At 72.6% G+C, this 57409-nt stretch carries 49 protein-coding genes and 1 pseudogene (2 of these 50 running past the window's edge); 23 read left to right on the forward strand and 27 right to left on the reverse strand.

What is annotated here, in order from left to right; all coding sequences use genetic code 11:
- From B124_RS11545 to B124_RS11580, 8 genes are all read right to left on the reverse strand, one after another.
- Positions 1 to 235, reverse strand: the start of a protein-coding gene (locus tag B124_RS11545) for an ABC transporter permease (RefSeq protein WP_496502751.1). 707 nt of this gene lie to the left of the window's left edge; 235 of the gene's 942 nt are visible here — the first part of the coding sequence; its start codon is at positions 233 to 235; the stop codon falls past the left edge of the window.
- 57 nt (positions 236 to 292) lie between these two features.
- Positions 293 to 1843, reverse strand: a complete 1551-nt coding sequence (locus B124_RS11550; protein ID WP_496502752.1) for an ABC transporter substrate-binding protein — start codon at positions 1841 to 1843, stop codon at positions 293 to 295.
- A 232-nt stretch (positions 1844 to 2075) separates the two neighbouring features.
- Complete coding sequence (locus B124_RS11555) at positions 2076 to 2765, reverse strand: nucleotidyltransferase domain-containing protein (protein ID WP_496502662.1); 690 nt, start codon at positions 2763 to 2765, stop codon at positions 2076 to 2078.
- 107 nt (positions 2766 to 2872) lie between these two features.
- The gene (locus B124_RS11560) at positions 2873 to 3796 is read right to left on the reverse strand and encodes an LLM class F420-dependent oxidoreductase (RefSeq protein WP_496502663.1); all 924 of its coding nucleotides are present in this window, start codon (positions 3794 to 3796) and stop codon (positions 2873 to 2875) included.
- Positions 3797 to 4038: 242 nt separating this feature from the next.
- A complete protein-coding gene (locus B124_RS11565; protein ID WP_496502664.1) occupies positions 4039 to 5610 on the reverse strand; it encodes an ABC transporter ATP-binding protein in 1572 nt (523 codons plus the stop codon).
- Positions 5607 to 6446 (reverse strand): ABC transporter permease, encoded by an 840-nt coding sequence (locus tag B124_RS11570; RefSeq protein WP_496502665.1) that lies wholly within the window; start codon positions 6444 to 6446, stop codon positions 5607 to 5609. The genes B124_RS11565 and B124_RS11570 overlap by 4 nt, the downstream gene beginning before the upstream one ends.
- On the reverse strand, positions 6443 to 7396 hold the full coding sequence (locus tag B124_RS11575) for an ABC transporter permease (RefSeq protein ID WP_496502666.1): 954 nt from the start codon (positions 7394 to 7396) through the stop codon (positions 6443 to 6445). Before B124_RS11575 ends, B124_RS11570 begins: the two co-directional genes overlap by 4 nt.
- Positions 7393 to 8979 carry an ABC transporter substrate-binding protein gene (locus B124_RS11580; protein ID WP_496502667.1) on the reverse strand — a complete coding sequence of 529 codons (1587 nt, stop codon included), beginning with the start codon at positions 8977 to 8979 and terminating at the stop codon, positions 7393 to 7395. Before B124_RS11580 ends, B124_RS11575 begins: the two co-directional genes overlap by 4 nt.
- A gap of 101 nt (positions 8980 to 9080) precedes the next feature.
- Here B124_RS11580 and B124_RS11585 point away from each other — a divergent pair, with 101 nt between their 5' ends.
- On the forward strand, positions 9081 to 9641 hold the full coding sequence (locus B124_RS11585) for a GNAT family N-acetyltransferase (protein WP_496502668.1): 561 nt from the start codon (positions 9081 to 9083) through the stop codon (positions 9639 to 9641).
- Positions 9642 to 9780: 139 nt separating this feature from the next.
- Here B124_RS11585 and B124_RS11590 read toward each other — a convergent pair whose 3' ends face one another.
- A complete protein-coding gene (locus tag B124_RS11590) occupies positions 9781 to 10971 on the reverse strand; it encodes a thiolase family protein (protein ID WP_496502669.1) in 1191 nt (396 codons plus the stop codon).
- A 167-nt stretch (positions 10972 to 11138) separates the two neighbouring features.
- Here B124_RS11590 and B124_RS11595 point away from each other — a divergent pair, with 167 nt between their 5' ends.
- Positions 11139 to 12881 (forward strand): pyruvate dehydrogenase, encoded by a 1743-nt coding sequence (locus B124_RS11595; RefSeq protein WP_496502670.1) that lies wholly within the window; start codon positions 11139 to 11141, stop codon positions 12879 to 12881.
- A gap of 39 nt (positions 12882 to 12920) precedes the next feature.
- Here B124_RS11595 and B124_RS11600 read toward each other — a convergent pair whose 3' ends face one another.
- Together B124_RS11600 and B124_RS11605 are read right to left on the reverse strand one after the other, a co-directional pair.
- Positions 12921 to 14708, reverse strand: coding sequence for a sulfatase-like hydrolase/transferase (locus B124_RS11600; protein ID WP_496502671.1), 1788 nt, complete (start codon positions 14706 to 14708; stop codon positions 12921 to 12923).
- A 388-nt stretch (positions 14709 to 15096) separates the two neighbouring features.
- The gene (locus B124_RS11605; protein ID WP_496502672.1) at positions 15097 to 15504 is read right to left on the reverse strand and encodes a DnaJ family domain-containing protein; all 408 of its coding nucleotides are present in this window, start codon (positions 15502 to 15504) and stop codon (positions 15097 to 15099) included.
- 191 nt (positions 15505 to 15695) lie between these two features.
- Between B124_RS11605 and B124_RS11610 the strand changes: the two genes are divergently transcribed.
- A complete protein-coding gene (locus B124_RS11610) occupies positions 15696 to 16793 on the forward strand; it encodes a DUF6777 domain-containing protein (RefSeq protein ID WP_496502673.1) in 1098 nt (365 codons plus the stop codon).
- Here B124_RS11610 and B124_RS11615 read toward each other — a convergent pair.
- The gene (locus tag B124_RS11615; RefSeq protein WP_496502674.1) at positions 16782 to 18254 is read right to left on the reverse strand and encodes a cytochrome P450; all 1473 of its coding nucleotides are present in this window, start codon (positions 18252 to 18254) and stop codon (positions 16782 to 16784) included. The genes B124_RS11610 and B124_RS11615 overlap by 12 nt on opposite strands.
- Positions 18255 to 18330: 76 nt before the next feature.
- On the opposite strand from B124_RS11615, the gene B124_RS11620 reads away from it, so the two are divergent.
- The 3 genes and pseudogenes from B124_RS11620 to B124_RS11630 all read left to right on the forward strand — a co-directional run.
- Positions 18331 to 18984, forward strand: a complete 654-nt coding sequence (locus tag B124_RS11620; RefSeq protein ID WP_496502675.1) for a TetR/AcrR family transcriptional regulator — start codon at positions 18331 to 18333, stop codon at positions 18982 to 18984.
- Between the two features lie 115 nt (positions 18985 to 19099).
- Complete coding sequence (locus tag B124_RS11625) at positions 19100 to 20104, forward strand: Acg family FMN-binding oxidoreductase (protein WP_496502676.1); 1005 nt, start codon at positions 19100 to 19102, stop codon at positions 20102 to 20104.
- Positions 20105 to 20132: 28 nt separating this feature from the next.
- Positions 20133 to 20648: pseudogene (locus tag B124_RS11630) on the forward strand (aromatic-ring hydroxylase C-terminal domain-containing protein); the annotation flags it as partial.
- A 22-nt stretch (positions 20649 to 20670) separates the two neighbouring features.
- Here the strand turns inward: B124_RS11630 and B124_RS11635 are convergent.
- The 4 genes from B124_RS11635 to B124_RS11650 form a co-directional block, all read right to left on the reverse strand.
- Positions 20671 to 21507 (reverse strand): Sco1979 family transcriptional regulator, encoded by an 837-nt coding sequence (locus B124_RS11635; RefSeq protein ID WP_496502753.1) that lies wholly within the window; start codon positions 21505 to 21507, stop codon positions 20671 to 20673.
- A gap of 201 nt (positions 21508 to 21708) precedes the next feature.
- Complete coding sequence (locus B124_RS11640; protein WP_496502677.1) at positions 21709 to 22437, reverse strand: class I SAM-dependent methyltransferase; 729 nt, start codon at positions 22435 to 22437, stop codon at positions 21709 to 21711.
- A 58-nt stretch (positions 22438 to 22495) separates the two neighbouring features.
- Complete coding sequence (locus B124_RS11645; protein ID WP_496502678.1) at positions 22496 to 23794, reverse strand: MFS transporter; 1299 nt, start codon at positions 23792 to 23794, stop codon at positions 22496 to 22498.
- The gene (locus B124_RS11650) at positions 23791 to 24486 is read right to left on the reverse strand and encodes a helix-turn-helix domain-containing protein (protein WP_496502679.1); all 696 of its coding nucleotides are present in this window, start codon (positions 24484 to 24486) and stop codon (positions 23791 to 23793) included. The genes B124_RS11645 and B124_RS11650 overlap by 4 nt, the downstream gene beginning before the upstream one ends.
- A gap of 69 nt (positions 24487 to 24555) precedes the next feature.
- Here B124_RS11650 and B124_RS11655 point away from each other — a divergent pair, with 69 nt between their 5' ends.
- The 3 genes from B124_RS11655 to B124_RS11665 all read left to right on the forward strand — a co-directional run bounded on the left by B124_RS11655 (position 24556) and on the right by B124_RS11665 (position 26988).
- The gene (locus B124_RS11655) at positions 24556 to 25428 is read left to right on the forward strand and encodes a hypothetical protein (RefSeq protein ID WP_496502680.1); all 873 of its coding nucleotides are present in this window, start codon (positions 24556 to 24558) and stop codon (positions 25426 to 25428) included.
- A 124-nt stretch (positions 25429 to 25552) separates the two neighbouring features.
- Complete coding sequence (locus B124_RS11660) at positions 25553 to 26122, forward strand: carboxymuconolactone decarboxylase family protein (RefSeq protein ID WP_496502681.1); 570 nt, start codon at positions 25553 to 25555, stop codon at positions 26120 to 26122.
- Complete coding sequence (locus tag B124_RS11665; RefSeq protein WP_496502682.1) at positions 26119 to 26988, forward strand: RNA polymerase sigma-70 factor; 870 nt, start codon at positions 26119 to 26121, stop codon at positions 26986 to 26988. The genes B124_RS11660 and B124_RS11665 overlap by 4 nt, the downstream gene beginning before the upstream one ends.
- A 56-nt stretch (positions 26989 to 27044) precedes the next feature.
- On the opposite strand, the gene sigJ is transcribed toward B124_RS11665, so the two are convergent.
- Entirely contained in the window at positions 27045 to 28025 is a 981-nt protein-coding gene (sigJ, locus tag B124_RS11670; RefSeq protein WP_496502683.1) for an RNA polymerase sigma factor SigJ, read from the reverse strand.
- Positions 28026 to 28202: 177 nt separating this feature from the next.
- Here sigJ and B124_RS11675 point away from each other — a divergent pair, with 177 nt between their 5' ends.
- The 3 genes from B124_RS11675 to B124_RS11685 all read left to right on the forward strand — a co-directional run bounded on the left by B124_RS11675 (position 28203) and on the right by B124_RS11685 (position 30963).
- On the forward strand, positions 28203 to 29855 hold the full coding sequence (locus B124_RS11675; protein WP_496502684.1) for a DHA2 family efflux MFS transporter permease subunit: 1653 nt from the start codon (positions 28203 to 28205) through the stop codon (positions 29853 to 29855).
- Entirely contained in the window at positions 29852 to 30478 is a 627-nt protein-coding gene (locus B124_RS11680) for a hemerythrin domain-containing protein (protein WP_496502685.1), read from the forward strand. Before B124_RS11675 ends, B124_RS11680 begins: the two co-directional genes overlap by 4 nt.
- A 122-nt stretch (positions 30479 to 30600) precedes the next feature.
- Positions 30601 to 30963, forward strand: a complete 363-nt coding sequence (locus B124_RS11685; RefSeq protein WP_496502686.1) for a nuclear transport factor 2 family protein — start codon at positions 30601 to 30603, stop codon at positions 30961 to 30963.
- A 91-nt stretch (positions 30964 to 31054) separates the two neighbouring features.
- Here B124_RS11685 and B124_RS11690 read toward each other — a convergent pair whose 3' ends face one another.
- Positions 31055 to 31903: a SigB/SigF/SigG family RNA polymerase sigma factor gene (locus B124_RS11690; RefSeq protein WP_496502687.1), complete on the reverse strand. Its 849-nt coding sequence runs from the start codon at positions 31901 to 31903 to the stop codon at positions 31055 to 31057.
- Positions 31904 to 32370: 467 nt separating this feature from the next.
- Here B124_RS11690 and B124_RS11695 point away from each other — a divergent pair, with 467 nt between their 5' ends.
- Positions 32371 to 34242, forward strand: a complete 1872-nt coding sequence (locus B124_RS11695) for a transketolase (RefSeq protein WP_496502688.1) — start codon at positions 32371 to 32373, stop codon at positions 34240 to 34242.
- 63 nt (positions 34243 to 34305) lie between these two features.
- A complete protein-coding gene (locus B124_RS11700; RefSeq protein ID WP_496502689.1) occupies positions 34306 to 34959 on the forward strand; it encodes an HhH-GDP family DNA glycosylase in 654 nt (217 codons plus the stop codon).
- A gap of 145 nt (positions 34960 to 35104) precedes the next feature.
- Here B124_RS11700 and B124_RS11705 read toward each other — a convergent pair whose 3' ends face one another.
- The 3 genes from B124_RS11705 to B124_RS11715 form a co-directional block, all read right to left on the reverse strand.
- Positions 35105 to 35659 (reverse strand): DUF4360 domain-containing protein, encoded by a 555-nt coding sequence (locus tag B124_RS11705; protein WP_496502754.1) that lies wholly within the window; start codon positions 35657 to 35659, stop codon positions 35105 to 35107.
- Positions 35660 to 36003: 344 nt separating this feature from the next.
- Entirely contained in the window at positions 36004 to 36651 is a 648-nt protein-coding gene (locus tag B124_RS11710; RefSeq protein WP_496502690.1) for a DUF4360 domain-containing protein, read from the reverse strand.
- Positions 36652 to 37237: 586 nt separating this feature from the next.
- Positions 37238 to 37639: an SseB family protein gene (locus tag B124_RS11715; RefSeq protein WP_496502691.1), complete on the reverse strand. Its 402-nt coding sequence runs from the start codon at positions 37637 to 37639 to the stop codon at positions 37238 to 37240.
- Positions 37640 to 37799: 160 nt separating this feature from the next.
- On the opposite strand from B124_RS11715, the gene B124_RS11720 reads away from it, so the two are divergent.
- Together B124_RS11720 and B124_RS11725 are read left to right on the forward strand one after the other, a co-directional pair.
- Positions 37800 to 38123: a plasmid stabilization protein gene (locus B124_RS11720; RefSeq protein WP_496502692.1), complete on the forward strand. Its 324-nt coding sequence runs from the start codon at positions 37800 to 37802 to the stop codon at positions 38121 to 38123.
- Between the two features lie 106 nt (positions 38124 to 38229).
- Positions 38230 to 38538, forward strand: coding sequence for a TetR-like C-terminal domain-containing protein (locus tag B124_RS11725; RefSeq protein ID WP_496502755.1), 309 nt, complete (start codon positions 38230 to 38232; stop codon positions 38536 to 38538).
- A gap of 65 nt (positions 38539 to 38603) precedes the next feature.
- Here the strand turns inward: B124_RS11725 and B124_RS11730 are convergent, their stop codons facing one another.
- Together B124_RS11730 and B124_RS11735 are read right to left on the reverse strand one after the other, a co-directional pair.
- The gene (locus tag B124_RS11730) at positions 38604 to 40313 is read right to left on the reverse strand and encodes a sugar ABC transporter substrate-binding protein (protein WP_496502693.1); all 1710 of its coding nucleotides are present in this window, start codon (positions 40311 to 40313) and stop codon (positions 38604 to 38606) included.
- Positions 40314 to 40362: 49 nt separating this feature from the next.
- Positions 40363 to 40728, reverse strand: coding sequence for an ArsR/SmtB family transcription factor (locus B124_RS11735; RefSeq protein WP_496502694.1), 366 nt, complete (start codon positions 40726 to 40728; stop codon positions 40363 to 40365).
- 80 nt (positions 40729 to 40808) lie between these two features.
- Here B124_RS11735 and B124_RS11740 point away from each other — a divergent pair, with 80 nt between their 5' ends.
- A complete protein-coding gene (locus B124_RS11740; RefSeq protein ID WP_496502695.1) occupies positions 40809 to 41585 on the forward strand; it encodes an SDR family NAD(P)-dependent oxidoreductase in 777 nt (258 codons plus the stop codon).
- Between the two features lie 61 nt (positions 41586 to 41646).
- Here B124_RS11740 and B124_RS11745 read toward each other — a convergent pair whose 3' ends face one another.
- Entirely contained in the window at positions 41647 to 43128 is a 1482-nt protein-coding gene (locus B124_RS11745) for an FAD-dependent oxidoreductase (protein ID WP_496502696.1), read from the reverse strand.
- A gap of 14 nt (positions 43129 to 43142) precedes the next feature.
- Positions 43143 to 43328, reverse strand: coding sequence for a hypothetical protein (locus B124_RS11750; protein WP_496502697.1), 186 nt, complete (start codon positions 43326 to 43328; stop codon positions 43143 to 43145).
- A 502-nt stretch (positions 43329 to 43830) separates the two neighbouring features.
- On the opposite strand from B124_RS11750, the gene B124_RS11755 reads away from it, so the two are divergent.
- From B124_RS11755 to aepY, 4 genes are all read left to right on the forward strand, one after another.
- Positions 43831 to 50430 carry a type I polyketide synthase gene (locus B124_RS11755; protein WP_496502698.1) on the forward strand — a complete coding sequence of 2200 codons (6600 nt, stop codon included), beginning with the start codon at positions 43831 to 43833 and terminating at the stop codon, positions 50428 to 50430.
- Positions 50431 to 50459: 29 nt separating this feature from the next.
- Positions 50460 to 51500: a ketoacyl-ACP synthase III family protein gene (locus B124_RS11760; RefSeq protein WP_496502699.1), complete on the forward strand. Its 1041-nt coding sequence runs from the start codon at positions 50460 to 50462 to the stop codon at positions 51498 to 51500.
- 76 nt (positions 51501 to 51576) lie between these two features.
- The gene (locus tag B124_RS11765) at positions 51577 to 52272 is read left to right on the forward strand and encodes a DedA family protein (RefSeq protein ID WP_496502700.1); all 696 of its coding nucleotides are present in this window, start codon (positions 51577 to 51579) and stop codon (positions 52270 to 52272) included.
- Entirely contained in the window at positions 52269 to 53372 is a 1104-nt protein-coding gene (gene aepY, locus B124_RS11770) for a phosphonopyruvate decarboxylase (RefSeq protein WP_496502701.1), read from the forward strand. Before B124_RS11765 ends, aepY begins: the two co-directional genes overlap by 4 nt.
- 78 nt (positions 53373 to 53450) lie before the next feature.
- Here the strand turns inward: aepY and B124_RS11775 are convergent, their stop codons facing one another.
- Together B124_RS11775 and B124_RS11780 are read right to left on the reverse strand one after the other, a co-directional pair.
- On the reverse strand, positions 53451 to 53852 hold the full coding sequence (locus B124_RS11775; protein WP_496502756.1) for an ArsR/SmtB family transcription factor: 402 nt from the start codon (positions 53850 to 53852) through the stop codon (positions 53451 to 53453).
- 111 nt (positions 53853 to 53963) lie between these two features.
- Positions 53964 to 55529 (reverse strand): MFS transporter, encoded by a 1566-nt coding sequence (locus tag B124_RS11780; protein ID WP_496502702.1) that lies wholly within the window; start codon positions 55527 to 55529, stop codon positions 53964 to 53966.
- A 621-nt stretch (positions 55530 to 56150) separates the two neighbouring features.
- On the opposite strand from B124_RS11780, the gene B124_RS11785 reads away from it, so the two are divergent.
- Both B124_RS11785 and B124_RS11790 read left to right on the forward strand, forming a co-directional pair.
- The gene (locus B124_RS11785; protein ID WP_496502703.1) at positions 56151 to 56867 is read left to right on the forward strand and encodes a glutamine amidotransferase-related protein; all 717 of its coding nucleotides are present in this window, start codon (positions 56151 to 56153) and stop codon (positions 56865 to 56867) included.
- A 111-nt stretch (positions 56868 to 56978) separates the two neighbouring features.
- Positions 56979 to 57409, forward strand: partial view of a molybdopterin-containing oxidoreductase family protein gene (locus B124_RS11790; RefSeq protein WP_496502704.1) — the start only. Its footprint extends 2095 nt past the window's final position; 431 of the gene's 2526 nt are visible here — the first part of the coding sequence; its start codon is at positions 56979 to 56981; its stop codon lies beyond the right edge, outside the window.

Here is a 57409-nt window from a genome sequence, read left to right on the forward strand (position 1 = left end):
CGCTGAGACCCATGTCGCCCTTGAGCAGATCGCCGACGAACGCGGCGTAGCGGACGGGCAGCGGGTCGTTGAGCCCGTGCTCCTCGCGGTAGTCCTCGAGCTGCTGCTCGGTGGGGTTGGCCCCCTGGAAGTGCGCCACCGCCGGGTCGACGTCGGAGAAACGCATGACGAGGAAGACGAAGAGCACGACGCCGAGCATCAGCGGGACGAGCAGGGCGATGCGGCGTAGCAGCATCCTGGCGATCTGGGCCACGTACGTGAGCTCCTAGCTTGACGGACAGGACGTGCCGCGCTACGCGGGCTTGGCCTTGAGCAGGTTGATGCCGGGGTAGGGCTGCGGCTGGATCCCGGTGATCTTGCCGTCGTCCCAGGCCGTGAGCAGCTCGTTGTGGACCACGGGGTAGATGACCGCGTTCTCCGCGATGACGTCGAGGTACTCCTGCGTCATCGTCTTCTTCTTCTCCTGGTCGGGCTCGCGCGTGGCCGCGTCCATGAGCCGGAACAGCTCCTTGGCCTCGGGCGCCTGGGACCAGCGGGAGTACTGCATCCAGACGTTGTCCGCCGTGTAGTTGTAACGGAGGATCAGGTCGGGGTCGATGCCGAGCTGGTTGGGGTTCGACGCGGAGGCGGCGACCTGGTAGTCCGCCTTCTGGTCCAGCTTGGTGAAGAGGGCGGAGGTCTCCTGCGGCTCCAGCGTGGTCTCCACGCCGATGGCGTCCCAGGACTCCTTGATGGTCGGGATGCAGTCCGCGATCCAGCTCACGGTCGTCGCCATGAGCGTCACCTTCAGCCCGCTGACCCCGGCCTCCTTCAGCAGCGCCTTGGCCTTGTCCGGGTCGTAGCCGTAGACGGTCCTGGCCTCGCGGTGCGTGGGGTTGCCCTCGTCGAGGAAGGAGGTGGCGGCCTTGCCGTAGCCCCGCAGGCCCGCCTCGATCATCTTGTCGGTGTCGATGGCGTAGTGCAGCGCCTGGCGCACGCGCACGTCGTCGAAGGGCGCCTTCTCGGTGTTGAAGAGCAGGAACATGTGGTTCATGCCCGCTCCGCCCTCGACGGTGAGGCCGTCCTGCTCCAACTGCTTGACGTTGGCGTACGGGATGTTGTCCGCGATCTGCGCGCCGGCGCTTCCGCCGGAGATCTTCGCGACCCGGGGTGCGGCGTCCACGATGGACAGCCAGTTCATCTTCTTGAAGTTCGCCTTGCGCGGGCCGTTGTAGTCCGCGTACGCCTCGAAGGAGGTGTTCGACAGCGGCTGGTTGGCCGTCATCCTGTACGGGCCGGAGCCGACGCACACCTCGGGCACGCCGGTGTCGAGGTCCTGCCAGGCGCCGGCCTTGCTCAGGATGTGCTTGGGCATGATCTTCGCCAGGGTCAGCCGGGAAAGACCGTCCGGGAAGGGGAAGTTGAGCACCAGGTCGACGCTGTTGTCCCCGGTCTTCTTGACCTCCTTCAGCCAGGAGGAGAAGAACCCGCGGGCGAGGGTCTGGGTCTTGGTGTCGAGTACCCGGTCGAAGGTGAACACCACGTCGTCTGCGGTGACCGGCTTGCCGTCGTGCCACGTGGCACCCTCGCGCAGGGTGAACGACCAGGTGGTGGCCCCGGGATCGGCGGGGGCCTCGGTGGCCAGCGCCGGGAAGGGCTCGCGGGTGATGGGGTCGGTGTCGAGCAGCCCCTCGAAGATGTGGTGGTTCGCGGCCACGGAGAACGCGGACGCGGTCAGCGTGGGGTCCCAGCTCTGGTCGTTGCCGTAGCCGATGACGGCGGTGACGGAGTCGCTGCCGCCGCCCCCGCCGGTGTCGGAGGTCGAGTCCGGACCGCCGGAGCAGGCGGCCAGCGCCGGCGCCATGACGCCGAAGGCGCTCAGCGCCCCGCCGTACTGCAGCACTCGCCGGCGCCCGACGCCCGGCTCTGGTGATACGTCGCTCACGGTTCCTCCAGGAGGGGAAAAGCAGGGGGATGGCGCCACGCCCGTCCCTGTCCCGGGGATAGGCGAGGTCGTGGGAGGTCCTACGTTCTACCTCTTGTCCGGTGAACATAGAAGTTGGCCCGGAGGCAGGTCAAGAGGTCGGCGCCAAGCGTTATGCGGCGGCCAGGCCGCGCCGGCGTACCGAGGTGAGCCAGGACTCCACGCGGGCCGTGTCCGGGGATTCCGGGAGCGGGCTCGCGGGCAGCGCCTCGTCGAGGCGGCGGGACAGCTCCGCCGTCCACGCCGTGACCTCGTCCCAGGTCAGCTCGCCGCGCCGGACGGCGAGCAGCCGTTCGCGGTACGGGCCGACGTCGACGCACAGCTCACCCGTGCGCAGCAGCGCCTCCCCGCTCAGCAGCAGCCGCAGCAGGTGCACCACGTGCTTCCACCGCACCTCGCCGGTGCGCTCCCGGCGCGCCCGGGCCCGGGCGAGCTGGCCGTACGCATAGCGGCCGAAGGTGCGGTGGACGGCCCGGGACAGGAACACCGGGCCCAGCTCGCGCAGTTCCGCGCCGAGCGGCGTGCAGCGCTCGACCAGCGGGGAGTGGAGCACCTCAAGCAGGTTCGGGTTCCCGTCGAGCGCGAGCGCGCAGCAGCGCTCCACCTCCCAGCTGAACTGCTCGGGCAGCGGCCCCTCCCAGTGCTGCGGCGGCTTTTCCAGCCGCCAGAACCACTCGGTCGGCGCGACGTACACGCCGCGCCGGTCGGTGTCGGACTCCGCCGTGGCCAGGCCGAAGGCGCGCGAACCCGCCACCACCGCCAGGATGGTGTGCTCCCCGACCAGCACATCGCCGCGCTCCACCCGGCCATCCTCGCCGGGCCCGACCGCCGCCCGCCAGCGGTTTTACGCCCCGGGACCGCCCCGGCGCGCCCCGGACCACCGGACCGCCCGGGGCGCGCCGCCCTCGCCTACGCCACCTGCCCCAGCACCTCGGCGGCGATCAGCTCCAGGTGGTCCAGGTCCGACAGGTCGAGGATCTGGAGATAGCAGCGCTGGGAGCCGGCGGCGCCGTAGCGGCCGATCTTCTCGACCACCTCCGCCGGGGTGCCCGCCAGGCCGTTCTCCTTCAGCTCCGGCACCTGCCGGCCGATGGCCTCCGCGCGCCGGGCCACCTCGGCGTCGTCCTTGCCGACGCAGGCGACGAGCGCGTTGGAGTACACCAGGTCGGACGGCGCCCGGCCGGCGGCCTCGGCCGCCTCGCGGACCCGGGCGAACTGCCGCTCGGTGTCCGCCACCGAGCTGAACGGCACGTTGAACTCCGCCGCGTAGCGGGCCGCCAGCGCCGGGGTCCGCTTCGCGCCCATGCCGCCGATCAGCACCGGCAGCGGCGCCTGCACCGGCTTGGGCAGCGCGGGGGAGTCCTTCAGCTCGTAATGCGTCCCGGAGTAGCTGAAGGTGTCGCCCGTCGGCGTACCCCACAGGCCCGTCACGATCGCGAGCTGCTCCTCCAGCCGGGCGAACTTCTCCTTCGGGAACGGGATCCCGTACGCGGTGTGCTCCTCCTCGAACCACCCCGCGCCGATGCCCATCTCGACCCGCCCGCCCGACATCTGGTCCACCTGCGCCACCTGGATGGCCAGCGGCCCCGGCAGCCGGAAGGTGGCGGCGGTCATCAGCGTGCCGAGCCGGATCCGGCGCGTCTCGCGGGCCAGGCCCGCCAGCGTCACCCAGGCGTCCGTGGGGCCCGGCAGGCCGCTCACGTCGCCCATCTTCAGATAGTGGTCGGAGCGGAAGAAGGCGTCGAAGCCGAGGTCTTCGGTGGCGCGGGCCACCGTCAGGAGGGTGTCGTACGAGGCGCCCTGCTGCGGTTCTGTGAAGATGCGGAGATCCATGAGGCCATTGTGCGCCAGCCGTGCCCGGCGGCTTCCCGGGGCACGGCGGCGGTGCACAGAGTGCAGTCACCGCACTGCCCGGCTTGCCGCCAGGGGGTCAGGATGACGGTCGTCTACCTGGGAAGTGGTGTACGGGTTCGACCTGATCCGGGGGTTTGCTCCGGCCTCGATCGGGTTCGCCAGCGAGGCGTGGGCCGGGGCAGCAGAACCGGGCGACGCGCCCGGTCGTCTTGGCACGACCCTCAGGACCGGTGAGCGTCCTGGCTGCCTGGCATGCTCGCGGCCGGATCGCCGGTGGCATCCACGTGGGTGTGAGCCGCGGCGTCGGCGAGGGACGCGGTGAAGGGGTGTTGCGGGGTGTCGAGGATCTGGCGGGCCGAGCCCTGCTCGATGAGTTCGCCGTGGTCGAGTACGGCGATTCGATCGGCGCGGGCAGCGGTGTCCAGGTCGTGGGTGATGAGGACGAGGGACATGTCGTCCCGCTCGCTCAGGAGGCGGGTCAGGAGATCGAGCAGGCTGCGGCGGGCGATGGTGTCGAGTCCGGAAGTGATCTCGTCGCAGAGCAGTATCCGGGGGCGGGCGAGGAGGGCGCGGGCGAGGGCGGCGCGTTGGAGCTCGCCGCCGGACAGACGATCGGGGGTGCGGCGGACGAGGTGTTCGGGAAGTCCGAGGTCGGCGAGGGTTGCAGTGGCTTCGCCGAGGGCGGCAGGTCGGTCGGCGGAGCGCAGCCGGATGGCGGTGCGGGCGACCTGGTCGAGGACTGGATGGTGTTCGTCGAAGGCGGCCCGCGCGTCCTGGAAGACGTACTGGACGGCGGACAGTTGGGCACGGGTACGGTGGCGGAGGCTGCGGGGCAGCGGCCTGTCGTCGAGGCGGATGGTGCCGTCATAGTGATCGTGCAGGCCGGCCAGGCAACGGGCGAGGGTGGTCTTGCCGCCGCCGGAGCGGCCGACGATGGCCAGGGTTTCGCCGGCGTGGACAGTGAGGGCGGGCACGTTGAGCACTACGGTGCGGTGGTGCCGGGCGACGAGGCCGTGGGCCTGGAGCACGGCGGTCGCCGCGGGGGCCGTGGTTGCGGTGGAAGGCGGATGAGGCGACGCGAGGAGCTCGCGGGTCCAGGGGTGTGCGGGGGCGTGCCACAGCCGGGCCGGTGATCCGGACTCCACTATTCGGCCGGTGCGCATCACGTGTACCTCGTCGGCGAGGGCGCGGACGGCGTGGAGGTCGTGGCTGAGCAGGACGACGGCGATGCCCTGTTCGGCGACGGCAGCCAGGCGGTCCACGATGTGCCGCTTTGTCACCGCGTCCTGGCCGGTGGTGGGCTCGTCGGCGACCAGCACCTCCGCCCCCAGCAGCAAGGCCTGGGCGATGACGACGCGCTGCTGCTGACCGCCGGAGAGCTGGTAGGGGTAGCGGGGCAGCAGCCTCTCGGCGTCGGGCAGCTGGACCGTGGCCAGTGCCCGCAGCATCCGTGACCGCGCCTCGGCGCGGCGCTCGCCGCGTGGCAGGCCGCGTACCTGGGTGCGGGCGATGTCGCGGAGCAGGGCGCCGATACGGCGAGCGGGGTTGAGGACGGCTGCCGGGTGCTGGGGTACGTAGCCGATGCGGCCGCTGGGGACTTCCACCGTGCCGCTGACCTGGGCGCCCGGCGGGTGCTCGCCGAGGAGGGCCAGCCCGGTGGTCGTCTTGCCGCTGCCGGAGGCGCCGACGAGCGCGACGATCCGGCCGGGTCGGGCGGTGAGACTGACGCCGTCCACGATCGGGTATTCGCCGAGGCGGATACTCAGGTCCTTGATGGTCGCCGCAGGGGTCATGTACGCGTGCCTTTCCGCCGGTCGAGGAGGGCGTCGAAGAGCAGGTTGGCGCCCATGGTCAGGGTGACGATGAGAACGGCGGGGACGACGACGGCCCAGGGCTGGACGAAGAGCCCGGTGCGGTTGCGGTCGACCATCACCGCCCAGTCGGCGGTGTCAGGGGCGACACCGACACCGAGGAAGGCTGCGGTGGCCACCAGATACAACACACCGGTAAGCCGCACGCCTGCGTCGGCGGCCAGGGTGCGCAGGATGGACCGGCAGACGTAGCCGACGGCGATCCGCCACCGGGTCTCGCCCTGCATGCGCAGCGCCTCGACGGCCGGTCGTGTGGCCGCCTCCGCGGCGGCAGCACGCACGATGCGGGCGGCGTCCGGGACGTTGACGAGGGCCACCAGCAAGGTCAGGCCCACCGGGCCCGGCTCGGTGGCGGTGGCCACCAGCAGGATGACCAGCAGTGCGGGCACGGCGAGCAGCACGTCCAGCGGCCGCATCAGCAACTCCTCCAGCCAGGCGCGCCGACTGAGCGCGCTGACGAGCCCGAGCGGGAGAGCGGCAAGATAGGCCAGAGCGGTGGCGGCGAGCGCGACGAGAACGACGGAGCGGCCCCCGAGCAGCACCTGCCGCCAGACGTCGCGGCCGGTGAAGTCGGTGCCGAGCCAGTGCCCGTCACCGAGGGTGAAGGAGGTGCTGCGCGGCCCAGGATCGCCCGCCAGGAGCGGCCCGAGCAGCGCCAGCAGCAGGGGCACTCCGAGGACGGTGAGCCCGAGGATGAGGCGCACAGGTCGCTGGCCGCCGACCGCGACAGGAGTCGTGCGGACATCGCGTTGCGTCATGCCATCGCCCCCGTACGCGGTGCGAGGCGGCGGGTGACCAGGTCAGCACCGAGGTTGAGGACCACGGCGGTGAGCCCGAAGACCACCGCGAGCCCCTGGACCACCGGCACGTCACGCTCGGCGACGGCGTTGAGCAGCACGGTGCCGAGGCCGGGGATGACGTACAGGGCCTCGACGACGATCACCCCGCCGAGCAGCCAGTCGACGGTGCGCGCCAGATGCTGGGTGGCCGGCGCGATGGCGTTGGGCAGGGCATGGGCGTAGCGGATGCGGGCGCCGGAAAGGCCGTACCGACGCGCCTGGGCCACATACGGCGAGGCAAGTGCATCGATCATCCCGGCACGCACCAGCCGGGCCAGCGAACACACGGGCCGGGCCAGCAGCATCAGCACCGGGAGCACCAACATCGTCGGGTGGGCGAGCAGATCGGCGCCGCTGCCCACTGCGGTCGGCGGCAACCAGCCCAGACGCAGCGCGAAGACGCTGATCAACAGCACGCCCAGGGCAAACTCCGGCACGGCATACAGGCCCAGTGTCGTGGCACTGACCAGCCGGTCCACCCACCGGCCGCGGTGCCGGGCAGCCAGCACGCCGAGCCCGACGGCCAGCGGCACGAGGAGGGTGAGGGTCACGCTGGCCAGCAGCAAGGTGGGTCCGAGCCCGTCGGCGAGATAGCCGCCGACCGGTCGGCCGGAGGCCAGTGAGGTGCCGAGATCGCCGTGGAGCAGACCGGCCACCCAGTCCGTCAGCCGCTCGTGCACCGGCTGGTTCAGCCCCATCTGCTCACGGATGGCGGCGATGCGGGCCGGGTCCGGATTGTCGCCGGCGAGCGCCACGGCCGCATCGCCGGGCAGCGCTTCGGTGAGGATGAAGACCAGCAGCACTACGGCTACGGTCTGCCCGGCGCCCAGCAGCAGCCGACGGATGACGAACGACCGCCATCCGCTCACGCGAGCCAGACCTTGTCGAAGCGTGCCCAGTCGAGGGTGTTGGCGGGTGCGTTGCGCTCGACGCCGTGGACACGGCTGGTGGTGCCGACGATCCAGTCGGCGAACCCCCAGACCAGGAAGCCGCCTTCGGCGTGCAACCGCCGCTGCATCCGCGCGTACAACGCGGAACGCTCCGTCCGCTCCCTCGTGGACTGGGCCTGCTGGTAGAGCGCGTCGAAGTCTTTGTGCTGCCACTTGGTGGCGTTGGTCGTGGAGTCGGTGAGCAGCCGCTGGGATATGTGGGTTTCGATCGGCATGGCGCCGGAGCGGTAGCAGCACAGGACGCCGGAGTCGAGGATGTCGCTCCAGTACGTATCCTTGCTGCCGTTGCGCACCTTGATCGTTACACCGGCCTTGGCTGCCTGGTCGCGGAAGATGGTGGCGGCCTCGGTGAAGCCGGCGGCGACCGGCGAGGTGTCGAGGGTCAGGCGCAGATCCTCGGCACCGGCCTGCTTGAGCAGGCTGCGCGCCCGGTCGAGGTCCTGCCGGCGCTGCGGCAGCTCCTCGGCGTAATGCTCGTACCCCTTGCCGAACAGGTCGTTCCCGACCTCGCCGGCGCCGGACAGCGCGCCCTCCAGCAGCTCCTTGCGATCGGCGATGAGGAAGAACGCCTCCCGCACCCGCGGGTCGTCGAACGGCGGCCGGTCGGTCTTCATGGCGAACGCCTGCATGGCGCTGCCCCGCAGCCGGATGATCTCCGCTTGCCCCTTGCCTTCGTGGGCGCGAGCCGTGGCGGGGTTCAGCTCGTGGGCGTACTCGACCTGCCCGCCGAGCAACGCGTTGATCCGCGCGGACTCCTCGTTGGCGACGACGAATTCGAGCTCGTCCAGGTAGGGTGCGCCGTCCCAGTAGGCGTCGTTGCGGCGGAAGACCGCGGACCGCCCGGGGGTGAAGGAGTCGAAGCGGAACGGGCCGCTGCCCACCGGCTTCTTGTCGAAGTCCTGCTTGCCCTCCGGCACGATGTACGCGCCGAAGGCGGCCAGCACATTGGGGAATTCGGCGGTCGGACGCTTGAGTGCGAACTCCACCGTCCGCTTGCCCACCGCCCGGCTTGCGTCGAGGTCGATGGGCTCCAGCGACGCCTTGGCGCGGAAGGCGTTATCCGGGTCGGCGATCCGCCGGTAGCTGTAGAGCACGTCCTTCGCGGTGACGGCCCGGCCGTCATGGAACTCCGCCTCCCGCAGGGTGATCTGCCACCGGTCGAGCCCGCTGTTCGGCTCCCACCGCGCAGCCAAGCGGGGCCGGGGGGACAGGTCGTCGCCGTACTCGGCGAGTTGGTCGAAGAGCGCCTTGGACCGGGCCGCGTCGGCGAACAGGTTCGTGAGATGCGGATCCAGCGTCTCGCTCAGGCCGCCGCCGGCGAACGCGGCCCGCAGCCGCCCGCCGCGCCGCGGCGCGCCGCCCTTGCCCGCATCGCCGGTCTCGGGGGAGCCGCAGCCGGCGAGCACGAGTGCTCCCACGGCGGCCGTGCCGGACGCGGCGGCGATGAACCCGCGCCGGTGCAGCGAGGGAGAGAGGAGGCGTCGGTCAGAGATGTCGTACATGGCAGGAGTCCTTCGTGGCGAGGCAACGCGCACACGCTAACGGAAATCATTTTCAATGTCATGTACGGTGTGCGGCAGATCGCCGCACAGAGAGGCTCACCATGAACGAGCGCACCCACGGCGCGTACGTGCTACGCCCCGCCACGCCGAGCGATGTTCCCGGAGCACGCCGCGTCATGATGGACACCATCTACCGCGAGTTCAGCTACGGATATGTGCCCGAGTGGCATGCGGACGTCATCGACATCGCCGGCACCTACCTCACCGACCCTCGACACCTGCTCCTGGTGGCCGAGCACGACGGCACGGTGGTGGCCACCACCGGAGTCCGCTCGGCCGGCCCGGCCCACCCTCCGCACCCGCGCTGGCTCGCTGAGCGCTACCCCTCCGGCCCCACCGCCCAGTTGGTCCGCGTCTACGTGCACCCCGAGCACCGACGACGCGGGCTTGCCCACGCCCTGGTCGATGCAGCCTGCGACTTTGTCGCCGAAACCCCCGGCTACGAGAGCATCTACCTGCACACCAACATCGATGTGGACGGAGCCGAGGCGTTCTGGCGCAGCCTGGCCAAGGAGATCTTTGACGCCCGCACCACCGGCGAGCACGGCCCTGGCGTGACCACCGTGCACTTCGAGATCCCCTTGCCCACCCGGGAGAGGTGAGCGATGTCGCAGACGGGGGAGTGGCCCGCCGTCGCGCGTGCCAACTGCTGGTCACTCCGGGCGTATCGCCTTGCCGGGCCTGGGGGCGTCTTGTGGGCTGTCGCCGCGGGTGGCGCGGGCGGTTGCCGGGTGCGGTCCCTCAGGCCCGTTCCACCAGCACCGCCGAGCCCTGCCCCACGCCGACGCACATCGTCGCCAGTCCCCGCCGCGCGCCCGTACGCACCATCCGGTGCAGCAGCGTCGTCAGGATCCGCGCGCCCGAGCAGCCCAGCGGGTGGCCCAGGGCGATGGCACCGCCGTCCGGGTTGACCGTCTCCTCGTCGAGCCCCAGCTCGTCCACGCACGCCAGCGCCTGCGCCGCGAACGCCTCGTTCAGCTCGGCCGTCTCGACGTCCGCCGCCGACCAGCCCAGCCGGTCCAGCACCCTGCGCGTCGCCGGGACGGGGCCGATCCCCATGACGTCGGGGTGGACGCCGGCCGAGGCGCCGGCCGCGTACCGGCCGAGGGACTCAAGGCCCAGGGACGTCAGCGCCTCCTCGCTGACCAGCAGCAGCGCCGCCGCCCCGTCGTTCATGGGCGAGGAGTTGCCCGCGGTCACGCTGCCGCCCTGCCGGAACACCGGCTTCAGCTCCGCCAGCTGCGCCGCCGAGGTGTCCTCGCGTACGCACTCGTCCGCGGTCACCGCAGCACCGCCGTCCGGCCGTACGACCGGCAGCAGCTCCGCGTCGAAGTGCCCCGCCGCCCGCGCCGCCGCCGCGCGCCGGTGGCTGCGCAGCGCGAACTCGTCCTGCCGGGCCCGCCCCACCCCGTACCGCTCGGCGACCTCCTCCGCGGTCTCGCCCATCGCCAGCAGCCCGTTCAGGTCCCCCATCCGGGGATTGACCAGCCGCCAGCCGAGCCGCGTGTCGGCCGTCGGCAGCGCCCGCGGCAGCGCCTCGTCCGGCCGGGGCAGGACGAAGGGCGCGCGGCTCATCGACTCCGAGCCGCCGGCCAGCACCACGTCCGCCTCGCCGGCGGCGATGGTGCGGGCGGCGGCGGTGACGGCCTCCAGGCCCGAGGCGCAGAGCCGGTTGAGGGTGGCGCCGGGGACGGACTCGGGCAGGCCGGCGAGGAGGACGGCCATGCGGGCGACGTTGCGGTTGTCCTCGCCGGCCTGGTTGGCGGCGCCCCAGTAGACGTCGTCGATACGGGCCGGATCGAGCGCCGGGACGCCGTCGAGGAGTCCGCGTATCACCCCCGCGGCGAGGTCGTCGGGGCGTACGGCGGACAGCGATCCGCGCAGCTTCCCGATCGGCGTGCGGCGGGCGGCGGCGAAGTGAACGGTGCGCACGGCGGGCCTCCCCATTGAAACTAGCGGCGCTAGTTTCGGACTATAGCCCGCGCGCCGCACCCGCGGCCAGGACGTACGCCGACGCGCGTGACGTCCGCTTCGCCGGTGATCGCTTACGATCGAACCCGTTGCCCCGGACGCAGCGCAGCCGATGCGAGGAGAGCGCGATGAGCAGTGCCAAGGTTGCCGACCAGCTCGTGGAGGTCCTGCTCCAGTACGGCGTGCAGCGCATCTACGGCGTCGTCGGCGACAGCCTCAACCCGCTCGTCGACGCCATCCGCCGCAGCGACGGCGCCATCGAGTGGGTGCACGTGCAGAACGAGGAGGCCGGCGCCTTCGCCGCCGCCGCCGAGGCCCAGGTCACCGGCCGGCTCGCCGCCTGCGCCGGCTCCTGCGGGCCCGGCAACACCCACCTCATCCAGGGCCTGTTCGACGCGCAGCGCAGCGGCGCCCCCGTCCTCGCCATCGCCTCGCACATCCCCGCCACCCAGATCGGCAGCGGCTTCTTCCAGGAGACCCACCCGGAGAAGCTCTTCGACCAGGCGTCCGGCTACTGCCAGATGATCTCCCAGCCCGAGCAGATGCCCCGCATCGCCCGGATCGCCGCCCAGCACGCCGTCGGCGCCAACGAGGTCGCGGTGCTCGTCCTGCCCGGCGACATCGCCGACAAGCAGGCCGCCAACCCCACAGGACACACCGTCCCCTGCGCCCGGCCCGCCTCGATCGTGCCCGACCCGCAGACCGTGCGCGAGCTCGCCGACGCCGTCAACGCCGCCGACCGCGTCGCGCTGTTCGCCGGCGCGGGCGTACGCGGCGCGCACGCGCAGGTGATGCGGCTCGCCGAGACGGTCAAGGCGCCCGTCGGGCACACGCTGCGCGGCAAGGAGTGGATCCAGTACGACAACCCGTACGACGTCGGCATGATCGGCCTGCTCGGCTACGGCGCCTGCTACGACGCGCTGCACGAGGCCGACCTCGTCGTCATGCTCGGCACCGACTTCCCGTACGACGCCTTCCTGCCCCAGCGCAAGACCGTCCAGATCGACATCGACGCCACCCGGCTGGGCCGCCGTACGCCCCTGGAGGTCGCCGTGCACGGCGACGTCGCCTCCACCCTGGACGCGCTGCAGCCGCTGCTGGGCGAGAAGCGCGAGCGGCGCTTCCTCGACGCCATGCTGCGCAAGCACGAGCGGGCGCTGACCAAGGTCGTCGAGGCGTACACCTCGAACGTCGAGAAGCACGTGCCGATCCACCCCGAGTACGCCGCCCGGGTGCTGGACCGGCTCGCCGCGGACGACGCCGTGTTCACCGTCGACACCGGCATGAACAACGTCTGGGCCGCCCGCTACCTCACGCCCAACGGCCGCCGCCGCGTCATCGGCTCGTTCACCCACGGCTCCATGGCCAACGCCCTGCCGCACGCCATCGGCGCCGCCAGCGCCGACCGCGACCGCCAGGTCGTCTCGCTCTCCGGCGACGGGGGCCTCGGCATGCTCCTCGGCGAGCTGATCACCGTCAGGCAGCAGGACCTGCCGGTCAAGACCGTCGTCTTCAACAACTCCTCGCTCGGCATGGTCAAGCTGGAGATGCTGGTCGACGGCCTGCCCGCGTACGGCACCGACCACAGCACGGTCGACTTCTCCGCCATCGCCCGCGGCGTCGGCATCCCCGCCTGGCGGGTGGAGAAGCCCGGTGAGGTCGAGGGTGCGCTGCGGGACGCGCTGGCGGCCAAGGGCCCCGCGCTGGTGGAGCTGATCACCGACTCCCACGCGCTGTCGATCCCGGCGCGGATCACGCTGGAGCAGGTGCGCGGCTTCGCGCTGGCCGCCGGGCGCACGGTCCTGGACGGCGGCGTCGGCACGATGCTCGACCTCGCCCGCTCCAACCTCCGCAACATCCCGCGCCCGTGATGACCGCCCCGTGACCGCCGGTCCCTGACGGCCCGCCCCTCAGGTCAGCCAGGGCAGGTCGCCGAAGTAGCCGCCCTGCGCCGGCGGGGTGAGCACGGCGTGGCGCGTCCGGTACGTCAACGGCCCGCCCGCGCACCGCGCGAAGGCCCGCGCGCTCAGCTCCCAGCGGCCCGCGGGCGCGCGCTTCGGCGGCGTGACCCGCCAGCGGGTGACCACCTCGGCGCCGGGCGCCAGCCGGCCGCGCGGCCGGCGGGTCGCGGCGCGCACCTGCCAGCCCTCGGGGACCTGCACCTGCACCCGCGGCTCGGTCCACAGCGTGCCGGAGCCGTTGTACAGGGTGGCGGTGACGGTGAGCGCGCGGCCCGGCTCGGCGTAGGGCGGGGCGCCGATGCGTACGCCGAACGGCTCGCGGCCGTACGAGTCGTGCCACTCCCGGCGCATGACCCGCACCAGCCGGGCGGCGACGTCCGGCCGCTGTGCGGCGAGGTCGACGGACTCGGCGGGGTCGTCCGCCAGGTTGTACAGCTCCACCTGCCACTGGTCGTCCGGCGCGGTGCGGTCCTTGCCGGGCGCGAAGCGCACCGCCTTCCAGTCGCCGGCGCGGACCGCCTCCGAGATCCGGCCGATCCGGTCGTGGTCGGCGGCGCGGGCCAGCGGCGTCGAGGCGCGCTCGTTGCGGTACCAGTACAGGAACGCGTGCCGGGACGCCGGTCCGGTGCCGGTGAGCAGCGGTGCGATGGACAGCCCGTCGACGTCCCGGGGCGCGGGGGCGCCGCCCAGCTCGGCGAGGGTGGGCAGCAGGTCTATGTGGGGTGTCGGCCGGTTCACGACGCCCCGCCGGATGCGGTACGGGGACCAGGCGATGAGCGGCACCCGGATGCCGCCCTCGTACAGGTTCCGCTTGTAGCCGCGCAGTGGGCGCTCGCGCTGGAAGAGCGCCGGCGTCACGCCGCCCTCCTCGTGGCGGCCGTTGTCGCTGGTGACGATCACCACGGTGTCCTCGGCGATGCGCTGCTCGTACAGCTCCTCGATCACCTGGCCGACCATCCGGTCGAAGTGCGCGACCTGCGCTGCGTGCCCCTTGTCCGCCGGACTCCAGTCCGTGTCGCTGTACTCGCCGGTGTCCGGCACGGTGCTCGGGGCGTGCGGCACGTTGGGGGAGAGGTAGAGGAAGAACGGCTCCTCGGCGTGGGTGCGGATGAACTCCACGGCGCGCGTGGAGAACTGGTCGGGCGCGTACGTGCCGCGCCCGCCGTCCCCGTTGCCCGTGAGCGGCACGCGGCGGTTGTTGTGCCACAGGTACGGCGGGAAGTAGTAGTGGGCGTGCCGGTGCGTCAGATAACCGTAGAACTCCTCGAAGCCGCGGTAGTTGGGGTGGCTGTGCTGGTCCGGCTCCTCGGGTCCGAAGCCCCACTTGCCGATGCACGCCGTGCGGTAGCCGCGCGCCCGCAGCAGCTCGGCGACGGTGGTGTCGTCGGCGCCGATGGCCGGCTGGATGCCGCGCATCGGGTTCTCCCGGACGCGGGCCCGGCCGCTGTGCAGGCCCGTCAGCAGCGAGGCGCGCGAGGGCGCGCAGACGGGCGCGGAGGCGTACGCCGCGGTGAACCGCAGGCCGTCGGCGGCGAGGCGGTCCAGATGGGGGGTGCGGATGAGCTGCTGGCCGTACGAGCCGAGCTCGCCGTAGCCGAGGTCGTCGGCCACGATCAGGACGATGTTGGGGCGGTCGCCGCGGGGGCTGCCGGGTGCGGCGGCGAGCGGGGCGGGGGTCAGCGCCGCGACGCCGGCGCCCGCGAGTGAGGCCGCGAGGAACTGCCGTCGGGTGGTCAACCGGCTCCCCCTCTCGGACGACTGGTGCCGATGAGCAGCGCCGTCCGGAGGCGGTGGCGGGGTCGGTACGCAGCGTCCCGGGCCGCGTCACCCGCCGGGGGTGAGCCGGGCCGGGGCCGCCGGTGGTGCGGTGGCGGAATCCGGCCGGAAGCGGTGCGATGGCGCCCGTGTCCGGGTACGGGCCGGACGCCCTTTGCCGCGCCGTCTGGTCGGGACGGCGGAATGGCCGCGCAGGGGTGACCTACGGATCAGTTCCCCCCGGGACTGCGTCTACCCCGTGCGCTTGCGTACGGCTTGACGTTTCGAGGGGACCCTACCACCAACGACCGACGCTTCCGCGCGCGTTGACGGGCCGGCGGAGGCGGTGCCTCCGGTCGTTCCGTACCCGCTACTTGCGTCCCTCGCGTCCCTCACGCCACTCGCGCACCAGCGTGTCGGCGTCCAGCGGCGCCAGCTTCAGCGGCGGGCCGACGGCGGGCGCGCGGTGTGCCGCGCGGATCTTCTCGTTGACCTCCGCGACGATCTCGCGCACCTGTTTCTCGCTGTGCGCCCTGGTCACGGCCTCAAGCGCGGCCTCGGCCTCCTTGCGCACGGCGAGGGAGGGCGGCAGCGCGGACAACTGCTCGCGCGCCATCTTCGCCTTGACCCACCACAATTCGTCGTACGGGCGGTCGAGGTCCGCGAGCGGCTTGCCCTTGCCGGGGAGGTCGTCGAACTCGCCCCGCTCGGCCGCCTCGCGGATCTGCCGGTCGATCCAGGACTCGAAGCTCACGCCCGGCGGCTTGCGTTCGGTCATATGCGGTGCTCCCTGCAGCTCACGCGGTCTCCGGCAGGCCGTTCTCCCACGTCAACGGTAGCGGCAGCGCCCCAGGCCGCGGCGCGCGGGCGGCGTCGCGCCGATGGCGGCTCTCAGCTTGCGCACATCCTGGTAACAATTCAGACAATGGCCTCGGAAGGTGTCCATCCGGCCCCGATAGGGAGACCCTCGTGCCCCGTCTGCGTTCCGCGCGCCGTGCACCGCTGCCGCCGCGCCGTGTCCCGCGCTCCGCGCGTCCCGCGCCGCGGCTGCCGCGCTCCGCGCGCCTCGCCGGCGCGGCGGCCGTCGCCCTCGCGCTGTCGGTCGCCGCGGCGTCCTGCGCCGCGCCCGGGCAGGGCGGCCGGGCCGCCGCCGCCGACCCGGCGGCGGAGCTGGTGCTGCAGCCCGTCGACGACCGCGGGCACGACCCGTTCACCCCGACCACGGCGACGCCCGAGGGCGCCGACCCGTCGCCCGCGCCCACCGCCGCGGCGCCCGACAGCGCGCCGCCGGCGGATCCGCGCACGCACCAGGTGGTGTCGGGCGGGCAGGACGGGCTGTACGGCGGCGTACGGAACGTCGCGAGCTGCGACGTCGACAAGCTGCTCACGTTCCTCAGCCGGGACGCCGGCAAGCAGGCGGCGTTCGCGCAGACCCTGCGGGTCGACGAGGGGAGCCTGCCGGGCTATCTGCGTTCGCTCACCTCCGTGCTGCTGCGCGCCGACACCCGCCTGGCCGGCCACGGCTTCGCGGACGGCGAGGCGAGCGCGTACCAGTCGGTGCTGCAGGCCGGCACCGCGGTGCTGGTCGACGACAGGGGCGTGCCGCGGGTGCGGTGCGTAAGCGGCAGCCCGCTGGCGGCGCCGGAGCGGCTGAGCGGCGATGCCCGCTACGGCGGCACCGGCTGGCGCGGCTACCGGCCGTCGCGGGTCGTCGTGGTCACGCCGGCGAAGCGGGCGCTGTCCACCCTGGTCATCGTGGACGTCACGACGAACCTGTGGTTCGAGCGGCCGGTCGGCGGGCAGCCGGGCCAGGACCGGAAGATGCCGGAGCCGCCGCGGGAGCGGTTCAACCCGCCGGCGCCGGGGCCGGGCGGCGGCCGTACGCAGAGCCCGAGCCCCGAACCCACGGGCAGCACCCGGCCGCCCACCGGGAGCCCGTCCCACGGGCCCGGCACCGAGTCCGGACGGCCGAGCACCTCCCCGCCGATGCCGGAAGGCGCCGAGGAAGGGGACCACGAGCGCGTCTCCGCCGGCGAGTCGGCCGGGCCGGCCGCGTCAGCCCGGTGAGCCCGCAGGCTCCGCCGCCGGACCCGGCGCCTGGTGGGGCACGGCGGTCCTGCGGACCGGCGCCAGCGTGAAACCGCGCGGCATCAGCGTCAGCCGCTCGCCGATCTCCAGCCGGTAGCCGGGGTCGCCGCGCAGCTCGTACCGGCGCAGCAGCAGCCCCAGCACGAGCGTCGCCTCGTGCAGCGCGAACTGCCGCCCGATGCACGCCCGCTCCCCGGTGCCGAAGGGCTTGAAGACGTGCCCCGGCCGGGCCCGTACCCGCTCCGGCAGGAAGCGGTCCGGGTCGAAGCGGTCGGCGTCCTGGCCCCAGACCGCCGGGTCGCGGTGCAGGGCCGGGATCAGCACCAGGGCCCACGCGCCCGCGCGCATCGGGTGGACGCCGCCCAGCACCGTGTCCGTGCGCGCGGCGCGGGTGAACGCGGGCGCCGTGGGCCACATCCGCAGCGACTCGTCCAGCACCCGGCGCACGTAGCGCAGCTTGCTCACCTGCCGGTACGACGGCTCCCCGGCCGGGCCCCACACCTCGTCCACCTCGGCGCGGGCGCGGGCCATCACCTCGGGGTGGCGGGAGAGGTAGTACAGCGCGAAGGACAGCGCGCCCGAGGTGGTCTCGTGCCCGGCGACCAGGAACGTGAGGATCTGGTAGCGGATGTTCTCCGGCGACAGCCGCTCGCCGGTCCGCGGATGGCGGGTGTTGAGCATCAGGCCGAGCAGGTCCTGCGCGTCCGGGTCCGGGTGCGCGGTGCGTTCCCGTACGACCTCGTCGACGACGGCGGTGAGATACGCGTTGTCGGCCGTGCCCCGGCGGCCGGGCCCGCGCCTCTTCACCGGGCTGAACGGCCGGGGCACGTTGCTGCCCTGGGCGTGGCGCAGGGAGCGCACCATGGCGGCGATGAAGGGGTGCTGCTCGGTGCGCTCGAAGGAGCCGAAGTCGTAGCCGAAGCCGGTGTTCGCGATCGTCTCCAGGGTCAGCTTCGTCGTGTCGGCGGACACGTCGGCCGCGGTGCCCGCGGCGGCGTGCGCGTCCCAGGCGGTGGTCAGCCGGCGGGCCATCGCGAGCATCACGGGGTGGTAGCGCTCCATCGCCCCGCGGGTGAAGGCGGGCGCGAGGATGTCGTGGCCGCGCTGCCAGTTGGGCTCGTGGTTGTGCGCGGTGAACAGGCCGTCGCCGCCGAGGTCGCGCAGGTTGTGGACGGCGAGCACGACCCGCTTGGCGAAGCGCGACTCGTCCGTCAGCTCGGCGACCAGCTCGGCGCCGGAGACCACCACTATCTCCAGCCCGAAGATCTTGCGCCGGAAGATCGGCCCCAGCTCCCGGGCCATCCGCAGCGAGTCCTGTACGGGCGTCGCGGGGGTGATGCCGAAGACGTCGCCCAGCACCGGCAGCCGGTGGGGCGGGTGGGGGATGCGGTGCAGCTCCGGCCAGGGTCCGGGACGGGTGCGTAAGAACGGCTTCGCCATCGTGCCCTCCCTTATTGAACTCGGTTCAGTACGCAGCGTGCGGCAGCGCAGGACCGGTGTCAAGTAAGGTGGCGCGATGGCTCGTTCCGGCTCTCGCGGCACGCAGACGGGGCGCCCGCGCACCCGCATGGGCACCGAGGAGCGGCGCCGGCAACTGCTGCGGATCGGTGCCGAGCTCTTCGCCGAGCGGCCCTTCGACGACGTGTGGATCGAGGAGGTCGCCGAGCGCGCCGGCGTCTCGCGCGGGCTGCTCTACCACTACTTCCCGGCCAAGCGGCAGTTCTACGCCGCCGTCATCCGGCACGAGGGCGAGCGGCTGCTGAGCATGACGGAGCCGGACCCCGCCACGCCCGTCGGCAGGCAGGTGCAGCAGGGGCTGGAGGCGTACCTGCGGTACGCGGAGGAGCATGCGCGCGGCCTGCGTGCCTTCCACCGCGCCTCGGCCACCGGAGACCGGGAGATCCACGAGATCCACGAGCAGCTCCTCGCCGAGCAGGAGCGGCGGATCGTCACGGTGCTCGACGCCCAGGCCGCCGCCGGGCTCATCGACGGCCCGGCGCCCGCGGCGCTGCGGCTCGCGGTGCACGGCTGGCTGGCGTTCGTCACGGCGGCGGTCCTGGACTGGCTGGAGCGGGGGGAGCCGTCGCGGGCGGAGGTACGGGAGGTGTGCACCGGGGCGCTGCTCGGCGCGCTGGCGGGGGCGCGGGGCGACAGCGGGCCGGGGGACTGAGGCGGAGGACTGAGGCGGGGGACCGGGCACCGCCGCCGGGCAGAGCGCGCGGTGGCCGCGGGCCGGTGGCCGCTCGACTCGTGGTCCCCAGGGCAGCGGCCGTACCCTGGGGAGCATGGCCGGGCGAGTACTGGACGCCACCGGGGCCGCGGCGCTCGTACAGGCCGCGATCGCCGCGCCCTCCATGCACAATGCGCAGCCGTGGCTCTTCCGCTGTCATCTCGGCCACCGGACCGTCGAGGTCCGCGCCGACCCGGAGCGCGCCCTGCCGGCCGCCGACCCGGACGGGCGCGGCCTGCACCTTGGCTGCGGCGCCGCTCTGTGCAACCTGCGGGTTGCCGCGGCAGCCGCCGACTGGCAGACCGGGACCGAGCTGCTTCCCGACCCCGGCGACCCGCTGCTGCTCGCCGTCCTCCGGCTCACCGACGCGGCCCCGGACGCCCGGCCGCACGCGGCGCTCGCCGAGCTGGAGCCGCAGATCGCCCGCCGGCACTCCAGCCGCTGGCCCTTCGGGGAAGAGCGGGTCGCGCCCGGCGACAGGGCGGACCTCATGGCGGCGGCCCGGGTCGAGGGCGCGGGGCTGGTGTTCCCGGACGCCTGGCACACGGAGTCCCTGCTGGAGCTGGTCCGCGACGCCGAAGTGCGCGATGCGGAGGACCCGCGCCGCGCCGCGGAGCTGGCCCGCTGGACGCACCCGTGGCCCGACACCGCCGACGAGGGCGTCCCCGGCTACGCCTACGGCCCCCGGCGCCACGACGGCGCCGCCCCGGTGCGCGACTTCGCCGGCCGCACCGAGCCCCCGGGGCGGGCCAGCGCGCCCTTCGAGGCCGCGCCGAACCTCGCCCTTCTGGGCACCGCGCGCGACACCCCGGCCGACTGGCTGCGCGCCGGCCAGGCGCTGGAGCGCGTGCTGCTGACCGCCACCCGCGCCGGGCTCGTGGCGTCGCTGGCGAGCGAGGCGCTGGAGTGGTCCGACCTGCGCGCGCTCGTACGCGACCCGCTCACGGACGTCGGCCACGTCCAGATGGTGCTGCGCCTCGGCTACGGCCAGCGCGGCCCGACCACGCCGCGCCGCCCGGTGTCGGAGGTCCTGGAGATCGTCGGCAGCCCGCGGCTGTGAGGCGCCGGAAACACGAACGGCAAGGAACGGGCTGCTTGACACCTACCACGCCGAACGCCACCCGGTGGCCGCCGACGTGCTCGACAACACCCGTGCGCAGACGCTGCTGATGTCCCCCGAGCCCGGCCCGCGGTCCGTGCGCCGGCTCCTCACCGAGCTGATGGACATCGAGGAGGCCAACCTCCGCATCATCGAGAAGATCATGGCGACCGCCGTCCGCTACGACTTCGGCCCCGGCCCCGACCTGCTCGGCCGCCGGCTGCGCGACCTGCGGCTGAAGCGCAACGGCCGGCTCTACGAGCTGACCCGCGCCGGCCGCGGGCTGCTGCTCGACCAGACCGGCCGGCTCTCGGCCGCCGGCTGGGCGGACCGTGTCGACCACGTCGCCGACACCGTCGCACCGGGCGGGACGCGGGATCCGGGCAACAGCCTCGACGCGCCCGCCGTGCTGCTGCGCCCCGACGGCCACGTCGCCTGGGCCGGCGAGGACCCCGCGGACCTCCACGGCCACCTGCACCGCTGGTTCGGCGCGCCGGCCGCCTGACCCGGGCCCGCGGCGGGCCGGGTCAGTACTCGCTCAGCAACTGCTCCAGCAGCTCCCGGCTCGACTCCTGCTTCTCCGCCGCCGCGCACAGACCGTCCATCGTCAGCAGATAGCGCTCGACGTCGTTGCGCTTGTCGAGGTAGAGGGCGCTGGTCAGTTGCTCGATGTACGCCACGTCCGGCAGGTCCGGCTCCGCGAAGCGCAGGATCGTCAGCGGGCTGACGACGGCCGCGAAGCGGCCGGTGGCCAGCCGGGCCACCTGGACCGTGATGTTCGACAACTCCAGGATCCCCAGCAGGTGCTTGATCTGCGCCCGCATCACCCGGCGCCCGCCGAGCGGGCGGCGCAGCGCCGCCTCGTCGAGGACCACCCAGTAGCGCGCGGGTGCCTCGGCGTGGCCCAGGATCTGCTGCCTGCGCAGCCGCAGGTCGACGTGGCGCTCTATGGCCGCCTCGTCCGCGTTCGGGTACGCGACCTGCGCGAACGCCCGTGCGTAGTCGGCCGTCTGCAGCAGTCCCGGGATGCGCTGCGCCTGGTAGGAGCGGATCAGCGAGGCGGCCTCTTCGAGGCCGAGGAACGTCTCCATCCAGGCGGGCGTCACATCGCTGTACTGATGCCACCAGCCGGTGGAGTTGGCGCCGCGCGCCAGATCGAGGTAGTGCCCGCGCTCGGCCTCGTCCTCCACCCCGTACAGCGTCAGCAGGGCGGCGATGTCGTGCTCCTTGCAGCCGCCCCGGCCCAGCTCCAGCCGGCTGAGCTTGGGCTGCGAGGCGCCGATGGTGCGCGCGGCGGCCTGGAACGTGATGCCGCGCTGCTCGCGCAGCCGCCGCAGCTGGTTGCCGAGGATGATGCGGCGCACGGTGGGGCCGCCTCGGGACGGGGCCGGCAGCGAGTTCGTCTCCGACAGGCTTGGCGCGTGCATCGGGCTCCCAAGGATGATCAGGTCCGCGCCCCTCAGTCTCGCATCGAAGGAGCAAACGTGTACAGGGAAAGCGATTGTTCGAGTTGAATATGCCTCTGGTACGCGGCTGTTATGCCCTCCGGCCGCGGCCCGGGCCCGTCAGGGGCGCCGGGCGAGCACCGCGCGGGCGCGCGGGCTGCCGTCCGGCCGCCGCCCCAGGTCCGCCAGCGCGACCGTCGCCACGGTGAACCCGGTGCGCTCCAGGTCTGCCCGCACGTCCGACAGGCGGAACGTGCGGTAGTACATGACGAACCGCGGGCGCCACAGTGCGTTGCGCACCCGCATCACGGTGTCGAACCCCCACAGCTCCCAGTATCCCCGGGACCCCACCGGCTGCGGCGCGGGGAGGGGGAAGGCGAAGTACCCGCCGGGGCGCAGCGACCGGAAGACCTGCGCGAAGAGCGCCGGGCGCGCCGCGGGCAGGAAGTGGCCGAACGCGCCGAAGCTCACGGCGAGGTCGAAGACCGGCGCGAACGGCAGCGCCAGGGCGTCCGCCCGCACCCAGCGCGTCGAGGGCGGGCCCGGAGCGTCCGCGAACGCGCCGCGCGCCTCGGCGAGCATCCCCGCGCTGAAGTCGGCCCCGACGACCTGCTCCGTGCACAGCCGGCGCAGCACCCCGGCACCCGCACCCGTACCGGTGCAGACGTCGAGCCCGCGCCCGAACGGCCCCAGCGGCGCGACGGCGGACGCGAACGCGTCCAGCACGCGGTCGGGGGTGCGGAACGGGGTGGCGTCGAACTTCGGCGCCAGCAGGTCGTAGCCGCGCTCCGTGGAGGACATCGCCTGCACGGTCAGCTCGAGAAGGGTCGGACCCTCGGGAGAGAACATCGCGATCAGCGTAGCCGCGCCGGGGCGCCGTGCAGGGGAGGGGCGTTCACCGCGCGCGCTACGCCGGCGCCGGCCCCGCCGCCTCGTCCTCGGCGGCCTGCCCGGCGGGCCCCGCCCCGGGCAGCAGCCGGGTCCGCGGCACCGGCGAGGGCAGCAGCCACAGCACGCCCAGCGCGGCGCCGACCGTCGCCACCCACAGCGTCGGCCGCAGCCCGAGCGCGCTGCCCAGCGCCCCGCCCGCGAGCGCGCCGAGCGGACGGACGCCGAAGTTGACGGTCTGGAAGGCGCCCAGGACGCGGGAGCGCAGCTCGTCGGGGATGGCCGCGGCGAAGTAGGCGTTGGCCGAGATGTCGAGGATCATCACGCCGAACGCGGAGGCGAACTCGGCGGCCAGCAGCATCCCGGCGGCCAGGGGAGTGGGCCCGGCCGCCAGCGGGACCAGCGTCAGCGGCAGGCTGAACCCGGCGAACCCCGCCGTCATCGCCGGGCCCACGCCGAACCGCCCCACGATCCGGGTGGTGAGGGCCGCGCCGGCCAGACCGCCGATGCCGCCGGCCCCGAGGACAACGCCGAGGAGCCCGGGGCCGAGGCCCAGTTCCTGCGTCGCGTAGAGCACGAACAGCGCCTGGAAGATGAAGTTGAAGAAGTTGAGCGTCGCCGTCGCGGCGGCGCAGGCGCGGACCGCGGGCGTACGCAGGACCCAGCGGATGCCCGCCGTCGCGTGCTTCTTCTCCCGGGTGGCGGGCGGCGGTTCGGCCGGGGATATCCGGCCGAGGAAGAGCGCCGAGACGAGATAGCTGAGCGCGTCGAAGAGCAGCGCGAACGGCGCCGTGGCCAACTGCACGAGCCCGCCGCCGAGCCCGGGGCCGGCCGTGAACGCCAGCGCCCGGCTGCCGTTGAGCAGCGAGCTGCCCTGGACGTAGCGCTCGACGGGCAGCAGGGCGACGTACACGCTGCCGGCGCAGACGTTGAAGACCGCGCCCAGGGTGCCGACCGCGAAGGCCGCCGCGTACAGATGCGTGAGCGTCAGCGCGTCGAGCGCGTACGCCACGGGGACGGAGGCGACGGCCGCCATCCGGCCGAGGTCGGCGGCGATCATCACCCGGCGGCGGCTGCGCCGGCGGTCGGCCCAGGCGCCGGCGGGGAGGGAGAAGAGCAGCGCGGGCAGCAGCGCTGCGGCGGTGAGCAGGCCCATGTCGGCCGCGCCGGCACCGAGGAGCAGCACGGCGGCGAGGGGGACGGCGATGCGGTGGACCTCGTCGCCGAGGAGGGAGACGCTCTGGGCGGCCCAGTAGCGGCGGAAGGGGCGGTCGCGCAGCAGCTCCGGGACGGCCGGGAGCCGGGCGGGGCGTCTCACGAGGGCCGCTGCGGGGGCTGCGGGGGCTCGGCGGCGGGGCCGGCCGGGGCCGGTGTGTCCGGCGGGTTCCCGGAATCCGCCGGGTCCGTCCCGTCCGCCGCATCCGCCTCGTCCGCCCCATCCGCCGTGTCCTGCGGGTCGACGAAGGCCAGCCGCAGCATGCTGACCAGCCGTGCCCCTTCCGGGCGGCGCGCGGGGTCCGTGACGCGGTCGTCGTAGCGGGACAGCAGCCGGGTCATCTCCTTCGTCAGCCCGGTCAGTTCCTCCGGAGTGAGGTACAGGCTCCAGTCGCCGGAGTACTCCGCGGCCTGCCACGCACGGGGCAGCAGGTGGCGGACGGCGAGCGCGCCGCCCAGCCTCCGCACGAACGCCTCCACCTGCGCCATCGTCAGGTCACCGACGGCCTCGGTCGCGGCCGGGTCGTCGTACGCGGCCTCCCAGTGCGTCGTACGCGCCGTGGCCCGCCACGGCTTCTCCCGGCCCCGCCCGCCGCCGCTCTGCTCGACGAGGCCGTACTTGGCGAGCATCCGCAGGTGGTACGAGCACCCGGCGACGGACTCCCCGGTCAGCTCCGCGGCCCGGGTGGCGGTGAGCGGCCCGTGGCGGCGGAGCAGGCCGACGAGCTCCATCCGGGTGGGGTGGGCGTAGGCGCGCAGGGCGCGGGCGTCGGTGAGGTCGATGCGGTCCGGCATGAACTAAAGGTATCTTTAGAAAGACTTCTATAGAAGCTGTCCGGGCCGACCGGGAGGACAATGGGTCCGATGGACCTGCAGAGCGTCGCGGACGAGCTGTACGCGCTGCCGCCGGGCGAGTTCACCGCCGCCCGCGGCCGGCACGCCGACGCGGCGCGTACGGCCAAGGAGCCGGCCCTCGCCAGGCAGATCGCCGCACTGCGCAAGCCGACGCTCGCCGCCTGGGCCGGCAACCTGCTGGTGCGCTCCGCACCCGAGCAGGTCGACGCGCTGCGCCGGCTCGGGGAGGGCCTGCGCGCGGCACAGGACCGGCTCGCGGGGGAGCGGCTGCGCGAGCTGACCCGGCAGCGCAACGCGCTGGTCGCCGAACTCGCCCGCGAGGCCCGCCGGCTCGCCGCCGAAGCCGGGCAGCCGGTCGGCGACGCCGTCCAGCACGAGGTCGAGACGACCCTCCACGCCGTCCTCGCCGACCCGGACGCGGCCCGCGCCTGGGCCACCGGCCACCTCGCCAGGCCCCTGGCCACCCGCCCGGGCTTCCCGGGCACCGCAGCCACCGCCCGCGAACCCGCACCCCGCCCCGCCCGCAAGCGCCACCTCAAGGTCGTCGAGGACCCCGGCAGGGCCCGCGCGGAAGAACTGGCCCGGGCGCGTAAGGAGGCCGGGGAAGCCCAGCGCCGCGCCCGCGACCAGGACAAGGCCCTGCGCCACGACGAATCCCGGCGGGCCGCAGCGGAATCCCGCCTGGAAGAGGCCACGGCCCGCGTCGCCGAACTGACCGCGCAACTGCGGTCCGCCGAAAAGGCCGAAACCCGCGCCCGCGAAGCCCTCACCCAGGCCCGGCGCACCGCGACCGCCACCACGCGCACCACCCGCGAGTCCCGCAGAGCGGCGGAGAAGGCAGCGGCAAAGCTCGCCGCCCTGGAAACCGGAACGGACACCTGAGGCGTCCCTTCCTGCGATGAACGGGCCGCGGGCGGCACGTCGCAGAAGAACCGCGTTCAGGTGTCACGCCCGGGCCGTGGGCGGTGTCTGGATGGGGACCAGATCATCCGGCCAAGGAGAGATCATGACTGTGCGTGTCCCCAAGGCGGAACTGCCCGGCGAGATGAAGGAGGCAATGGCGGCGCAGTTCGGCGGCGTGCCCGAGCCGGTGGAGGTGATTTTCAACCACCCTGACCTGGCCGCCGCCAACATGGAGTTCTCGGCGCAGGTGGCCTCGTGGCGCGCCGTCGACGCGAGTCTGAAGTCGTTCGCCCACATGGCGGTCGCCGCGCTCGTCGGGTGCAGTTGGTGCCTTGACGTCGGCTACTTCCAGGCGCAGCAGGAGGACCTGGACGTGGCCAAGGCCAGCCAGGTGCCGCGGTGGCGGGACAGTGACGTGTTCTCGCCGCTGGAGCGGGAGGTGATGGCGTACGCGGAGGCGATGTCGGTCACGCCGACGACCGTCACCGATGAGCAGTCGGCGAGCCTGCTGCGGCAACTCGGCACCGCCGGGCTCGTGGAGCTGACCGTGTTCATCGCGTATGCCAACATGTCGACACGGTCGAACACCGCGCACGGGATCACCTCGCAGGGCTTCTCGGAGTCGTGCGAGATCCCGCTGGCCGCCCGCCCGGCGCCTGCCGGCAGGGCATGACGGCGACGCCCGGCGACCCGTTCGTCACCCACCGCAGCCTGCTGTTCACCGTCGCCTACGAGATCCTCGGGTCGGCGGCGGACGCGGAGGACGTCCTGCAGGAGTCCTGGCTGCGGTGGGCCGACGCGGACCGGTCGCAGGTACGGGACGCGCGGGCGTACCTCGTACGGACCGTCACCCGGCAGTCGCTCAACCGCCTGCGGACGCTGGCGCGCAGGCGCGAGGAGTACGTCGGCGAGTGGCTGCCGGAGCCGTTGCTGACCACGCACGACGTCGCCGAGGACGTCGTGCTGGCGGAGAGCGTGTCGATGGCGATGCTCACCGTGCTGGAGACGCTCGGGCCCACCGAGCGCGCGGTGTTCGTGCTCCGCGAGGTCTTCGACGTCCCGTACGGCGAGATCGCCGGAGCCGTCGGCAAGCCGGCGGCCACCGTGCGGCAGATCGCCCGGCGGGCCCGCCGGCACGTCGCGGCCCGCCGCCCGCGGGTGCGGGTCAGCCCGTCCGAGCAGGAGGCGGTCGTGGAGCGGTTCCTCGCCGCGCTGCACACCGGAGAGCTGCGGGAACTCCTGCAGGTCATGGCGCCGGACGTGGTCATGGTCGTCGACGGCGGCGGGATCGTGCCCGCCGTGCTCTCCCCGGTCCACGGCGCCCGCCCGGTGGCGGAGCTGCTGGCGACCGTGCACCGGGTGACGCTGGAGACGGCCGCCGTCCGGCTGAACGGCGCCCCCGCGGCGCGGCTCGCGTTCGACGGCGAGCAGGCGGCGGTGAGCCTGGAGGCGGCAGCCGGGAAGATCACCCGGATCTACGTCGTGCGCAGCCCGCACAAGCTCACCCGCATCGACCGTCCCGCGGACCTCACCAGGTGACGCGCGGACACTGTGGCCGGACCGGGCCGGCCGCGGTGTCCGGCCTCCCCCGGGGGTCAGGTCGCCTCCGGGTGTTCGCGCGCGCGGACGTGAGTGAGTTTTTCGGGGTTCGAAACGATGTAGACGTCCGACACCTGCTCGCCGTCCGCGGTGAGGTCCATGACCATCACCGCGTACGGGGAGTCGCCCGCGTACACCACCGCGGACGGGTCGCCGTTGACGCTCCGGTACTGGACGGAGAACTCCTCCGGCCGCCGGCGTGACGAGGAGTAGCCCGCCAGCAGGCGCGCGGCCTTCTCCCGGCCCCGGACGGGGCGCAGCCCCGCGCCGCGGCTCTTGCCGCCGCCGTCGGTCCACACGGTCACGTCCGGCGCCAGGACCTCCATCAGGGCCTCGACGTCGCCACCGAGCGCCGCGGCGACGAACCGCTCCGTCGCCTCCCGGCGCACCCGGGGGTGGGCCTCGTAGCGGGGGCGGCGGGCGCGTACGTGCTCGCGGGCGCGGCGGGCCACCTGCCGTACCGCGGCGGGACTGCGGTCGAGTACCTGGGCGATCTCGGTGTGGGCGTAGCCGAACACCTCGTTCAGGACGAACACCGCCCGCTCCAGCGGCGTCAGCGTCTCCAGCACCACCAGCATCGCCAGCGACACCGACTCGGTGCGCAACGCCTGCTCGGCCGCGTCCACGGCGTCCGTGGGCTCGCCATCCGCCGCCGTCAGCAGCGGCTCCGGCAGCCAGGCCCCGACGTACGTCTCGCGGCGGTTTCGGATGCGGGCCTGCCGGGCGAGCGCGTGGTTGACCGCGATCCGTACCAGATACGCGCGCGGGTTGCCGATCTGCGCCGACGCCGCCGCCCGTGCGCGCTTCCCGGTCCATGACAGCCACGTCTCCTGCAGCACGTCCTCGGTGTCCGCGACGCTGCCGAGCATGGAGTAGACGATGGAGAACAGCAGCTCGCGGTGGTCGACGAAGATCTGGGTCCCGGTCCGCCGCGGCTCGGCCGCCGTTTCGGTCGCGGGCGCCGTGTCCGGTGCCATGTTCCCTCCTGGTGCGTCAGTGCGGTGCCCCGCGCTTACAGAAGGGGTCACACCCTCCCGAGTGTGACATCCGGTGCCGTCCGTGTGGTCCACGCCTCATCCGGCCGCCGGGATGTCACACCCGCGCTCCCGCCGCCCTCCTGAAAGGCGAGTCACGGCACGGAGGAAGGAAAGAAAGTGCTGCGAAAATGGCGCGGCAATCCGTGGGCGATCCTGCTCACGCTCTCCCTCGGATTCTTCATGACGCTTCTCGACCTGACGATCGTGAACATCGCGATCCCCGACATGGTCGACGATCTGGACGCGTCCCTGGACGAGATCTTGTGGGTCGTCAACGCGTACACCCTGGCCCTCGCCGTCCTGATGATCACCGCCGGCCGGCTCGGCGATCTGCGGGGCAAGCGGAACCTGTTCGTCGCCGGCGTGGCGCTCTTCACGGCCGCCAGCCTGGCCTGCGGCCTCGCCCAGGACGCGGCGCAGCTGATCGCGTTCCGCGCCGTCCAGGGGCTGGGCGCGGCGCTGCTCATGCCGCAGACCCTGTCGATCGTCGCGGATGTCTTCCCCGCCGACAAGCGCGGCAAGGCGATGGGCGTCTGGGGCGCCGTCGCGGGCGTCTCCGGCGCCCTGGGACCGATCATCGGCGGGGCGCTGATCAGCGAACTCGACTGGCGGTGGATCTTCCTGGTCAACCTGCCCCTCGGGGCGCTGGTGCTCGTCATGGCGATGGCGATCATCCCGGGCGCGCAGCGCACCGTCAGGCACAGGTTCGACCTCGTCGGGGTGCTGCTCGCCTCCGCCGCCCTCTTCTGCCTCGCCTTCGCGCTGATCGAGGGGGAGCGATACGACTGGAACGCGGGCATCTGGACGCTCGTCGGCGTGGCCGCCGCGCTGCTCGCCGTATTCCTGCGCTACGAGCACCGCCGGCAGGACGACGAGCCGCTGGTGCCCCTCTCACTCTTCCGAGACCGCAACTTCTCGGTGCTCAACCTCGTGGGCATCACGGTGTCCTTCGGGTTCGTCGGGATGCTGCTGCCGCTGACGATCTACCTGCAGTCCGTGCTCGGCTTCAGCGCCCTGAAGTCCGGTCTCGTGCTGCTGCCGATGGCGCTCGGGTCGATGATCATGGCCGGCCCGGCGGGCGTGCTGGCGGACAAGGTGGGCGGCAAGTACGTCCTGATGACCGGGCTGCTGGCCTGGGCGGGCGGGCTGCTGTGGGTGGTCGCCGCCGCCGACGTCGGCGCCGGCTGGACGGAGATCTCGGCCCCCCTGCTGCTCATCGGGCTGGGCGCCGGCTGCACCTTCGCCCCGATGGCCACCGAGGTGATGCGCAACGTGCCGGCCCACCTGTCCGGCGCGGCCTCCGGCGTCAACAACGCGCTGCGCCAGGTCGGTTCCGTCCTGGCCGGCGCGGTGATCGGCGCGGTGCTGCAGGCCCGGCTCGCCTCCTCCCTCACCGACGGGGCCCGCCGCCAGGCCGCGGAGCTGCCCGCCGGCTACCGCGAGCCGTTCGTCGAGGGCTTCGCCGGCACCGGCGCGGCCGGTGCCGACGTGAGCGCCGCGCAGGGCGGGGGCGGCGCGGACCTGCCGGCGGACGTGCCGCGGGACGTGGCCCGGCGGATCGAGGAGCTGGGCGGCCGGGTCTTCGGCGACGGCTTCGTGGACGCCATGGGCCCCACCGTCTCGGTCTCCGTCGCCGTGCTCCTTCTCGGCGCCGCCGCCTGCCTCGTCGTCAGCCGCCACACCGGCCCGTCCCCGGCCGGCCACGGTCTGCCCGCCGCCGACCCGGAACCCGAAACCGTATCCCCCGTCACCGAAGGACACACCGCATGAGCGCCACACCGCCCGGAACGATCGACTTCACCATGATGTACGTGACCCACGACGCGTTCCGCCGCGACCTCGACCGGCTCCTCGCCGCCGCGGCCGACGGCACGGCGCACACCCCGCAGGTCCTGGCGGGCTGGGCGAACTTCAAGCACCAACTGCTGCTCCACCACACCGTCGAGGACGAGGCCCTGTGGCCGCGGCTGGCGGACAAGGTGGCGGGCCGGCCCGCCGACCGGCTCCTGCTGGCGGACATGGAGGCGGAGCACGCCCGCCTCGACCCGTTGCTCGCCACCGTCGAGGCGGCCCTGGCTGAACCGGCCGACGACCTCGCCGAGCAGGTGAGCGAGCTGCGGGCGACGCTCGTGGAGCACCTCGACCACGAGGAGAAGAGTGCGCTGCCGCTCATCCAGGAGGTGCTGACGCCGGCCGACTGGCGCGTCTTCGCGGGCAAGATGCGCGAGCGCCAGGGCATGCGGGGCGCGGCGGTCTACGTACCGTGGATCACGGACTCGATGCCGGCCGCCGACCGCGAGCGGTTCCTGGCCCAGTTGCCCCCGCCGGTGCGGGTCCTCAACCGCAGGCTGTGGGAGCCGCGCTACCGCAGGCGCGCGATGTGGGCCGTCTGACCCCGGCCCACGCGCGCTGACCCGGGCCGCCCGGCCTTACCTCGGCGGTAATCGACGCCGTGGCCGGGCGCCCCGCATGGTGGGGCCACCGACCAGCAGTCGCCTTCGAGGAGGTTGTCCGCATGTCCGCTTACGAGTCCGCCGTCACCCGCTACTTCGCCGCCTGGAACGCCACGGACCCCGCCGAGCGCGAGAAGGCCGTCGCCGCCGCCTGGACCGAGGACGCGACGTACACCGATCTCCTCGCCGAGGTCAGCGGCCACCCCGGTCTCGCCGCCGTGATCACCGGCGCCCAGGAGCAGTTCCCCGGCTTCGAGTTCCGGCTCCTCGGCCCCGTCGACGGCCACCACGACACGGCCCGTTTCTCCTGGGAGCTGATCGCCCCGGACGGCTCGGCACCCGTGCAGGGCTTCGACGTCGTCACGCTGGCGGAGGACGGCCGGATCCGCTCCGTGCTCGGCTTCCTGGACCGGGTGCCGGGCTGACACCGGTGCCCACGGCAGACCGGTGCGGGACGTGGCCTGACCCGGCCCGCACCGGGAGCGCCGGGCAGGCTGCGGGGCCGGGGCGCGCTCCCTACGCGGTGGTGGCGGAGCCGGCCGGTTCCGGAGCGGCGGCGGCCCGGCCCGCGGCGGCGCGGTCGGCCTCCACGCGCTCGCAGATCCGCGCGCACGAGTGGCTGATCAGCCGGGAGACGTGCATCTGCGAGATGCCCAGGTGCTCGGCGATGCGGCTCTGCGCCATGTCGCAGAAGAACCGCAGGTAGAGGATCTCGCGTTCGCGTTCCGGCAGCCGGCTCAGGTGCGGTCGCACGGCCTCGCGGTCCACGGCCTGGTCGAAGCCGGGCTCGGTGCTGCCGAAGGTGTCGATCAGCGAGTAGCCGTCCTCGATGTCGGTGAGGGCGGCGTCGAGGGACAGGGTGGTGTAACTCTCCAGCGCCTCCAGGCCCGTACGCACCTCGTCCTCGGTCAGCCCGGCCGCCTCCGCGATCTCCGCGGTCGGCGGGAACCGGTCGTCGGCCGTGACGGCGAGCGACATGCCCGCGGTGCGGACGCGGTTGCGCAGCTCCTGGACCCGCCGGGGCACGTGTACGGCCCACATGTGGTCGCGGAAGTGGCGCTTCAGCTCGCCGGTGATCGTCGGCACCGCGAAGCTCTCGAAGGCGTTCCCGCGCGCCGGGTCGTACCGGCCGACGGCCTTCACCAGGCCCAGGAGCGCGACCTGTTCCAGGTCTTCCAGCGCCTCGCCGCGGTTGGTGAACTGGCGGGCGAGCCGCTCGGCCATCGGCATCCAGGCGCGTACGACCTCCTGCCGCAGGGCCTTCTTGTCGGGGCCTTCGGGCATGCCGGCGAGCCGGCGGAACTGCGCGGAGGTGTCGGGTGCGTCGTGGTGCGGGTGCTTTCTCCCTGCCCGGACATACGCCACGGGGGCCTCCCTCGGGCGAGTCGTGCGCGTTCATTTCTGACGGGAGGACGACGGCGGCGGCCACCGGAGCGCCAGCGGCTGGGAAGCCGTGTACTCCCGCGGCGTGCCTCTGACTCCGAAGCACGTGACTCCGCCTGCCCGCCGCCGTGCGGGGCAAACGGCGCTGGCCGCGACTGTTCCAGAATACGCCGGTGGCGCGGGTCGCACGAGCGGTCGCCCGGCGGCGGGACAGCCGGCCGGAACAGCCGGGCGGTGACCGCCGCGGCGCCCACCCCGGCCCTGCCGCCTCCGCGCGCCTGGCCCGCGCCCGTAGCCGTCCGGGCCTCAGATCGATCGTTAGTGCCCGCCGGAGCGTGGTACCCGGCCCGTATGAGCGACCAGGACACGGCGCGTGCGTTCCCGGACGAGCGCGCCGCCGTGCCCGCAGGCCGGACCACGGCACCCCCGGCTCGGACAAGGAGAACGACATGACCTCCGCCGATGTGGATCTGGACCTCCCCACCGCGCTCGGCCGGCAGTTGCGCGTGGACGCCGTACGGGCCGCTGCCGCCGCCGGATCCGGCCACCCGACCTCGGCGATGTCCGCGGCCGACCTGATGGCCGTGCTGCTCACCGGACACCTGCGCTACGACGTCGACCGGCCCGACCACCCCGGGGCGGACCGCCTGGTGCTGTCCAAGGGGCACGCCTCGCCGCTGCTGTACGCGGCGCTGAAGGCGGCCGGTGCCATCGGCGACGAGGAGATGCTGACCTTCAGGAAGCTGGGCAGCAGGCTGGAGGGGCACCCGACCCCGCTGCTGCCGTGGGTCGACGTGGCCACGGGGTCGCTCGGGCAGGGGCCGCCCATCGGCGTCGGCATGGCCCTCGCGGGCAAGCGGCTCGTGCACCTGCCGTACCGGGTGTGGGTGCTGTGCGGCGACAGCGAGATGGCCGAGGGCTCGGTCTGGGAGGCGTTCGAGCACGCCGGGTACGAGCACCTGGCCAACCTCACCGTGATCGTCGACGTGAACCGGCTCGGCCAGCGCGGCCCCACCCGGCACGGCTGGGACCTGGAGGCGTACGCCCGCCGGGCCCGGGCGTTCGGCTGGCACACCGTGGAGGTCGACGGCCACGACGTGGCCGCCATCGACGCCGCGTACACCGAGGCCGCGGCGGTCACCGACTGCCCGACGGCTGTGCTCGCCCGCACCGTCAAGGGCAGCGGGGTCGCGTCCGTCGCGAACCGCGAGGGCATGCACGGCAAGCCGCTGCCGGACGCCGAGGCGGCCATCGCCGAGCTGGGCGGCGTCGGCGACGTGCGCGTCGAGCCGGCGGCCCCGCCGCACGCCGCCCCGCCGCCGCGCATGTCCCCGCCGTACCCGGAGCTGCCGCGCTACGGCATCGGGGAGGCGGTGGCCACGCGCGACGCGTACGGGCGGGCGCTGGCGGCGCTCGGCGCGGCGCGGGCGGACGTCGTCGCCCTGGACGGCGAGGTCGGCGACTCCACGCGCACCGAACTCTTCGCCAAGGAGCACCCCGACCGGTATTTCGAGTGCTACATCGCCGAGCAGCAGCTCGTCGCGGCGGCCGTCGGCATGCAGTCCTGCGGCTGGGCGCCGTTCGCCGCGACCTTCGCCGCGTTCCTGACCCGCGCCCACGACTTCGTGCGCATGGCCGCCGTCAGCCGGGCGAACCTCAGCCTGGTCGGTTCGCACGCCGGCGTCGCCATCGGCGAGGACGGCCCGTCCCAGATGGGTCTTGAGGACCTGGCGATGTTCCGCGCCGTGCACGGCAGCACGGTGCTGCACCCCTGCGACGCCAACCAGACCGCGCGGCTCGTCGCCGCCATGGCGGACGACGAGCTGACGGGCGTGCGCTACCTGCGCACCATGCGCGGCGCCCGGCCCGTCCTCTACGGGCCCGACGAGGACTTCCCCGTAGGCGGCAGCAAGCTGCTGCGCGCCGCGGCCGAGGACCACGTGACGATCGCCGCGGCCGGGGTCACCGTGCACGAGGCGCTGACCGCCGCCGACCTGCTGGGCGCGGAGGGCATCGGGGCGCGCGTGCTGGACCTGTACTCGGTCAAGCCCGTCGACGCCGCCGCCCTGCGCGCCGCGGCGGAGCTGACCGGCCGGGTGCTCACCGTCGAGGACCACCGCCCGGAGGGCGGCCTGGGCGACGCGGTGGCCGAGGTGTTCGCCGACGGCCGCCACGCCCCGCGGCTGGCCCGGCTGGCGGTACGCACCATGCCGGGCTCGGCGACCGGTGCGCAGCAGCTCGCGGCGGCGGGCATCGACGCGGAGTCGATCGCGGCGGCGGCCCGCAACCTCGTCGCGGCCGAGGGCTCCCGGCCCGGCTGACGGCCCGGCTGAGAGAGAACACCCGGCCGGAGAACGGTAACGAGTCGGCGAAGGGACGGAACGGTGACGAAGAGCGAGACGCGTACGGTGCACGCGCTCCTGGACGAGTACGGGCGCACGTACGCCGAAGACGCGGGCATCCGGCTGCGTAACACCCCGCAGCCCCTCTACCGGCTGTTCGTACTCTCCTGCCTGCTCAGTGCCCGGATCCGGGCGAGTGTGGCGGTCGCCGCGGCCCGTGCGCTGTTCGAGGCCGGGATGGGCGACCCGCGCCGGATGGCCGACGCCACCTGGCAGCAGCGGGTCGACGCCCTCGGCGAGGGCGGCTACCGCCGCTACGACGAGCGCACCGCCACCCAGCTCGGCGACGGCGCCCGGCTGCTGCTGGACACCTACGGCGGCGACCTGCGCGCCCTGCGCCGTGCCGCGGACGGCGACGCCGCCCGGATCGCCGGCCTGCTCCAGCGGTTCCCCGGGCTCGGCCCCGCGGGCGCGGCGATCTTCCTGCGCGAGGTGCAGGGGATGTGGCCGGAGGCTGCTCCGTACATCGACGCCAAGGCCGTGCAGGGGGCCGCCCGGGTGGGTCTGCCCAGCGACCCGTCGCGCCTCGCGCGGCTCGTGGGCGAGCCGCAACTGCCGCCGTTCACGGCGGCGCTGGTGCGCTGTGCGCTGGACACGGGCGTCGCGGAGCAGGTCAGGGAGCACGCGCACGCCTGAGCGCGCGTGCGCGCGACCCCCGCGCCCCCCGGCACATCAGCTCCCGCCGCGCGGACCCGCGCCCGCGCCGGGAACCCGGGTGTGCACGCCCCGGGTTGCTCCCCTCGGCGCGGGGCGGTGTCCCGCTGGCCCCGCTATCGGTGGATCAGTCCTCTCCGGGCAGACACTCACGCCAGGCGACGTGGTACGTGGTCTTGATGTCTCCGTCCGTCGAGTCCATGGTCAGCATGCTGGTGGTCGTCGTGGGGTCCGACGTGCCGGCGCTGACCCGCAGTTCGGTGTTGATGTTGAAGTTGCGGATCTCCCCGCACGGCGCCCAGACGAGCGACTCCAGGTCGGTCTCGTCGGTCGCCGTCCAGTTGTCGTCCATCGCCCCGGCGAAGTTGTGCGTGAAGGTGTCCGTGTCGGGCGAGCCCTGGAAGTAGTACGACGCCTTCTCCATGCCGGTCGCGCCGTCCTCCAGGTAGCCGTACCCCCGGTAGTCGACGCTGGCGATGGCGTAGGTGAAGCCCCCCGGTACCTTGACCGCCAGGTTGAGCTGGCAGTTCTTGCGGAAGTCCGTCGGGCTGGCGCCCACCCCGACGACGGCGGTGTACTCGCTGTACGTCACGGTGAACGCCTGGTTGTCCTCGGAGACCGCGATGGCGGCGCTGCCCGGCTCACAGCCGGTGCCGTTGACGGTGATCACTTCGATGGCCATCTGGTCGGGCGGTACGTCTTCGAAGTACGGCGGCGTCGCGATATCGTGGGACGGCGACGCGATGGGGCTGCTGACGGTCGCGGCCAGTAATGCTGCCAGGACACTGCCTGCGACAAGAGTCATGGTTCTCCAATCGGTCGGATGGGCCGTTCCCCGGGCACGGCAATGCCCAGGAGCGGGCCATGCGGGCGGAATCTGGCCAGCGGGCGGCAAACGGGTCCGCTGAGCCGGATTCCGTCAAAACACACACCGGCGGCATACCGGCGTGAAATCCGAGTTGGACAGGAATTCACCGCCGTTTCAGAAGGTGTACCGCGGGTATGGTGCTTACAGGTCGCGGTATTTCAGCACTCCTTCCACGCCAGGTGGTACTTCGTGCTCACCGCACTGTCGGTGGAGTCCATCGTCATCAGGCTGGTCGCCCCCTGTTCGGAGGAGCCCCGGTACACCCGGAGTTCGGTGTTGACGTTGAAGTTCCGCTGCTCGCCGCAGGGCGCCCACACCAGCTCGGCCCACTCCTTTGAGTCGGTCACCTGCCAGTTGTCGTCGAGCGGGCCGTTGAAGGTCTGGCTGCTCGTGGTCGTCTCCGGCGAACCCATGTGGTAGTACGACGCCTGCTCCATGCCGGACGCGCCGTCCGCCAGGTACGCGTACCCGCGGTAGTCGACGCTCTGGATCGCGTACGTGAACCCCGAGGGGACGTCCAGCACCAGGCTGAGCTGGCAGTTCTTGCGGAAGTCGAGCGGGCTGGCGCCGGCTCCCGCCGTCGCCAGGTAGTCGCTGTAGGTCACGGTGAACGCCGTGTTGTCGGCGTTGGCCGCCACCGCCGCCGTGCCGGCGGCGCAACCCGAGCCGTTGATCGTCTCGATGCTGACCTTGATCTGCTCGGCGGGTCCGTCGGCCGGCTCCTCGCCTGCCGCGGCGGTCTGGGCGGAGAGAGTGGTGGCTACTAACGCCGCCAGGGCTCCACCAGCAATCAACTTACCGGACATGATTCTCCTATCCTTTGTCTCCGGCCGGGCGAAAGCGGTGCCGGCCGTGCTGAATTGGGCACGGGAGAGCCGGATCGCGGCTCGTGAAAGCACATCCGCCGCAGGCGGGATGGGACGGTGCAGCCGCTCCCGAGGGCTACGCAGGGCATGGCGAAGAGCTCCCGGGCGCCCGAGCGGGCGCGAGGGTGATGAAAAGGGGGAGAGCGGCTTCGGGGACTGGGAAGCATTCGTGCGGAACGCTGTGGGTGGGGAGTGCCGTACCGAATGCGTCCCCGACCTCAGGGAGCGTGAGGTGGGAGCGTTCTCATGTTAGGGGTGTGTAAAGCCGCTGTGAAGAGGAATTCCGCAAAGATGGAGAGGAGTCCGAAAATATGTTCTGTGCGGGGTTGGCAATATATCGCCGAATGTAAAGTCTACGCGTGTGGACGCACGGAATACGCGACGGTAAGGAAACAACTTCTCCTGATGCGCGGTGCGGGCTGCCTGAGTCCGGCCAGCAGAAAGCGCATGCGGCGCGGGTACGTCCCGGGATACCGCTTCCGGACGTAACCGGCAGAGGCGAATACGGCGTGGAGCCGCCGCAGGCTCAGGCAGTGGCGAGCAGGTCCCGTACGCCCTGGGCCGTCAGGGCCATCTCCTCCGGCGTGCCCGCGTCGACGACGAGCGACGGGCCGTCCGAGGGCCAGCCGCGGGCGAGGTCGCCGAGCGCCACCGCGTTGTAGCGCTCGATCTCCGGGAAGACCTGCCCCAGGCGGTCGGCGGAGGTGAAGACCGGCACCAGTTGGGTGCCGTCGCCCTGCTCCACCACCGGCAGGGTCAGCATCTGCGCCTGCCCGGGCCCGGCCGGCTCCACGGCCGGACCCGGGTTGGGCAGCAGGACCCGGCTCTCGGCGAGCGTGTGCAGCGCTTCCCGGTCCGGGCCGTTCTCGGCGACGGTGTGCAGCGCCTGCTGGGCGGCAGAGCGCTGGCCGTCCGGGTGGTACGTCATGGGTGCCCCTTCGCTTGGTGCCGGAGGCGGTCACGTCGCGGGTTCCCCGGGCCGGCCGACTGAAACCGGTGCGTACAGCAGACTGATTTGTCCGTTTGATCCGGAACCCCGGATGGTTGACGATGGGGGCGTCGCAGTCAACCGCCACCAGGGAGAGAACATGCCGCGCGGATCCAGCCCCAAGAGGGAACGCCAGTACGAGCACATCAAGGCGGGTGCCCGGAAACGCGGTGCCGGCGCCGCGCGGGCCAAGGAGATCGCCGCCCGCACCGTGAACAAGGAGCGCGCCAGAACCGGCGAGGCCCGCACCGCGAGCCGCACCTCCACCCGGGACATCTCCTCCGGCCGCCGCGGCGGCCTCCGCTCCCACCGCGGCGCCGAGGGCCCCACGTACGACCAGCTCTACGCCGAAGCAAGGCGCCGCAACATCCACGGCCGCTCGTCCATGAACAAGGCCCAGCTCAAACGCAGGCTCGGCCGCTGACGGCTCAGTCACGCCCCTCGTCACCCGTACGGCGGACGCCGTACCCGCCCGGGAGGGCGGGCAGCGGCGCCCCGGGGCGCAGGCAGGGGCGCAGCCGTCATGGCGCATCGACTGCGACGCGAAGGACGCGGTCGTCGCCGGGCCGGGGCTCGGTGCCGCCCAGGCGGACCCGGACCTCGCCCAGGCGTGGTCGCAGAACTACGCCCTGCCCCGCCGCGAACTCGCCCGGGTCCGGCTGCGTCTCGCTCAACAGCAGGGGCAGGTGCGCGACGACGCGGACCTGGACATCATCGTCGACCAGTTGTGGGGCGCCTGCTACCACCGGCTGCTGGTCCTCCGGGTCCCCCTGGACGAGTCGATCGTGGAACGCCTGGTCGACCAGGCACTCCACGGAGCCGCCCCACGCGAATCGTGACCTTCCGGGGCCGCAGCTCCAGCGAACGACCGTCACACAGCGGCGTCCGCACATCGGGGAGTCCGCTACTCGGAGCCGCGTGCCTGCTGGAGCAACTCCCATCCGGCCTCGGCGGCCTCCCCGGCCACGGCACGCGGGTCGCCCTCGCCGGCCAGCACCTTGTACTCGGTATGTCCGAGCAGTTGCCACGCTGCACGCATCTCCGGCCACGACGGCATCACTTGGCCGTCGGCACATTGACCGATGTACGGACGCAGGACCGCATCCCGGGCGGCGACGGTGCCCATCGCCTCCTCCTGCACGGGTACCAGTTGCTGAAGCTTGTTGAGGTCCTCACCCGCGTCCGGCTGGGACAGATAGGAGGTCACCAGGTCGCGTGCCGCGGGAACGTTCGGTGCGTCCCGGTAGATGTAGAAGCCGTACACCGAGACCATCGAGACGGCCTGCCTGTCACCCAGCGGAGGTGCCGCGGCGACACTCACGTCCATGTGCTGGTCCTTGATCGAGGCGAGTGCACGCGACGAGCAGACCAGGAACGGGGCGCGGCCGTCCAGGAAGAGCGGTAATGCCTCCGCGCGCCCGATGTCCGGGTTCAGTGCGCCGCTCCCGCCCGGGCCGGTGCCGAGCTCGCTCAGCCGGACGAACGCGTTCACGAAGTCCTCGCGCCACTCCGAGATGTCCTCGAACCTGCCGGCGCCGCCCGCTTCGGCGGGCGTCCCGCGCAGCCCGAAGAACGTCCCGCCGCAACTGGAGAACAGCGGCCACATATGGTAAGGATCCCCGGCATTCCCCGCCGTATCAGGAGAGCCGACCTGGAGCGCGACTCCGACGCCGTCCTCGATCCCCTTGGCTTCGACGGCCGCGTCACCAGCGCGGATGACCTCGTCGAACGTCGTCGGCATCGGACCGCCGCCCGCGAGCGCGTTGTTGCGGATCAGAGCCACGCTGTCGAAGACGTACGGTATCGCGTAGAGCTGTTCTCGGCTGGTGAGCGCTTCCACGGCGACAGGGGAGAGCCGAGCCAGCCCCGCAGGGCTGAACGGCGGCTCGAGTACCGAACCCTCCCGCACGACGCGCCCGATCCAGTCGTGTGGCCCGGCCACCACATCCGGAACGTGGTATCCGCGTGGTGGGCGGCCGGTCGCGACGAGTCTTGTGAGCGCTTCTTCCAGCGCCTCGGTGCGGTCGAACGACTCCACCTTGACGGAGACCGCGTACGTTCTGCGGAAAGGGCTGGAACGCCCGAAGTATCTGGCCAGAGTGCGGGCCCGGGTCCGCTCCGCCCAGACCACCAGCGACCGCACCCGGTCTAGCTGCTCCTCGTTCCGGGACCAGTAGCCTTTGCCGTCCCGGAAGGTGATCTGCACATCGTGCGGTGTGCCGTGGTGCCTGGTCGAGGCATCCGCGGGACGCGGTGTGGCCCGCACCGACCGGTGGACGTCGTCACTCGGCCACAGATGCTCGCCGCCCGCCTTGAGGACGGCGATGTCCTTGCGGGCCGTACGCAGGTGGGGGCCACAGGTGACGGTGACGACCAACTTCTGAAAGGTGGCGGTGGATTCGTTGAGGACGAGGGCGCCTGTCGAGTCGGGGCCTGAATCGACCTGCCAGCCGATCTTGAGGCTTCTCGCCCGCACCGTCCGCTGGTTGGAACGGATGGCGCGGGTGAGAGCGATGGCCCCGGTGATCGCGGTACAGACGGCGACGACGGTGGAGGCGACGACTTCGATGCTACTCAGGAACGGCAACACCGCCGCGTAGTCAACTGACCGCATTGCCGCACCATACCCAGGCACCTGCGTCCTCGCGAGAAGTTCGAGTCGGTCAGGCGGCCGTTGCGGGGGCGGGGGTCAGGAGGCGGCCCATGGCCGCGAGGACCGCGGGCTCGACGCGGTAGTAGACCCACGTTCCGCGGCGTTCGGAGACCAGGAGGCCGGACTCCTTGAGCTTCTTCAGGTGGTGGGAGACGGTCGGCTGGGAGACGCCGACGTCGGCGATGTCGCACACGCAGGCTTCGCTGTCCGGGTGGGAGGCCACCTTGGAGAAGAGGCGGAGTCTGACGGGGTCGCCGAGGGCCTTGAACATCGCGGCGGTGAGTTCGGCTTCCTCCGCGGTCAGCTCACGCTCGGTCAGGGCCGGGCAGCACGGCTCGGCCGGGAGCGCGGCAGCCTTCTCCTGAAGCTTCGACATACATCTATGTTGTCACTAGTTTTCCCTGATGCCAAGGTCATATTATTAGACACCCGTCGAATCAAGACCTGGGGGATTCCATGGCGTCACCCGTCCACGGCCGGCAGCCGCGTACCGCGGTGGTCACTGGAGGGAGCAGCGGCATCGGTGCGGCCACCGCGCGCGAGTTGGCCCGGGCGGGTTTCGCCGTGGTCCTTGCCGCTCGCCGGGTCGACCGTCTGAATGCGGTCGCCGAGGAGATCCGGGCCGAGGGCGGCACGGTGCGTGCGTGCCCGCTGGACGTGACCGACCGCGAGGCTGTCGCCGAGTTCGCCGAACAGGTCGAGGCCTGCGATGTGCTGGTGAACGTCGCCGGCGGTGCCTACGGGGTGGAGGAGGTGAAGGACGCCGACCCCGGCGACTGGGGGCGGATGTACGAGGTCAACGTGCTGGGCGCGCTGCGGATGACGCAGGCGCTGCTGCCCGCGTTGGTGGCGAGCGGCGACGGCACCGTCGTGGTGCTGACGTCGACGGCATCCTTCACCTGCTACGAGGGCGGCGGCGGCTACAGCGCGGCCAAGCACGGGGCGCACGTGCTCGCGGAGACGCTGCGGCTTGAGTCGTGCGGGCAGCCGCTGCGGGTGATCGAGATCGCGCCCGGCATGGTGCAGACCGAGGAGTTCTCGCTCAACCGCTACCGCGGCGATACCGCCAGGGCCGACGCGGTCTACGCGGGAGTCCCCGGCCCGCTTGTGGCCGAGGACGTAGCGGATGCGGTGACATGGGCGGTGACCCGCCCCGCGCACGTGAACGTCGATCTCATGGTCGTACGCCCTCGGGCGCAGGCGGCCCAGCACAAGGTGCATCGCGTCTCTTAGCGCCCGTGGTGCCACGACGCGGCTGTCCTGCGCTTGCGCAGAGCAGCCGCGTCGCCGTCGTTCAGCAGCCCGGGGCGTCGGGTGCGTCGAACATGTCGGCCGCGTAGGCGGCGAGTTGCAGCGCGGCGGTGTGGTCGACGCCGAGTTCCGTTGCTGCGGTGAGCACGGCGTCCGAGGCGGTGGGGGAAGACCCCAGGTGCGTGGCGGTGACCTGGAGCAGTTGCTCGTGCTGGTCCTTGGTCAGCCCCAGGCGCAGTGCCAGGGCCTCGCCGCCGGCGGTCACCGAGCAGACGCCGGTCTCGGGCAGTTGGAGCTCGACCGACCGGGCGGCTTCCAGGTCACCGGCGAGTGCGGCGGCGATGGAGCGGACCTGCTCGTAGCCGGTGAGCATGAGGAACGTCGGGGCGCGGCCGTAGCTCTTCATGCCGACGGCGTAGTAACCCGGTTCGGGGTGGGCCAGTTCGCGGTAGCCGTGCGGGGTGACGGTGCCGCAGGAGTGCTGGTTGGGGTCGATCAGCGGAGCCAGCGCGCGGGGCGCGGACATGATCGGGTCCAGATCCAGGCGCAGCTCGTCGGTGATGCGGTGGTCGGGGCGGAAGCCGGTGGCCGCGACGACGCGGTCGGCGGTGAGGGTCTGCTCGTGGCCGTCCGCGTCGCGGGAGACGAGTTCGACCTGGTCGTGTGCGGGGTCGTCGCCCAGGCGGCGGACGGTGTGGGTGCGGAAGCCGGCGGCGAGGGTGACGCGGCCGGTGTCCACGAGCATCTTCAGGCCGGAGCCGAGGGCGCCGCGGGCGGGCAGTTCGTCGTCGCTGCCGCCGCCGAAGGAGGCGGCCGGGTCGGTGGCGCGGATGGCCCAGGTGATGGTGGTGCCGGGCGCCGCGTCGGCGAGTTCGGCGAGGGCGAGCAGGGTGTTGGCGGCCGAGTGGCCGGCGCCGACGACGACCGTGTGGCGGCCGGCGTGCTGGGCGCGGTCCGTACCGAAGACGTCGGGCAGGCCGTGGCTGATCCACGCGCCGGCGTCCGGCTCTCCGTGGGCGGGCAGGCCGTTGGCGCCCACGTGGTTGGGCTGGCGCCAGGTGCCGGAGGCGTCGATGACGGCGCGGGCGAGCAGTTCCTCGCCGCCGGCCAGGCGCAGCACGAAGGGAGCCGTCTCGCGTCCGGTGGTGCGTACGCGGTCGATGCCCTGGCGGCTGATGGCGGTGACGGCGGCGCCGTAGCGGATGTGGGGGGCCAGCGCGGGCAGTTCGGCCAGCGGCTGGAGGTACTGCTTGACGAGGTCGCCGCCGGTGGGCAGGGCGGAGGCGTCGGGCTGCTCCCAGCCGGCCGCGGCGAGCAGGCGGTGGGCGGCGGGGTCGGTGTTGTACTCCCAGGGGCTGAAGAGCTGGATGTGAGACCAGGCGCGCACCGCTGCCGCCGGGGCGTCGCCGGCTTCCACGACGACGAAGGGCACGCCGCGTTCGGCCAGGTGTGCCGCTGCGGCCAGGCCGACGGGACCGGCGCCGATCACGGCGACGGGGAGGTGGCCGGGGCTGTGGTCAACCACGATGCGATGTCCTCTCAGGAAGGCTCGTGCGCGGATCGGGCGCGCTTCGGCTCGGGCGACGGGGTACCGGAGTGCGCCTCGGTCTCCGCCTGGTCGTGCTGTTCCGTGCGCTGCCGGGCCCGGCGCTGCATCTCGGCGATCGCGGCGCAGCAGGAACTGGTGGGCTCGGCGGCGCCGGTGCCAGCGGCGGGGTCGCTCATCGGGTACGGCTCCTGTCGCGGCAGCCCTGATCGCGGCGCGGAAGCAGGCTCATCACGACCGCCTATATAGATGAACAACGAATCAGACTCCCAGGATTCCGCCTGGTCCGATGAATGTCAACCGCGGACCTGGCCCCCGCCAGATGTGACGAGCGTCACCCTGTATCGCGTTGCGTGAGCGCTGGATGACGGGCCAACCTCGATACATATCGAAACAGCGGGAGCAGACGGCGCGGGCGCTTGCCCGACGTCTGTGGGACACCGGGGGAACGGCGGCCGTGCCGACGGCCCACCCGGGCCCGTGAACGGCCGGAGCGCTCGCCACGCACGCAGCCGTTCAGCCGACGGGTCCGACGCTTCCCCGATCCGCTTTCTGCTCCTGCCCTCTCGGTGTGTGCGCCCGCCACCGGGCCGGCCCCGCTGCCGGCCTGCCGCGCACCCGCCGCGGTTCCTTCCGTGCTGCTTCACAGTGAACGGCTTCGCCCTTCCCGGAAGGACATCCATGCACCACGATCTGAGCCGTGCGGCAGCCGCTGCCGGCGAACCGATCGCCATCGTCGGTATGGCCGGACGGTTCGCCGACGCCACCAGTCCCGAAGAGCTGTGGGACATGCTGCTCCAGGGCCGTGACGCCATCACGGAGATCCCGCCCGAGCGCTACGACGTCGACGCCGTCTACGACCCCGCGCCCCGTACGCCCGGCCGCACGGTGAGCCGCTGGGGCGGGCTGCTGCGCGACATCGATGCGTTCGACGCGGAGTTGTTCGGCATCTCTCCCCGCGAGGCCGACCGGATGGACCCGCAGCAGCGGCTGCTGCTGGAAGTCGCCTACGAAGCCCTCGAAGACGCCGGCCAGCCCCTCGCCGCCATCGCCGGCACGGACGCCGGGGTGTTCATCGGCCAGCTCGGCGGCGACTACTGGCACCTGCAGTACCACAGCCGCGACCAGCTCGACCTCTACGCCATGACCGGCGCGGCCTCCCGCGCCATCACCTCGGGCCGCCTGTCGTACGCATTCGACCTGCGCGGTCCCAGCTTCACGGTCGACACCGCCTGTTCCTCCGCGCTCGTCGCCGTCCACAACGCCGTTCAGGCCCTGCGGCTGGGCGAGTGCCCGATGGCGATCGCCGGCGGCGTCAACGTCGTGCTGCTGCCGGAGGAAGGGGTGGTGTACTCCGGAGCCGGCATGCTCGCCGCCGACGGCCGCTGCAAGTTCGCCGACGCCTCCGGCGACGGATTCGTCCGCAGCGACGGCGTCGGCGCGGTCATCCTCAAACCCCTGTCCGCCGCCCGGGCCGACGGCGACCGCATCCGCGCCGTCATCCGCGGCTCCGCCGTCGGCAACGACGGCCAGTCCAGCGGCTACCTGGTCACCCCCGCGGTCGACGGCCAGCGCGGCGTGCTGCGCCGTGCGTACGCCAACGCCGGCGTCGACCCGGCCGACGTCGACTACGTCGAGGCCCACGGCACCGGAACCAGTGTCGGTGACCCGGTCGAGCTGGAGGCCCTGGCCGCCCTCGTCGGCGAGCGCGCCCGGGACCAGCGCTGCCTGGTCGGCTCGGTGAAGACCAACATCGGCCACGCCGAGGCGGCTGCCGGCATCGCCGGGCTCATCAAGGCCGTGCTGTGCCTGGAGCACAAGACCGTCCCGCCCAGCCTGCATCTGAAGAACCCCAACCCGGCCGTCGACTGGGAGCACCTGCCGCTGACCGTCCCCACCCACGCGACACCGCTGCCCGACAGGGGCCGCCCGGCCGTCGCCGGCGTCAGCAGCTTCGGCTTCTCCGGCACCAACGCCCACCTGGTACTGGAAGCCGCCCCCCAGCCGTCGGCCGCCGAACCGGACCGCCGCCGACCGGCCGAACGCAGCGAGCTGCTGGTGCTGTCCGCACTCACCCCCGAGGCCCTGGCCGAAGGCGCAACCCGCATGGCCGCCTACCTCGACGGTGACGGCGCACGTCACTCCCTGCGCGACGTCTGCCACTCGGCGGCCCTGCGCCGTACGACCCATGACGCCCGGCTCGCGTTCGCGGCCGACAGCCACAGCGAGGCGGCCGTCGCCCTGCGCGGGTTCGCCGCCGGTGCGGACGAACCCGGCCTGGCCGCCAGTGACTTCACCGCCCCCGACGCGCGGCCGAGGGTCGCGTTCGTCTTCCCCGGACAGGGCTCCCAGTGGCCCGGGATGGGCCGCGAACTCCTCGACGCCGAACCGGTGTTCGCCCAGGCGATGAGGGCCTGCGACGACGCCGTCAAGGCCGAGAACGGCTGGTCGGTCGTCGAGCTGCTGCGCTCCGCGGACGAAGAGCGCCTCAAGCAGCTCGACGTCATCCAGCCCACCCTGTGGGCGATGGAGATCGCCCTGGCCGAGCTGTGGCGGTCCTGGGGCGTGGAGCCCGACGTGGTCATCGGCCACAGCATGGGCGAGTCGGCGGCAGCGTACATCTCCGGCGCGCTCTCGCTGCAGGACGCAGCCGCCGTCATCTGCCGCCGCAGCCGGCTCGCCAAGCGCCTTTCGGGCCGCGGCACCATGGCCTGGGTGGCGCTGCCCGCCGACGAGGCCGCGGCGGCACTGGCCGGAGTCGAGGACAAGGTCGCGGTAGCGGCCAGCAACAGCCCGACGTCCACCCTGCTGTCCGGCGACGGCGACGCGCTGACCCGGGTGCTCGACGCCCTCGACGCCCGCGGCATCGACAACCGGCGCGTCAACGTCGACTTCGCCTCCCACTGCCCGCAGATGGACGCCCTGCGCGACGACCTCCTCGCCGAGCTGGCTCACCTCACCCCGCGAGCGGGCCGCATCCCGCTGCACTCCACCCTGCTGAACGAGGTGATCGACGGCTCCGGCATGGATGCCGACTACTGGGTACGCAACATCCGCCAGCCGGTCGACTTCGTCGGCGCCGTCCGCAGCCAACTCACCCGCGGTGACACCGTGTTCGTCGAGGTCAGCCCCCATCCTTTGCTCGTGGCCAACATCCGCGAGACCAGCCGCCTGCACACCGCCGCGGGCACCACCGCGGTCGGCAGCCTGCGCCGCCACACCGACGAGCGGTCCAGCCTGCTCACCTTCGCCGCTTCCCTGCACACGGCCGGCGTCCGACTCGACTTCCGTACGCTGACGGACGGCGGGCGCTACGTACCCCTCCCGTCCTACCCCTGGCAGCGCACCCGCCACTGGATCACCCCCACCGGCAGCCCCGCACCCTCCGCACCCGCGGACCCCGTCACCGCCCCGCGCCCGCAGGACCCGGCCGAACACCCCGCGCATCCGCTGCTGGGCCGGCCACTGCCCGCCGACGGCACCACGCGCACCTGGCAGGGGCCGCTGACCCTCGCGGACAACGCCTACCTGCGCGATCACCGCATCCAGGACACGATCATCCTGCCGGGCACCGCCCACCTCGAACTCATCTCCGCAGCCGCCCGCTCCGTCCTCGAAGCCAGTGCGCTGTCCGTCTCCGACGTGCGGTACCACCGGGCCCTGTTCCTGGACGAGGACGGCCCCGCACCCGAGGTCAGGGTGACCGTCATCCCCCGGCCGGACGCCTCGCTGCACTGCCGTATCCACGGCCGGGACGACGAGAACAGCGAGTGGATCCTCCACACCGAAGGCACAGCGCGCGCCCTGCCGACGGCCGTTCCCGAGCCCTCCGAACCACTCCAGGCGATCCGGGCCCGCCTGCCGCAGCACCAGAGCGCCGCGGAGTTCTACCCGTGGAACGCCGCACGCGGCAACCAGTGGAACGGCACCTTCCAGGGCATCACCGAGCTGTGGCGCACGGACGGCGAAGTCCTCGCTCGCCTGGCCTGTCCCGCGGCGCTCGCCGCCGATCTCGTACGGCACCACTTCCACCCCGCGCTGCTGGACGCGAGCGGCCACGCCATGGCCGCGGCCCGGCCGCTGACCGCCCCGGGTGAGGAAGGCGTCTTCGTCCTGGGCGGCATCGACGAAGTCCGCTTCTACCAGCAGCCGTCCGCGTCCCTGTTCAGCCACGCCCGGCTCCGGCCCGCCACCCGCGAGGACTCCTTCGCCGCCGACATCGACATCCGCGCCGACGACGGCCGCCTCGTCGCGCAGATGCGCGGCCTGCGGCTGCAGTACCTGGCCGGACACGCCCCCGTACTCCTGCACCCGCTGCCCGAGGACACCGTGACCGCAACCCGCACAGCCGAGCCCACCCCGACCGCAGACGGCGATCAGGGAACCTGGCTGCACACCCTGACCTGGGAGCCGGCTCCGCTGCCGGCCGATCCGGCGGCCCGGACCGAACCGGACGGCTTCTGGCTCGTCCTGACCGACAGCGGTTCCACAGGCCGTTCTCTGATACGGGAGCTGGCGGGCCGCGGGCAGCGTGTGGTGGCCGTCACCGCCGGCGCCGGCCGCCTCGCCGGAGGCGGCGAGCGCTACCGCATCGATCCGTCGAACGAAGACCACTACCGCGAAGTCCTCGCTGACCTCGCCCGCGAAGGCACCTGCCGCGGCATCCTCCACCTGTGGTCCCTGGACGCGCAGGCGGGCCTGGACGCGCACCCCACCGAGGTCGGCCGCGCCCAGCTCCTGGCCGCCCACAGCGTCCTGCACCTGACCCGGGCCCTGGAGCGGCACCCCCTCGGCAACCCGCCGCTGTGGCTGATCACCCAGCTCGCCCAGGCCACCGCCGTCGGCGAGGCGGTACGCCACCCCTTCCAGGCCGTTTCCTGGGGCCTGATACGCACCCTGGCCGGCGAAACCCCCGCGCTCACCCCCCGCCTGGTCGACCTCGACCGGTCCGCGGCCAGCGTGCCGGCCCTGGCCGGCCTGCTGCGGCACCCGGACCACGAAGACCAGGTCGCTCTGCGCGACGGACGCCGCTTCGCCGCCCGCCTCGTACCGGCGGCACCGCCTCCCACGGGCTCGGGCGTGCCGCAGGCACTCTCGCTGCCCGCACCCGGTGTCATCGACGACCTGCGGCTGACCGAACGGCCGCCACGCACCGTCCGTACGGACGAGGTACGCATCCGGGTCAGCCACGCCGGCGTCAACTACCGCGACGTACTGCTCTGTCTGGGCATGTACCCGGGGCAGGACGACCGGTCGCCGGTCATGGGCTGGGAGTGCGCCGGCACGGTCACCGAGATCGGCGACACCGTCACCGACGTGGCGGTCGGCGACGAGGTGATCGCCTTCGCCGAAGGCGCGCTGGCCTCCGAGGCCGTCACCCGGGCCTGTCTGACCGCCCCCAGGCCGGCGCGGCTGACCGCGGCCGAGGCCGCCACGCTGCCGGCCGCGTACCTCACCGCCTACCACAGCCTGGTCGACCTGGCCGGCCTGGAGCGCGGGCAGAAGGTCCTCATCCACTCCGCCACCGGCGGCACCGGCCGGGCAGCGATGAACATCGCGCGCTGGAAGGGCGCTCACATCTACGCGACGGCAGGCAGCGACGCCAAGCGCGAGATGCTGACCAAGCTCGGCGCCGAGCAGGTCGCCGACTCCCGGAGCCTCACCTTCGCCGACACCTTCAAAGCGGCCCTCGGCGAGACGGGCTTCGACGCCGTCTACAACACCCTGCCCGGCGAAGCGGTCGCGGCGAACCTGTCGCTGATGGCCCCGTACGGCCACTACCTGGAACTCAGCAAGCGCGACATCCTCGACAACAACCCCCTGCCGCTGGGGGCGTTCGCCCGCAACCTGTCCTTCCACGCCGTCGACGTCGTCCACATGATCCAGCACGCGCCCCAGCGGGCCGGACGGGTGCTGCGGGCAGCCGCCGCCCTGGTCGCCCGGGGGACCCTTCAGCCACTGCCGCACACGGTCTATCCCGCCGGGCAGGCCGCGGACGCCTTCCGGCTGATGGCCCAGGCCCGGCACACGGGCAAGATCGTGCTCTCCTTCGGCGAGGAGACGTCCGGGCCGGTCACCGCACCGCGGGGCCGACCCGTCGCCATCCACGCCGACGGTACGTACCTCATCACCGGCGGCGCGGGCGGCATCGGCGGCCGGCTGGCGCTGTGGCTGGCCGACCAGGGCGCCCGGCACCTGCTGCTGACCGGGCGCAGGCCACTGCCCGAGCCCGGCACGCCGCTGGCCGCCTCCGTGGCCCTGGTGAACGAGCTGCGGGAGCGCGGCGTGAACGTGACCTACGAGGCCGTCGACGTCGCCGACGCACCGGCCATGCAGGCGCTGCTCGCCTCCCGGCGCCGCACGGGCCTGCCCCCCGTGCGCGGCGTCTTCCACGCGGCGGGTGTCATCGACTACACCCCGCTGAACGAGATGAACGGCACCGAGCTGGACCGGGTGCTGGCCGCGAAGGTCTCCGGCGGATGGAACCTGCACCGGCTCCTGCGCGAGGAGCCGGTGGAGGCGTTCGTGCTGTTCTCCTCCGGCTCCGCGCTGCTCAGCTCGCCCATGCTCGGCGGGTACGCGGCCGGCAACGCCTTCCTGGATGCCCTGGCCCACCACCGGCAGGCCCACGGGCTGCCCGCCACCGTCGTCAACTGGGGCTTCTGGGACGACATCGGCATGGTCGCCCGCAAGGAACAGGAGGAGCAGCGCACCCTTCTGCCGCAGGGAATGTCGTCCTTCAGCCCCGACGAGGGCCTGGCCCTGCTGGGGAAGATCCTCGCCGAGGGGCTGGTCCACACCGCGGTGCTGCCTGCGGACTGGCCCGCGTGGGCCCGCGCCTACCCGGCGGCTGCGGACGCGCCGTTGCTGAAGCACCTGATCCGCGCTGCCCGGCCGGCCGCAGCGGCGGCGCCGCAGGTGCCGTACGAGCAGACGGCCCAGCCCTCCGTACAGCCCTCTCCCGCACCGGCCGCTGAGCCCGAGCCCGCCACCGTGGTGCCACCGGCCGCAGCGGCTCAGGCCGCACCGGATGCCGACGTGCTGGACTTCCTGAAGCAGGAGGTGGCCACCGTGATGGGGCTGCGTCCGGAGCGGGTGAACGTCAACCGGCCGCTGAACAAGCTGGGCATGGATTCGCTGATGGCCGTCGAGCTGCGTAACCGCATCGAGCGTCGCTACCAGGTCAAGCTGCCCATGGTGAAGCTCCTCAAGGACGGCACGATCACCACCGTCGCCCAGGCCCTGGCCGACGAACTCGACTCCGCGAACGCCCCGGCCTGACCGAGCGACTGACGAGGAACCGACTGCCCATGAAGACCACCGACATCCGCATCGCCGGACTCGGCACGTACATCCCGGAGATCGTCGACGCGCGCAAGGCCGTGGCGCTGGGCCTGTACGACGCCGAGGACTACGAGTTCTACGGCTGGACAGGCGCCGCGGTAGCCGACGACACGCCCGCCCCCGACATGGCGGTCGCCGCCGCACGCCAGGCGATGGAACGCTCCGGACTGCACCCGCACGACATCGACATGCACATCCACGCATGCGGACACGAGCAGGGCCCCGAAGGCTGGTCACCGCAGCACTACATACTGCGCCACCTCACGGACCGCGACGTGCCGTCCTTCCGCGTCTGGCAGGCGTGCAGCGGCCTGATCGGCTCCCTGGAGCTGGCCGCCTGCTACCTGAAGGCCGTACCCGAGCGCACCGCCGCCCTCCTGACGGGTGCCGACAACGTCGGCACCCCGAACTTCAACCGCTGGGCGTTCGGTATCCAGAACGGAGTGCTGGGCGATGCCGGCAGCGCCGTGCTGCTGTCGAAGGCCGACGGCTTCGCGAGCCTGCTGTCGATCAACACCGGCTCCACGGCGGAGGTGGAGGAGCAGTACCGGGGCGACGAGCCGCTCTTCCCGCCGTCGGCGACCGTCGGCAGGGGCATGGACTTCAAGGAGCGGCTGGCCGCCGCCGGCGGGCTGGAGGAGACCGTCGCCGAAGTCGTGCGCCGCCAGGGTGAACTGCGCACCGAGATCGCGCTGCGCACCCTGGCCGAGGCGGGTCTTGAGCCGGGTGACGTCACCCGGGTCTGCCATGTCTTCACCGGCCAGGAGAGCTATCTGAAGGTCATCCTCGACCCGATGGGCCTGTCCCCGGAGCAGGGGCTGCTCGACTTCGGCCGCAACCTCGGCCACCTGACGGTCAACGACCAGATCGTGGGCCTGACCCACCTGGTGGAGACCGGGCAGGTGGGCCCGGGGGACCACGTCCTGATCGTGGCCCACGGCGGCGGGGTCTCCATCACCTGCGCCGTCGTCCGCATCGATCGGCGTCCCGACTGGGCCGCCGGCTGATCACCCCGCTCGCCGGCCCCTCCGCGGGGCCGGCGAGCGGCATGTCCGCCCGTTCCCACCGACCCCGGGGGTATCCGTGTTAAACCTCGCCGCATCACCCTTGCTCGACGCCGAAGCCCTGATCTCCACCTTCGGACTGCTGGGCATCATGGCCACCGTCTTCGCCGAATCCGGGCTGATCGTCTGCTTCTTCCTGCCGGGCGACTCGCTGCTGTTCACGTCCGGGCTGCTGGTGGCCAACGACGAACTCCTGCACCAGCCGCTGTGGCTGGTCATGCTCGCCATCGCGGTGGCCGCCGTCCTGGGCGACCAGTTCGGCTACGCCTTCGGCCGCAGGGTGGGAGGCTCGCTGTTCCGCAGACCCAACTCCCGCTTCTTCAAGCAGGAGAACGCCGAACGCGCCCACGCCTTCATGGCGAAGCACGGGCCCAAGGCGCTGGTCATGGCCCGCTTCGTCCCCGTCTTCCGCACCTTCATCCCCATCACGGCCGGCGTGGGCAAGATGGCGTACCGCACCTTCCTGCTCTTCAACGTGATCGGCGCGGTCCTCTGGTCGGTCAGCCTCACCCTGGTCGGCTACAACCTGGGCCAGGTGGACTTCGTCCGCAACAACATCGAAGCCATCGTGATCGGCATCGTCCTCGTCTCCGGTATCCCGATCATCATCGAAGGCATACGCATGCGCCGCCGCGCCCGCAGCGCGAAGGCCGCAAGCCCGCAGCCGGACACGACCGCGACCGTCGCACCGGAAACGGAGTTCCCCCGTCCATGATCTCCGCACCAGACTTCTGCGACCTGCTCGCCGACCGCGGGTTCACCCTGGCCAGCGGCGTGCCCTGCTCCCACTTCGGCGGGCCGATCGCCCACCTGAGCAACCGGCCCGGCGCGTACGTCCCGGCCCCGAACGAAGGCAGCGCGCTGGCGGTCGCCGCGGGCGCCGCGCTCGGCGGCCGGCGCGCGTACGTGATGCTGCAGAACTCCGGCCTGGGCAACCTCATCAACCCGCTCACCTCGCTGGTGATGACCTACCGGCTGCCGATCCTGACCTTCACCAGCCTGCGCGGCTGGCCCGACCCGGCCACCGACGAGCCCCAGCACGCGGTGATGGGACCGGCGACCCCGGGCCTGCTCGACAGCGTCGGCACTCCCCACTACACGCTGTACGCCAAGGACGGCACGGAGGAGTTCTCGACGATCCTGGAGAAGGCGGACAAGGACCTGGCCGCGCAGCGTGCTCCGTTCGTCCTGGTGGAGCGCGGCGCGATCGGCAAGGCCGCGGCCACCGGCGCCGCCCCGGCCGAGGGACTCGAGGCCGCGGAGGCCATCCGCATCGTCACCGCCGCCGCGCCGGAGGCGGCCGTCGTCGCCACCACCGGCTACACGGGCCGTGACACGTTCGCCGTCGGCGACGCACCGGGCAACTTCTACATGCAGGGCTCCATGGGCCACGCCTCCTCGCTCGGCCTGGGGGTGGCGCTGACGCATCCGGAGCGGACGGTGGTGGTCCTGGACGGGGACGGCGCGCTGCTGATGCACCTGGGCGCGCTGTCCATGATCGGCCACGCGGCGCCCGGCAACTTGATCCACGTCGTACTCGACAACCGGGTGCACGAGTCGACGGGCGGACAGGCGACGACGTCGGCGACCACCTCGTTCCCGCAGACCGCGCTGGCGGCAGGCTACGCAACCGCGGTCACCTGTGACGGCCAGGACGCCCTGCAATCCGCGGTGCTGAGCGCTCGCGCGGCCTCCGGCCCGCATCTGATCAGCGTGACGACACTGCCGCGCACCGGCGCGATCCCGCCGCGGGCGACCAACGCCCTCAGCCCGACCGGCATCCGGGACCGCTTCCAGCACAGCCTGCAGCAGTAGCCGGTCACATACCGGAAGGCCGGTGTCCGCTCGCGGATGCGAGCAGGCACCGGCCCGACTGCGCCCGGGACTTGCGTCTCAGGCGCTCTGGGAGGCGCCGGGCTGGTCGGCCTCGGGATGCAGGCAGGCCGCCACCGTCTCGGGGTCCATCGCCGCCAGGCTGGCGAACATGCGCAGCGGCTCGGCCAGGGTCTGACAGCACAACACGTACTGGTTGCTGCGGCCCTTGGGGATCGCCTCGACGAGGCCCTGCTCGCGCAGGGGCGCCAGATGGTGACTGACCAGCGTCTGGCTCAGGCCCGTGGCCTCCTGCAACTCCTTGACGGTACGGGGACGCTGCGCGATCAGCAGTATCAGCATCAGCCGGGTCTCGTCGGCCAGCGCACGCAGCTTGGGCGCCAGCATCCCGGCCCGCTCGCGTTCGCTGAGCCACTGGGCGGGATCACTGACCGCGACCCTCAGCTTCGCCGGCCGGGCCATCGCCACCTTCCTCTCACCCCTGTACCTGCCGTCCAGCCATGGTCCGGCGACGTCGGGTGAGGCGAAGCGGACCGCGGGTTCAATCCTACGCACCTTCGATCTCCCTCGAACCTAGGACGAAGCAGCGGGGTCCGCCTTGCCGCTGCCGGCGGCGACTTCCGTCTGTGCCGTGTCGTCGTCCTCGGCCACGCGGGCCCGGGGGAGCACGACGGCCGTGGTCAGCGCGCCCGCGACGGCGACGCCGACGGCGATCGTCAAGGTGGTGGCGAAGCCGTTGACGAAGGAGTGCTGCGCGGCCTCCAGCACCCGCTGGCCCGCCGCTCCGCCGAGTTGCTGAGCAGTCGCGGAAGCACCCGCCAGGGACTCGCGCACCGCCGCCCCGGCCTCGCCGGGCAGCCGGGCGGCCTGGGGCAGGTCGTCGCGGTAGAGGGTGGTGACCACACTGCCGCTGATGGCGATGCCGAGCGCACCGCCGACCTGCATGCCCACATCCGCCACCGCCGAGCCGGCGCCGGCCTGGCGGGCGGCGGAGACGACCAGGATCGCGTCGACCGCAGCCGGCAGGGCGATCCCCATGCCCAGGCCGAACACGGCGAGGCCGAGGAGGGCCTGGTTCTCGTCGTCGACGGACAGACCGGCCAGGATCCCCAGGCCGACGGCGCACAGCAGCAGTCCGGACACCACCGTGGCCTTCAGGCCGGCCCGTTCCACCAGCTTCGCCGACAGCGGAGCGCCGATCATCATGGTGCCGATGGCGAGCATCCGCAGCCCGGCGCCCAAGGGGTCCAGCTCCAGCACCGACTGCAGGTACTGGGTGAGCAGGTACAGGCCGCTGTACAGGCCGAAGGACGTACAGGCGATCGCCAGGGCGCCGCCACCGTAGCGGGCGTTGAGGAACAGGCCGACGTCGAGCATGGGATGAGCGGTGCGGCGCTCCCACAGCACGAAGGCGACCATCAGGGCAACGCCCACGAGCAGTGAGCCGAGCGTGACGACGTCGCCCCATCCGTTGTGCGGTGCCTCGACCAGGCCGTAGACGATGGCGACCAGGCCGCCCACCGTGAGCAGGGCACCGACGAGATCCAGCCCGGGGTGTCCCTCCGCCCTGGACTCGGGGATCAGTTTGGCGCCGCCGATCAGCGCGATGGCGGCGAGCGGGACGTTGATGAGGAACATCGAGCCCCACCAGAAGTGCTCCAGCAGCAGGCCGCTGACGAGCGGGCCCAGCGGGACGCCGACGGCGGCGGCACCGGACCAGATGCCGATGGCCTTGCCCTGCTCCTCACGCGGGAAGACGTCCTTGATGATGGCCAGAGTGGCGGGCATCATCAGCGCCGCCGAGACGCCCATCAGGGCGCGGAACGTGATCAGCATCTCGGCGCTGGCGGCGAACGCGGCGCCCAGGCTGGTCAGCGCGAAGGCGGCCAGACCGATCGACAGCAGCCGTTTGCGGCCGAACCGGTCGGACAGGCCGCCGGCCATGAGCAGCAGGCCGCCGAAGGCCAGGGCGTACGCATCGACGGTCCACTGCAGTTGACTGCTGCTGGCGTCCAGATCCTTCTGGATGCTGGGCAGGGCCAGATTCAGGATGAGGGTGTCCAGGCCGATCAGCACCAGGCTCAGGCACAGGACGTTCAGGATCTGCCATCGACGGGGATGGCCGGTGGAGCTGTTCACTCGCGCTCTCCTCGGACGCAACAGGTGAGGTCCTGCCGTATCTAAACAGTGATCACCCCTATCAACAGCACTTGCTGTTGATAGGGGTAAGTGTCATGTGACAGTTTCAGCCATCTGGCTGATACTCTCGCAATCTCTCCGACGGGCCCGTCTGCTGCCCTTCTGATGTGCGCAAAGATCCGTCGGCGCCGGATGGCGCTCCCGTGACGCTTGATCGCTTGGCGATCCCGCCGGGTGTGCGCTGCCGCGGAGTTGGCGCAAACCTTTCCCTGTCGCACACGCGACCCTCGAATACTTAGACCACCATCGATACATTGTGCGAGAAGCAGCACGGGATTCCGTGCAGAAGGTCACGCACGAGGTGCCAGGGGGATGGAACACATGCGTACATCCGGCAGGCAGATGCCCGCAGCCGCACCGCCGACGGCGCCGCGGTAGCGCCCGTACACCTTCGTCTTCCACGAGGCCCGTGCATGGCGGCACGGTCCTGACGTCACCTCGAACCCGATGACAACTGCGCAGTCGGACGCGTTCGGCACACGTCCGGCTCCGCACACGAGGCTGGGATCAGTCACTGGCGGCGGCTGGTTCCCGGGCCTGTCGAAACACAAAGGGGAAACGATGTCAGTTTCTGCTCAGCCACGCCTTGCCCTGGTGGGCGATCGCGGCAATCACGACGAGCCGTCCCACCCCAAGATCGACGCGATGCGTGAGGGGTGGGACCTGGCCACGGAGTGGATCCCGACCTCCGACATCCACGACGTGTCCGCGCTGGAGGGCTGGGACGGCATCTGGGTGGTGCCCGGAGCGCCGTACTTCAACCAGAAGGGCGTGCACATCGCCGTCCGGTACGCGCGTGAGAACCGGCTGCCGTTCCTGGGCACCTGCGGGGGGTTCTTCAGCGCCCTCGTCGAGCATGCGCAGAACGTCCTGCACCTGCCGGAGGCGGAAGGCGTGGACGAGGACCCGGAGAAGCTGATGCCTCTCGTCACGCCGCTGACGTGCTCCTTCCGCGGAGAGAAGGCTCCGCTGAAGGTCAAGGAGGGCTCCCGCCTCGCCGGCATCTACGGGACGACCGAGGTGGAGGAGATATTCCACTGCGACTACGGGCTGGCCGACTCGTTCATGGACGCGGCCAACCAGGGCGATCTGCAGTTCAGCGCATGGGACGGCGACGGTGCCGCCCGCGCCCTGGAGATCACCGGCCACCCCTTCTTCATGGGCAGCCTCTTCCAGCCCGAGCTGTCGTCCGCGCCCGGCACCGAGCACAAGATCCTCAAGGCGTTCCTCTCCGCCGTGCGCAGCAAGCCGGGTGAGCCGGCGGCCCCGGCGGCCTGACCGCCACCACCCACCGCAGCGGCCGACCAGGCCGTGCGCCGTGCGCACGGCTGAGGCACCGTCATGCCCGTTCGTCCCCCGCACCCCGGGCGGAAGGAGCCTTGAGCCTCTATGAAGTCCGAACAGCACGGTCTGTCCCGGCGCGGTTTCGTACGCGGCAGCGTCGTCGGCGGCGCCGGACTGGGCACCCCCGCGTTGCTGCCGGTCGTCTCGGCGCATGCCGCCACCGACGGCACCGCCGCGGCAGGCGGGGGCCCGGCCGGCAGCGGCGTCGTGCCGGCGGCATTCACCGATCAGTCGGCCGCCCTGACCCCGGACAAGACCGTCGCCACCGCCTGTCAGTTCTGCAACTCCAACTGCCGGCTCAACGTCGACCTCAAGGCCGGTCGCATCCTCGCCGTACGAGGGGAGGAGGACGATCCGGTTCAGCAGGGCCAGGTGTGTGTCAAGGCCGAACTCATGCCCCAACTGGTCTACAACGCCGAACGGCTGACCCGGCCGCTGCGCCGCGTCGCCGGTGCGAAGGGCTCGCCGGACTCGGT

It is taken from the genome of Streptomyces sp. CNP082 (genome assembly GCF_059570535.1).

Bases quoted from the DNA above. Each gene is read 5' to 3' on its own strand.
- B124_RS11550 (WP_496502752.1), bottom strand. From the start codon at position 1,843: ATGGCGCCGGCGCTGGCCGCCTGCTCCGGCGGTCCGGACTCGACCTCC.
- B124_RS11560 (WP_496502663.1), bottom strand. From the start codon at position 3,796: ATGGATCTCCGCATCTTCACAGAACCGCAGCAGGGCGCCTCGTACGAC.
- B124_RS11565 (WP_496502664.1), bottom strand. From the start codon at position 5,610: ATGACCCCTGCGGCGACCATCAAGGACCTGAGTATCCGCCTCGGCGAA.
- B124_RS11570 (WP_496502665.1), bottom strand. From the start codon at position 6,446: ATGACGCAACGCGATGTCCGCACGACTCCTGTCGCGGTCGGCGGCCAG.
- B124_RS11580 (WP_496502667.1), bottom strand. From the start codon at position 8,979: ATGTACGACATCTCTGACCGACGCCTCCTCTCTCCCTCGCTGCACCGG.
- B124_RS11585 (WP_496502668.1), top strand. From the start codon at position 9,081: ATGAACGAGCGCACCCACGGCGCGTACGTGCTACGCCCCGCCACGCCG.
- B124_RS11595 (WP_496502670.1), top strand. From the start codon at position 11,139: ATGAGCAGTGCCAAGGTTGCCGACCAGCTCGTGGAGGTCCTGCTCCAG.
- B124_RS11605 (WP_496502672.1), bottom strand. From the start codon at position 15,504: ATGACCGAACGCAAGCCGCCGGGCGTGAGCTTCGAGTCCTGGATCGAC.
- B124_RS11615 (WP_496502674.1), bottom strand. From the start codon at position 18,254: ATGGCGAAGCCGTTCTTACGCACCCGTCCCGGACCCTGGCCGGAGCTG.
- B124_RS11620 (WP_496502675.1), top strand. From the start codon at position 18,331: ATGGCTCGTTCCGGCTCTCGCGGCACGCAGACGGGGCGCCCGCGCACC.
- B124_RS11625 (WP_496502676.1), top strand. From the start codon at position 19,100: ATGGCCGGGCGAGTACTGGACGCCACCGGGGCCGCGGCGCTCGTACAG.
- B124_RS11640 (WP_496502677.1), bottom strand. From the start codon at position 22,437: ATGTTCTCTCCCGAGGGTCCGACCCTTCTCGAGCTGACCGTGCAGGCG.
- B124_RS11650 (WP_496502679.1), bottom strand. From the start codon at position 24,486: ATGCCGGACCGCATCGACCTCACCGACGCCCGCGCCCTGCGCGCCTAC.
- B124_RS11655 (WP_496502680.1), top strand. From the start codon at position 24,556: ATGGACCTGCAGAGCGTCGCGGACGAGCTGTACGCGCTGCCGCCGGGC.
- B124_RS11660 (WP_496502681.1), top strand. From the start codon at position 25,553: ATGACTGTGCGTGTCCCCAAGGCGGAACTGCCCGGCGAGATGAAGGAG.
- B124_RS11665 (WP_496502682.1), top strand. From the start codon at position 26,119: ATGACGGCGACGCCCGGCGACCCGTTCGTCACCCACCGCAGCCTGCTG.
- sigJ (WP_496502683.1), bottom strand. From the start codon at position 28,025: ATGGCACCGGACACGGCGCCCGCGACCGAAACGGCGGCCGAGCCGCGG.
- B124_RS11680 (WP_496502685.1), top strand. From the start codon at position 29,852: ATGAGCGCCACACCGCCCGGAACGATCGACTTCACCATGATGTACGTG.
- B124_RS11685 (WP_496502686.1), top strand. From the start codon at position 30,601: ATGTCCGCTTACGAGTCCGCCGTCACCCGCTACTTCGCCGCCTGGAAC.
- B124_RS11695 (WP_496502688.1), top strand. From the start codon at position 32,371: ATGACCTCCGCCGATGTGGATCTGGACCTCCCCACCGCGCTCGGCCGG.
- B124_RS11705 (WP_496502754.1), bottom strand. From the start codon at position 35,659: ATGGCCATCGAAGTGATCACCGTCAACGGCACCGGCTGTGAGCCGGGC.
- B124_RS11710 (WP_496502690.1), bottom strand. From the start codon at position 36,651: ATGTCCGGTAAGTTGATTGCTGGTGGAGCCCTGGCGGCGTTAGTAGCC.
- B124_RS11715 (WP_496502691.1), bottom strand. From the start codon at position 37,639: ATGACGTACCACCCGGACGGCCAGCGCTCTGCCGCCCAGCAGGCGCTG.
- B124_RS11720 (WP_496502692.1), top strand. From the start codon at position 37,800: ATGCCGCGCGGATCCAGCCCCAAGAGGGAACGCCAGTACGAGCACATC.
- B124_RS11730 (WP_496502693.1), bottom strand. From the start codon at position 40,313: ATGCGGTCAGTTGACTACGCGGCGGTGTTGCCGTTCCTGAGTAGCATC.
- B124_RS11735 (WP_496502694.1), bottom strand. From the start codon at position 40,728: ATGTCGAAGCTTCAGGAGAAGGCTGCCGCGCTCCCGGCCGAGCCGTGC.
- B124_RS11740 (WP_496502695.1), top strand. From the start codon at position 40,809: ATGGCGTCACCCGTCCACGGCCGGCAGCCGCGTACCGCGGTGGTCACT.
- B124_RS11750 (WP_496502697.1), bottom strand. From the start codon at position 43,328: ATGAGCGACCCCGCCGCTGGCACCGGCGCCGCCGAGCCCACCAGTTCC.
- B124_RS11755 (WP_496502698.1), top strand. From the start codon at position 43,831: ATGCACCACGATCTGAGCCGTGCGGCAGCCGCTGCCGGCGAACCGATC.
- B124_RS11760 (WP_496502699.1), top strand. From the start codon at position 50,460: ATGAAGACCACCGACATCCGCATCGCCGGACTCGGCACGTACATCCCG.
- aepY (WP_496502701.1), top strand. From the start codon at position 52,269: ATGATCTCCGCACCAGACTTCTGCGACCTGCTCGCCGACCGCGGGTTC.
- B124_RS11775 (WP_496502756.1), bottom strand. From the start codon at position 53,852: ATGGCCCGGCCGGCGAAGCTGAGGGTCGCGGTCAGTGATCCCGCCCAG.
- B124_RS11785 (WP_496502703.1), top strand. From the start codon at position 56,151: ATGTCAGTTTCTGCTCAGCCACGCCTTGCCCTGGTGGGCGATCGCGGC.